Origin of the sequence: Dyadobacter jejuensis (genome assembly GCF_003149085.1) — a bacterium.
In the GTDB taxonomy this organism is placed as follows: domain Bacteria; phylum Bacteroidota; class Bacteroidia; order Cytophagales; family Spirosomataceae; genus Dyadobacter; species Dyadobacter jejuensis.
Map to the genome: position 1 here is coordinate 230,686 of NZ_QGDT01000005.1, position 57,671 is coordinate 288,356.

The following is a 57,671-nucleotide window of genomic DNA, read 5'->3' on the forward strand; positions in this document are numbered from 1 at the left end:
AAGCCACTTACATGCTTGGTAGTCAGTACTGCGTATTTCATTCCGGCCTCCGCCGCGGTTCTTATCCACTGTTCTACGTCGAGTTTGGTGGGGTTAAAGGCCGTTGCTGGAAGGGCTCCAGGCGACATTTCGATGCCATCGTAAGTGCTCATCCCGAAATGTATAAATATGCCATAGCCGAGCGCCTCCCATTTTTGGATCTGTGCTTTGGTCAAGCGTTGGGCTCCATCCTCTATTTTTAGAGCAGCGTTTTTAGGAGACGCGTTGTCGGACGGTTGGGCCAAAAGTGGCATAGTGGCCAATAACAAAATAATACAAGTTAATTTAAATGGACGCATGGAGTGATGCATATGATGGTGAAAATTTGGATATAGCATTTAGGTTTGTTTCTTGCAATAGGGTTAAACGCGAGTCAGCTTAACGGGTGGGGTGAAATGGGCCTTCCATTGACAGATATAAAGGTTATGGTCTTCGTCTACACATACATCATGGCCATGCTGGAAGGTGGCCGCTTGGTCCTGTTGGCTAGGGAGTAATCGGCCATTTTGATAATGTGGAGCCGTGCCGCCTGGGCTACTCACCACCTTATCCTTGTCGTCGAGAATGGTTACGAACCCCGAATCCCCATAATCGGTTTTGCCCGAGGCGTCTTTACTCCAGCATACTCCCGCATAAAGGGTGTTTTCTTTTAAAACCGCCCGGCATACATGCATGCCAGGGAGGTCAATTCTATGAAGGAACTTGCCTTCCATGCTAAACACCTTGAAGCAATTTTCGGCCCTTGAGGTACATATAAGTCGGGGACTGTTGGGGTTGCGCAAATCGACGGCAACCCCATGGGCATTATGCAGATTATGCTCCTTATTGGCATTATGATGCCCCCCAAAATGGCGTATATATTGCCCGAATTGGTCGTATTGGATAATATAATCGCTTCCATATCCGTCGGCCACATAGATGTCTCCATTGGGTGCTAGGGCAGTTTCTGTGGGCATAAAGGGCTCGTCGTCCTTATAGATTCCAATGGTTCGGGGATGTCCTAAGGTGAAACGTAGCCTTCCATCGACGGTGGTCTTTACCACCTGTCCCTGTTGCTTTTCCCACTGTCCGGTACGGTTCTGAAACCAACCACAATCTGTTATTAGCAGAAAGTCGGAGCCATCCTGTTCTATTCCTAGGGAAAGCCCATGGCCCCCTGGGTAGGCATGCCCCCAGGAGTCGAGCAGCTTCCCCGACTTGTCGAAAATCAGAATGTTATTTTGGGTATGGTCGCCAAGCATTACGAGCCTTCCCTGGCTGTCTTGGATCATTTCATGGCAATTCAGCAGGGGGTTGTTCTGCGGACTGATTTTGCCCCAATTTTTGTCGACCTTATACTTAAAGTCTCCATGTCCTATAATCGTTTCATCGGGAGCAAGGTTTTTGTGAATGTAGAATGGCTGAGGTGCCGCTATCGCTAAGCCAGCCATTGCACTGGCATTTTTGAGAAATTTGCGTCGGGGATTCATAGGTGCTTCTATAAGATTGAAGGGGACTAATGGATGCTAAAAATTATCGCCAAAATTAAATATCAATAAATTGTTAAAATTATTCATTTAAGGTAGATTTGTATACATACCCTACTTTGTTATTTCCTTTACGAGGACCTTGATTCCCTATAGCTCCTTATTTGCCAACCGTTTATGCATCATTTAATCGCTCTGAACCGTTTCCAATTACTGAATACTGCCGAGGTAATGCTGGATAAAACTTGGGATTATACCAACGTTTTGAGCCCCTTTTACAGACTATATTATATAGAAGGCGGGGGAGGGATGGTCAGTTTTGCTGGGGCCGAATTGTCTCTAAAACCGGGTCACCTTTATCTAATCCCTGATTTCCAATTGTCCAATTATCAATGCACGCATTCATGTCATCAGTTCTATGTTCATTTTGAGGAACAAATGGAACAAGGTGTTTCTATAAAAACGATATATAACCTACAATATGAGATAGAAGCCACCGACCTCGATATTGCCCTCATTAAAAGGTTATTGTTGATCAACCCCAACAGCAAACTTCCATTCGAAAGGCCTACCAGTCTTTCCAAGGTTCAGTTAGGGCCTAAGGAAGATTATCATATGAGGGTAATGGAAACGCAAGGTATCTTATTTCAACTCGTTTCTCGCTTCTTATCGGCTTCGTTGCTTTCGGCAGCCCCAGCCAATGGCAATTACTTTCGTATATCCAAAACCCTTCAATATATTCATGCGCACCTCAGTGAGGACTTGAGTGTAGGCCCTTTGGCCTCTCAGGCCAACCTGAATCCCGATTATTTTAGTAGAATATTTCAAGAGCTCATTGGCCAACGGCCTATCTCCTATGTCCATCAATTGCGGGTTCAGAAGGCCCAATACCACCTGCTTTTTTCAGATGCTACCCAAGATGAAGTGGCCGATTTGGTAGGGTTTTCTAACCGTCCTTATTTCGCCAAAATCTTTAAAAGATATACGGGTAAGTCGGTAGGCCAATACCGCGACCAAGCAAGCCAGGTCTAGAGGCCACAACTTATCCCTCTATATTCGTTTTGATAGACCTATTTATGCGTATATAAATATCGGTTACAAGTTCTTTTTGAAATGAATACTCCTTCTCCCTTGAGCCTTATATAGAAGTCTATTAGCCCTAAGGCCTGCTACTATTTATTCCCTTGCTATCTTTTATTTATTGCAATAAAAGAAGATAAAATAATATGATAATGGGGTAATATCTACTTACTCAAATTGATTTTTATTGTAGAAATTTGTCATATTATTATATAATCCTATGATTTGTACCCCGTTTTTTACTTTGTTTTTGTTCAGATTAGAATAAAAACCAATACTTGGCGTACCTAAAATTTATAATTGTATTAACCCTGATAGATTCATTAATATACTATTAATCAATGTGTTATAATAGTATTTTTTAGTTGTTCAGTTTATGTCTAGTTGCAATTGTATAATAAAATCACCATAAAATTTAATATTCGTTCGCTGACTTTAATATCGATGGGGTAGATCGGGTTTCTGTTCGTTTTTTTATTTAATCTTAAAATGATCGTTTATGCTTGAAATGTCTATAAAACTCGGAAAGTATCTGGGTGTTTTATTTTTACTACTGTGCTTCGGGACGGCCTTTGGGCAAGCCCAAGTAACAGGTAAAGTGTATGACGCCTCAGACGATACTGGCATACCAGGAGCCAATGTACTGGTAAAGGGTACCACCACGGGTACCTCTACAGATGTAGATGGTAATTTTACATTAAATCTCACTCAAAACGATGCAATATTGGTGATCTCCTTTACGGGCTACACCACCCAAGAAATACCCGTTAAAAAAGGGAGTAAAGTAGAGGTACGCCTAGAGGCTTCGTCCAAGTTGCTGAGTGAAATAGTAGTGGTAGGCTACGGAACTCGAAAGAAAAGCGATGTTACAGGATCCGTAGCTCAAGTAGGTACCAAAGATTTTAAAGATCAGCCCGTCACGAGGGTAGAGGAGGCGCTGCAGGGCAGGGCTTCCGGGGTGATGGTCTCCCGTAGTTCGGGTAATCCGGGTGGTGCCATTAAGGTTCGGGTACGCGGAGTGAACTCAATTACCGGAAATAACGACCCGCTAGTGGTGGTGGATGGGGTGATTGGACTAGCGCTTAACTCCATTAATCCGAATGATATTGAAAGTATGGAAGTTTTAAAGGATGCTTCTGCAACGGCTATATATGGATCCAGAGGTTCTAATGGGGTTATCTTGGTTTCTACAAAAAAAGGAAGTTCTAAGCCCAGGCTTGATGTTGATGTATTTACGGGCTTTTCATATGTTCCCAAGTTTATCGATGTGCTAGGCGCTTACGATTTTGCCCGAATTGAAAATAGTAGGAGGATCAATAACGGGGGGAACGCCGTATTTACTGATCAAGAGCTTGCCGGTTTTCAGGCCAATGGGGGAGTCGACTACCAGAGAGAACTTTTTCAGACGGGTCGTACCAATAACGTGCAGCTGTCGACGAGTGGAAGGAGTGGGAAAATCAACTATTTTGTCTCAGGTAATTATATGAAACAAGATGGTATCGTGATGACCACCCGCTACAGTCGCTTGTCGGGGAGGGTGAATGTATCGAGCGATATTACCGACAAATTGCGTGTGGGAGTTAACTTGTTTGCCACTCGCGAAAACAACCATAACAATCTGGACGATCAGCGGGAATACCAAGGTAGTATGATATTGCGGGCACTAACCTGGGATCCTACCACGCCTATACGCAACGATCAAGGGGTGTTTAATAATTACTCGCTACGTTCCTTGGCGCATTTGGGTTATAACCCCATTGCCGACATGAGTACCAGGGACCTCAACCTGATCACCGACCGGTTTAATGCCAATATCAACGTGAATTATAGGTTCAACGACCACTTCTCCTATACGGCTGTTGGGGGGCTTGGCTCTTCCAATTCTACTAACAGTAAGTACCTCACTACACCACCATTCCCTGCAGCCTTCTTTAATAATGGTCAAACTTCCTTATTACAGATGAGTAATATTATGGCTTACGAGCAGGTTTTTGGTAAGCACAATTTAAAGGTCACTGGGGTTTATGAGTTTCAACAGAATACCTATAGTGGTAATGGATATTCTGCAACCAATTATCTCGTGCCTAGCGGTTTCTATTTGGCCGAATTGGCCGCAGGTAAAAACCTATCCAACGATTACAATAAGAATGGCATAGAGTCCTTGATGGGACGGGCAGAGTATATTTTTAACGATCGCTTGTTTTTGACAGGTACGGTACGACGCGATAAGTCGTCTCGATTCCGTAAGGACAAAAACGTCGGGATTTTCCCTTCAGTGGCCCTGGCTTATAACCTGAGTTCGCTTCCTATGCTAGCGGCCGTGGAATCAATCACCAATCTTAAGCTTCGCGCTGGCTGGGGTCAGGTAGGGAATCAGAACATCGCGCCTTATTCTACTTATCCTAGTGTGAATATTAATGGGGGGTATCCTTTTGACGGCAAGTCCTTAACACCAGGATCACGTCCCGATGGTTACGGCAATGCGGACCTTACCTGGGAAACCACTACTCAATATAACCTTGGGGTCGACTTAGGACTGTTCCAAAATCGGATCAATGTATCGGTAGATGCCTACCAGAAAAAAACAACCGATCTGTTGTTAAATGTACCGGTTCCGGCTTTTGCTGGTGGGGGTGCCGTACTCAGAAATGTGGGGGAAGTTGAAAACAAAGGAATAGATCTGTCCTTGTCTGGTGCCGTCATTAACAAACAGAATTTTCGCTGGGATGCCACAATGACCATGTCTAAAATTGCCAATAAAGTGGTAAAGTTGGATGGACGTTCTGAAATTCAAGGGAGTTTTCTCAATATAGATGGTAGTGGCCGGGCGCTAAACGTCATTCAGGTCGGTCAACCACTAGGTCAGTTTTATGGGGAAACATTTCTGGGTACCTGGAAAACCGCGGAAGCCGATGAGGCCCTTAAGGTGGGAGCCAAGCCAGGAGATTCTAAATACTTGACAGACGAAAATGGTGTCACGGTGTTGCAGGCGATTGGCAACGGTATGCCCAAGTTCAGTTGGGGCTTTAACAATACCATCGCCTATAAAAACTGGGATTTAAATATGTTTATCAATGGAATGAGCAATTTTCAGATCCTTAACGTAACACAAGGCCTTGTGGTGGGGGCTACTGGTAATCAAAGAGGATTTTTGTCGCCTACTCAGCTTAACCAATGGACACCGACCAATGAAACGGATATACCGGTGGGAGGACAAAACAGAACGGCTTCTTCACGTTATGTTGAAAATGGGGCCTTTGCTAGGTTGAACAACGTTTCTTTGTCTTATACTTTCAAAAAAATCAAGGGTATTGAGTCGCTCAAAGTATATGCCAGTGGGCAAAACCTCGTTCTGATTACCGGATTTTCGGGCTATGACCCCGAAGGTAGCGATCGTAACTACGACGGTGGCAATGACGATACGGCGGCAGGTGTCAATGTGGGAGCCTATCCCAACCCCCGCACCGTGACTTTCGGTATTAAAATTGGACTTTGATCGTATTCTAAAATTTTAAAAGGACTTGAATGATGAGAAAATATAAAATATCAAATTTACTGGGCATCGGGGTCCTCTTAATGACCCTGGCCTTCGCTGTGAGCTCCTGCTTGGATTTGGACGAGGACCCGGCGAAGTCGAGGTTGGCGCCAGGAAGCTATAGCAACCAGGCCGAGCTAGAGCTGGGTGTGACTGGCCTTTATGTACAGCTGGAAGCCATGGCTCGCATGACCACCTTCATGGTATCGGGCTGGGGAGGAGATGATATTACCACCCATAAGGTAAGTAATAAAGCCGATTTTAGGGAATACGACCAACGGTCGGTTTCCGCTTTAAATGCCCGTTCGGCTACCAACTGGGCCAGTATATACTCGGTGGTAAGGGCGGCCAATAACGTAATTGCCAATGCGAAAGACTTAAAGTTGTCGGACCAAAATGCCCAGAACAGATTGATGGGCGAAACCTATTTTATGAGAGCGCTGGTCTATATGCACCTTACCCGCATCCACGGACGGATTCCCCTTCAGCTACAACCGGAGCCTATTGTAGACCTTCCTTTGGCTAGCCAAGAGGAGGTGTATAAGCAAATAGAATCGGACTTGAAGCAAGCCGAAGCCATGTTGCCGCTTATATATCCTAACGTGAGTGCAGGAGCACCGCGGCCCAACCAAGGCTCGGCAAAGGCTATTTTGGCCAGGCTTTATTTGGACTGGGCTGGATACCCCGCAAAAGATCAAAGCAAATATGCCTTAGCAGCGGCCAAGGCCAAGGAGGTTATTGATAATCAGAAATCTTACGGTTTCAGCCTGGTGACCGACCTTGAGAGCCTTTGGACTATTGCCAACCGTTTCAACTCGGAGAGTATCTTTACCATCGTTTATAACCAGCCCTTGGGGGTAGGTAACCGTAAGTATGGTATGCTGGGTCACCCCTCCGACCTCAAAGGATGGCAGGAGACTTTCGGTGAAATCCGTTTCTTCGAAGACTTCCCCGCAGGTCCTCGTAAAGCCGCCACCTATCGGTTAGATTATGACTGGGAAAACTTTACGGATCAAACCAACCCAGTTTTCAAAAAAATCGTAGGCCCGAAAGGAGATATACCATTGACCAGTTTCGATACCGATCGCAACGATTATTATATGCGTTTGGCGGAAGTAAACTTGATTTTTGCAGAGGCTTCGGGGCGCTCGGGCAATGTTACTCCAGCGGCTTGGGAAGCACTGAATCAGATCAGACGACGTGCAGCAGGAAAGCCCTTTGCCACTCCCGATCCAAGTGTAGACCTTACCTCAGGCGACATTGCAGAGCTAGCCTTTACCGAAAGGAAATGGGAATTTGCAGGGGAATACCTACGCTGGAACGACTTAGTACGCATGGAAAGGGTAAAAGAAGCGCTTAGTCAAAGGAATCCACGGACCTCCAAAAATAAAGCAGGTGAGTTGTTGAAAGTTTCCAATCCTATTATCGGCTCTTTGGAAAAGGACAATTACTTTGCGCCTATTCCCCAAAATGAAGTGAACTTGAATCCTAATCTCGGGAATTAATATCCCCTTATAGGAGTGATGAGATGGAGTATTCTTATTCCATCTCATTTTTATGTTTCTAACCTTCAAGGTCCCAACTCATCAGTGCTTAACGTATCAGCGAGGACCTTTTTAGCTTGAATTAGAATGTTTGTACCATGAAGAAAAATTTACTGAAGCGTTTGGCCTGCCTGTTGGCCGTGGCGAGTCTTGGGTCTTGTAACAGCAATACCGACACCGATAGTCGATTGTTTGAGAATGTGAGGCCACAGGATTCTGGGGTTGGTTTCGTTAATGAGCTAGTCGAGACCGTCGACCACAATTACTACAGGTATATGTATACCTATATAGGGGCAGGGGTCGCCGCCGCCGATTTCGATAAAGATGGACTCGATGACCTTTTCTTTATATCTAATTCTAAGGATAATAAACTGTACCTGAATACAGGAGATTTAAAATTCAAGGATATTTCTCAGCAGGCGGGAATTATACAACAGGGGGGCTTCGATGCCGGCGTTGCCGTGGCCGATGTCAATGCCGATGGTCTGCCCGATATATACATCACCCGGGGTGGATGGGACGATAGCGATGGGAAGTTCGCAAATAGGTTGTACATCAATAATGGGCCTAGCAAGGCTTCTGACGGATCGCCTTTGGTGACTTTTACCGAAAAGGCCGCAGAGTATGGGTTAGATGATGCGAATCGGGGAATACAATCTACCTTTTTTGACTATGATCGGGATGGGGACCTGGACCTTTACATAGCCAATGCTCCCGACTTCGTAGATAAGGGAACGGAGGTGTTGGACTTAGAAATGATTGGGCAGGACCCGCAGACAATAACCAGAAAAGGGAGTGACCAACTTTACCAAAACGACGGACAGGGACATTTTACCAATGTTTCCGTTCGCGCCGGAATATTGCCCGACTTGGGCTTTGGACTAAACCCACAAGTAGGGGATCTCAATCAGGACGGCTGGCTCGATGTGTATGTTTGTAACGATTTCAGAGTGCCCGATTTTGCCTATCTCAATAATGGTGACGGTACATTCCGAGAGGGACGAAATGAGCTCGTTCGCCATATGTCCTTTAACAGTATGGGGGGCGATATGGCCGATATTAATAACGATGGGTTGTTGGACTTGTACACCTTAGACATGAACCCTGAGGACTATGTGCGCTCCAAAACAACGATGGGGATGACCTCACCGGAAATGTTCGATGCCATGATTCGGAAAAACTACCATCATCAGTATATGCATAATATGCTACAGATCAACACCGGGGATGGGACCTTCAGCGAGATAGCCAACATGGCCGGAGTGGCCAATACCGATTGGAGTTGGGCCAGTCTGATGGCCGATTTCGACCTAGATGGATATAACGATATCTATGTGACCAATGGGGTGTTTCGCGATGTGATAGACCGGGACATGAACAATAAAATCCTGGACCTTATTAAGGAAAAGGGACATAAGCCTACGCCAGAAGAGTTTTTGGAATATGCCAAAATGCTTCCCCAACAGAAACTAGGGAATTATATATATCGGAACAAAGGAGACCTTACTTTTGAGAACATGTCGGCCATTTGGGCCGACTCGGTAGGTACCTTTTCCAATGGGGCCGTATATTCCGACCTCGACAATGATGGGGACTTGGATATGGTGGTGAGTAATATCAACGACCCAGCCATGATCCTCAAAAATACCGCAGCCGATTCTAAAGAAAAGTCTTTTCTACATGTAAAGCTGCTGGGCCCTCAGGGCAATCCGTTTGGGATAGGGACGGTAGTGACTATTTTTAATACCGACGGCACCATTCAGACCCGGCAAATGATAAGCTCTCGTGGGTTTTTATCCAGTATGCTGGGCAATTTGCACTTTGGCCTTGGGGCCAGTCCTGCCATCGACCGCATTGAAGTGATATGGCCTGACCAGAAAAAGCAGGTACTAAAGAGGGATATCCCGGTTAACCAGTTGCTGACGCTCTCCTACGAACAGGCCGAAACAAAGGGAGAGGAAGGGGATTCAGGCAAAGCGCTACTTTTTGAAATGGTAAATTTCCCCTTTAAGCATGAGGATCCCCTCTACGATGATTACCGAAAACAGTTATTATTACCCCATAAGCTCTCGCAAACTGGGCCCGCAGCGGTAACTGGCGATGTTAATGGCGACGGCTTCGATGACCTATACCTTGGTGGTGGACATACACAAGCGGGTCAGTTGCTGCTGGGCAGTGCGACGGGAGAATTTCAGATTGCCAACATTCCCGACTTTTGGGCAGATCGGGCTCATGAAGATACAGGTGCCTGTTTTTTCGACTTCGATGGAGACGGGGACTTGGATTTGTATGTAGTGAGTGGTAGTTATGAATTTGACTTGCATGCTCCATTGCTGATCGATAGGCTCTATTTGAACGACGGAAAGGGGCATTTTTCACGGTCGTCGGGTATTGTTCCTGAAGTTCCGGCTGCAGGATCGGTCGTTACCGCAGCCGATTATGATGGGGATGGAGATCTCGATCTGTTTGTGGGTGGCCGGGTTATTCCAGGAAGTTATCCTTTCGCCCCGGCTTCTTTCTTAATGAAAAATGAAGGGGGAAAGCTTCAGATCGTTACCGCTCAGCTCGCTCCTGAACTACGCACAATTGGTATGGTTACCGATGCCGCTTGGTTGGATATAGACCAGGATCAGGACTTGGACCTGGTCGTTACCGGCGAATGGATGGGGATAGAAGTTTTTGAGAATACTAAGGGAAAACTTACTCCCAGTAAGGAATACACCTCGTTGAGAGATGCCAAAGGGTGGTGGAATAAAGTGATATTTGCCGACGTAGACGCCGACGGAGATATCGACATCATTGCTGGGAATTTGGGTCTGAATTATAAGTTTCATGCCAGCGAAGCTAAGCCGTTTATGGTATATGCTGGTGACTTCGATGCCAACGGTACCACCGATGTCCTGCTCGCCAAGCATTATAAAGGAACCGAGGTTCCCGTAAGAGGGAAAAGTTGTACCGCCCAGCAGATGCCCGTGCTAGCCTCCAAGATACATACCTATCAAGATTTTGCTAGTAAAGACCTGGAAGGTTTGATAGGCCCCGAACTAAAGAATGCCCTTCATCTGAATGCCACGGAGTTCAGGTCAGGGATCTTTGTCAACGAGGGGGCAGGGCAATATAGTTTTAATGCCTTCGAAAACCAGGCACAGGTATCTCCTGTAAACGGGATATTATACGAAGACTTCGATCGGGACGGGCTTAAGGATTTGCTTTTGGCGGGCAACAACCTGATGTCCGAAATCGAAACCACCCGTGCCGATGCGGGCAATGGAGTATTCATGAAGGGAACAGCCAAAGGACAGTTTGTTGCCGTGAAAGGCTCGGGATTTTCAGCCAAAGCCGATACTCGTAATTTGCTGATGCTTCAAAAACCTTTGCCACGTGTTATCATCGTTAATAATAACGGGGAGCATGCCCAATTTAAACTGAAATAGCCGATAGAGAACAAGCATGGGGGTAAATGGTCGGATATGCCAATATGATATTAGGTTTGGCTAAGTTTTTTGCCTTTTATTAAGGGGGGATGGAATATTTTTGTTTATAAATTTAATTTAACCAAGAATGCGAAACGCTGTTATTTGGAGTATTCTTTTTGTAGGAAGTCTGGGTTGGGGCTTCGCCCAACCTGCGGCTCCCAAAGGATATCATTGGGTGAAGAATGGGGCTTTTTCGGATGAATTTGATGGGGATGTGTTGGACAGCAGCAAATGGTTCGATCGGTCTCCTTATTGGAAGAATGGACGGCCTCCTGCCGATTTTCGGGCTAGCAATGTGTCGGTAAAGGATGGGAATCTTCAAATTAAAAACGAGGTTCTCGATCCTGCAGAGGGGGTTTATAACCTTACGGGTGGGGCCGTCGCATCCAAAAGTGCGGAAGCATCCTATGGTTATTATGAGGTACGGATGAAAGCCTCTGGGGTTTCGATGTCGTCCACCTTCTGGCTCAAAACGCCCACTTATAAAGAAGGCTGTAAGACGTATAAATCGGAACTCGATATTGTAGAGGCGATAGGGGGGGCTAAAAAGTTTGCAGCCTTCAAGTATAAGATGAAGTCTAATGCCCATCTCTTCGTTACCGATTGTGATGGAAATAAGCAGCCGACCTCTTCTACCCCAGGAGAGACCAACCTGGTCGCGGCAGTCGATAGCGTTTATCATGTTTTTGGATGTTGGTGGAAAGATGCCAATACCCTCGAATTTTATTATAATGGGGATTATGCTTTTACCATCCATCCAGATACTACCGAGCGTAAAACACCCTTCGATAGGCCTATGTATATGCATCTGGTAACGGAAACCTATAGCTGGGAAGTACCACCAACTAAGGAAGAACTGGCCGACAAGACTAAAAATGTCACCTATTACGATTGGGTAAGAAGCTATACTTTGGCTCCAGACGATAAAAAATAGACAACCTTCAATTTTTGTGGTTTGAACTTGACATTTATTCAGAACCTTTTTAGCACCAGGTGCTTCTCCAGTCTATTGGTTCATTATCCTTTGTCGGGGCCAATTAGCCTCCATGGGGCGGCCTGTAGATGCATTCCTTTTTTGTTAATCATAAATACTTTCCTGATAATATTTTGATACCAAAAGATGAAAGTAAACTGTGGATCGCTTTTCAAGAAGGGGATCCACAGGCTTATACGGAAATCTATCATCGCTATATCCGCGATATGTATCGGTATGGTTCGAGCCTAGTGACCACTTCCGAATCGTTCGTATTGGACTGTATTCAGGATGTATTTACAGAGTTATGGAGCAAAAGGGAGCGCCTTTCCATTCCTGTGAATGTCAAATATTACTTGTTAAAGGCCCTTAAAACCCGTATAATTCATTTGTTGGAGAGAAAGGAGAAAGCCTATCGTCCCTTGGCGGATATCGATTTGGAACTTTTTGAACTCAATGAAACCGAAATCGCCGAAGAGCTGGAGACGGCTAGGGACCAGCAAGAAAAACTGGAAATATTTATCCGTCAACTACCCAACCGACAGCAGGAGGCGCTAAAACTACGGTTCGTCGAGAATTTGAATTACGAACAGATTGGCGGAATGCTACAGGTAAATACCCAGTCGGCCAAGAACTTAGTCTTTCGAGCCATCGAAAAATTAAGAAGGATGGTACTCTAGTAGCTTTTGCCCATGACCGACTGCGTCACCCCACTAGGTTTTCGCTTTAAAGTTTAAATGCTACCGACAAGGTAGCCGTCCTCGCATCGTTTGGAATGATACCTGGCCCAGGGAATCCCAAGGCGCGACGGGTGAAATACCGCTCGTTGAGCAGGTTATTGACACTGCCGCTAATTTGAAATTTGCCCATTTGGTAATTGGCCGTAAGGTCTAGGAGCTGGTAGGCCGGAATCTCGCCCACTAGCCCGTCGGCAGTATGCGAGGAATTATAGGCATCGGTATATTGTTGGCTGGTAAAGGCATACTGCATGGTGACCGAGAGGTTTTGAATTTTATAGGTCAACCCCGTCCTGACCACATATTTCGGAGCATACTCCACTTGGTTGCCTACGATAAGCGTGTTCAACAGCGGGTTAATTGCCGATATATAACTGGCGTTGGTATAGCCTAAACTTCCAAATACTGAAATTTCACCAGCTGCAGGTTTTAGACCCGTTAGTTTGGTCATATTTATTTCACCGAATATCTCCGTTCCCAGGCTTCGCGAACGGCCTATATTGGTCCGGTAACGGATCACCTCCAGACCGTCGTCACTGGCTTTCCTGATGATACCGATGCGGTTGTTATAATCCATATAGTATAAGCTGGCGTCGAAATTTAACCAATTTTTAAAATGTCCTCTGAATCCTAAATCGGCATTAAAACCCGTTACATCCTTAAGGTCTGGGTCGACTTGGAAATTTGGGGTGCGCACGATGATATCCGAAAAGTTGACAGGACTATAATTCTGGGAGATATTAAAATAGAACTCAGAGCTTCCTGTAGTACTACCCGGAGTGCCGCTGGCAACGATTCGGTTAATTCCGATGCCAAACAAAGGGAAATGGCGTTTCTTATGTTGTTGACCATAGACGACTTCACCCGTAACCGGCTCTATTGCATAGCCCTTGGAGTTGGAGCTGATGTATTCCATCCGTACCCCAGGGGTCACCGTCCACTTATCGGATAGCCAAAATACATTTTCTAAAAACAGGGCAGCATTCGTTGAAGGGAAGCGGTAGTCGAATTCGTCGACACGATCCTCATTGGGGAAATTGAAATTGGCATCGTTCCCTTCAAAGCCCGTTCCTTGGGTTCGTTGGGTGTTTCCATGGAAGTACCTAATGCCTACTACTGCCGACGATACCTTGCCCGCCACGGTGTAGCGATGCAACAGGCGTAGTTCTGAACCAAAGTTTTGATAATGGTCATAAGTGAGCTGTCGGCGAGAAGTGGTGTCGGTTTTATCGCGTAGTGGATTGATGATATTGCCAATGGAACCCCGTTCTGCTAAGAGGCCATATGTTCTCAAATTCAGCTGGGTACGGTCGTTGAGCCGATAGTCGGCCGTAAAGGCAGGGATGCGCCATTGGGCTTTGAACCAATTTCGGTCTCGGTAGCTGGCCTGTGGGTCTTCCTGGAACTGTTGGTCGGTTAGCCCACCTGGCTGTTGCATTTGATAGTCCATCAAAGTAAGTTCAAAACTGACTTTAAGTTTCGAGTTAATCGCATAGCTCATCTTTCCGAAACCAGCATTGAGTCGTAATCCGGAGTTTTGACGCCAGCCTTGTCCTTGTTTGTGTTGGTAAAATGTGTAGTACTGCATCTTGCCTACCTTTCCACCCAAGGAGGTAAAGGAATTGAAGAGTCCATAACTTCCGACGGTCTGGCGGGTGAGTAGCTCTATTTTTTTATCAGGATTGCCATTTTTAAACCTAAAATTCAATAGTCCACCAAATTGGGTTCCGTATTGTAAGGAAGCGGCCCCTCTTACAATTTCTATGCTTTCAATGGCCTCGGTAGGTGGCGTATAGTAGCTTTCAGGGTATCCGATGGGATCGGCAGAGATATCGTATCCATTTTGCCGGGAGTTGAATTCTGTCGTTCTATTAGGGTTGAGCCCTCGGGTGGCCACGCCCAATTGGACCCCGTATGCATCGTTTTCTATGATATTGATGCCAGGGACCTTGGCATATATCTGCCGAGCATTATTGGTGGCCAAGTTAGCGTTGAGCCCATCGACTACCACTACCTCGTTTTTTTTGCCTGCATATATCGCCATGTTTTCGACGTCAGAGAGTCTACGTAAGCCGTTTTCGTCATTTTTCTTTTCACGGATACGAACCTCTTCCAAATCGTTGACCTTTGGCGTTAGTTCAAACAGGACCTCCCAGCTCTCTCCTTGCTGTGGTAGGGTAATGGTTTGGTCGAAGGCTTCAAAGTTTAAGGAGCTAATATGAACTTGAATACGCTCCCCAGCCCTTCCCACAAATTGTACCACTCCATCCTTATTGGTCGTTAGCCAGCTATCGCTTTCGATCAGGTGAACATTTGCCGATGGCACGGCCATTCCAGAAATATCCTTGACCATTCCTTTTACTTTGATATTTTGAGCAAAGGAGTGGGTGGTTATTAAATTGGCCAGCAGTAATAGGCAAACGAAAATTCGTGCAGACATTCTTTTTACTAAGTTTTATTTGATTAATCTCTATATCTTAATATCCATTTTTTATCGGCAAATCCATCTTTCTGAGTCACCAGGTCCACCTCCGGGTCTATTAGCAATCGGCTTGCATGGCCATTGACAGAGGCATAGCATATAGCATAGACCTCGGTGTTGCCTAAGCCCTGGTCTTTATAGTATTGATTCAGATAATGCGCAAACTGCAGAATCATGTCGGGCTGAAAACTACACTGCTTGGCCTGGATGGTATTCAAATGCTTCTCGGGACGGACGTATATCTTTTTTCCATTATTCTTAAAAATGACCTCATATTCTAAGGAGGCATTTTTTTCCATTAACATGATATTCCAGGAAAAACGAAACCCCTGTTCGTGCCATAGCACATTGCCAGGATAAGCATAGCTCCTAAAGGGCATCATAAGTTGGAACAGGAAGAACAAGGCCAATACCCCAATCGTAAGGGAGTGGTTGCTCGGTACGGAAGATGATGAAAGGTGAATGGTCCTGTTTCTCTCGAAAATAGCTAATATTTTTTGATGCCAATGAGTCGGAAAAAAAACGAGTGCCGTCACGATCATCATCCAAGGGAACATTCCTATTTGAAATAAAATATGGGTGAGTACATGGAATAGGACGATAAGCACATAGGCATACATTCGAGTACTTTTGTTGCTTAATAAAAAAGCCGCCGTAAGATCGAAAAATAGGGCGAACCAACTCAAAACAAAGGCCAGCCAAGTGTAACCCAGAAAATCGCCAAGGACAGGAATATGGGAATTGGCCGCTAACCAAATTTTTAAAGGCTGTGCTTCGAAAAGCCAGTCGTAGCGTAGCTTTGCCAGCCCTCCAAAAAAATAAACACTGCCCACCTGTAGGCGCAAGACCCATACCATCCAGAGTGGAGTGAGGGGCCTCCTCGTTTTTTTGAAGAGGTATTGATCCACCGAGCACGTGCCGTTCATGGGTAGCCAACACATAAGCCAGGCCAATAGGCTCACCTGATAGTAATGGTTGAGGTATACACTTTTATCCAGAAGCTCTACATAGGTAAATAGCAGGAAAAAGACGATGATGGAAAAGCGGTAAAATAGACCGAGGGTAATGGTGACTGCCGCGATAATCAGGGCATAAAATACCCAATAAATATAAGGGTCGGGGAGTGGCTTTATCCATTCGAATCCATAAAAGCTAAAGTAGAATTCGGGTTGAATGTAGAATTTCTCCAGCCAACCTCGCGATAGGAACCGGAGCAGGGATGCCAGCATGAGCAAGCCGAAAATGATCCTAAAAAAGGCCAGTGAACTAGAAGAGACTAGTTTTTGGCCTTTTTGTAAAATATTTTGGATGGTCATGAGAGGTGATCAGAAAAATGGTAAACAGACTCAGCTTATAGGGGTGATATTTGGGGAGCTAGTCAATGGCTCCCCGCCAATTAGTCGCCATCATTATCGCTGAAGGTCAGCAACACGCCTAGATTGTTTATCATGTCGACTTCCAATAATACCTGCAATTTTTTTACCTCGGTGTACAAATCGGTTACCAATTGAGACTGCTCGGTTACGGCACGGCTCAATGGCACCTGGATCATATCAATTTTGGTATAAACAGCGTCAAACTGGCTGTTGATTTTGGTGCTTAATAATCCCGTTTCCGACTGCGCTCCTACCTGGTTCAGTAGGTCGTCGAGGCCAAGGCCGCTAGTACCACCGGCAAGGTCTCCCGTAAACGCTCCCTGAATACCTTCAATTTCGGCCTTCAAAAGGGCCAATGATTCATCGCTATAAGGGGCGTCGACCAATGCTGGCTGTGGCGTGCCGTTATTTCGAGTGCCGTTCGGGGCGCCTATTCGTTCATCTTTGATGGTATAGATCATATTGATCATTTTATTGCTCAATTTGCCCAAAGATGAATTGATGTCTCGGCCACTAGCATCTGTAAAGGTTTTGATATAATTGCCACCACTACTATTCCATTTACTTTCAAGGTCAGCCGCCTTGATTTTCAAATCGGCGCATAGAGCTTTCAAATATTGAATTCGTTGACTGGCTGTGGCTCCTTGGTATTTTTCTAGTTGAACCTCCACCGATTCATTGTTGCCAAATAAAAGGTACTCAATGGCCGGAATACCCTTGTAGGCAGCACCAAGCGACCCTATCAGAGCGGCATCGACAGGAGTACTCTTGGCAATATAGGACTCTATTCCCGACGTGTTGACGGATGTATAGTAAATGCCAGACTCAAGAAAGTCGTCATCGATAGGTCCCATCGAATAGAGGGATACCTTCTTCCAAGCCGTAGCTAGTTGTAGCCAGTTCTGTTGTAATTCTTCCAGATTCGCTTGTTCGAGCCTATCAGTAGCAACACTTTCGGCTAGGGTGTTTAATTTTTGAGATTCGCTAGCAAAAACTTGTATCGTGGGAAGGATAACCTGGGTGCCTACGCTCGCTATTACCTCGGCCCTGGTAGACTCTACCTCAGGGTCGGCATCCTCCGACTTACTGCATGAGCATGCAGCGAGTACCAGGGTCATTGCTATTAATTTTTTATACATATCACTGCTTCTTTTATCGTTCTGTGTAAGTAATAGATCATTTCCTCCAAGAGATCAATAGGGACTATAGAGAATTGATAAACGCAATTACCGATGCTCTTTGCGTTTTATTAAGATTCATAAAAGCAGTTTTGGACTTTTCTGCTTCACCCCCATGCCAAAGTATGGCCTCCTCGATGTTACGGGCTCTACCGTCATGCAAAAACTGGGTGTGCTTGTTGACGGCCTGAACGAGCCCTATACCCCATAAGGGGGCCGTTCTCCATTCGCTTCCAGTGGCATCGAAGTCGGGACGTCCATCGGCGAGTCCATCGCCCATGTCGTGTAGCAGAAGGTCGGTATAGGGTTTGATAGCTTGCTTATTCAGTAGGGTCATATCCGATGAGCTACCGGTAGTTAAGGAAGCCACATGGCAGCCATTGCATTGCGCCGTCATAAATAGTTTTTTCCCCTCTACTATCGTCTCGTTTTTCCAGTCTCGCCGCGCAGGGACGGCCAGAGTCTTGATATAAAATACTACGTCGTCGAAGATGGCATCTTCTATTTCTGGTTCGCCTCCGTTAGGTAAGGCCCCAAGTCTTCCCAGCTGATTAGGCGAAATGTTTTCGGTCGGGAACATGGAAGAGGTTATGCCCATGTCGCCAGAGAATGCCCCGCCCACTTGTTGCGCTACAGTCGGTTGATTGGCCTTCCAGCCAAATTTTCCGAGAACTTTCCGTTGCAATTGAGCATCCCAGACGTAGTTAGCCTTTCCGGAAATGCCGTCAGCATTCGTGTCGTTTTCGTCTACCCTAGACAGAATATCTGCATCCGACACCGCCTCCAGCAGTCCCACACCGGCCATCACTGGGGCGATTCGGGGTGATACCATGGCGTCGGATATATCCCCGTAGTTGAGGTTTTTGAAACTATAAGTAGGTTTTTGAAGGCTATAAGGAGTGCCGTCGGGATAGCTTCCTGTAATATTGGTATAGGTAACGGTTACATCTCCTTCCGCCAGAACCCCGGCTATGGCTCGTGGGCTAAACTGATCTCCATAAATAGGATGGGGCATGGGACCACCATGAGGACCAACCCCAGGAACAGAAAGTCGAAATAGAAGGGCCTGATTGATAGCCCCATTGTCGTCGGTGGGTTTTCCACGACCATCTAACAAATGGCAAGAGGAGCAAGAAGTGGCATTGAACAAGGGCCCTAACCCGTCTCTGGCACTCGTGGAAGAGGGGGCCGTCACCCAATTGTTCCTATTGAAGGAGTTGCCGATCACAAAACGAGTTACCTCGTCGGAGTTGAGGTTGATGAGCGAATTCCCAAAGGCATTGACGCCTGCGTCGAATACGGTGCCTTCCTGCCCACCAGAGTACTCTTCATATAAGTCGACAGCCGGACTGGTTTGCTCCGACTGTGACTTACACTGAAATAATAGGAAAGCGACAATTAAAAATAAGAAGTGTTTCAAATGTTTAAACATCATAAATTATCAGCAAATGGAATTTTTAGGCTCAACCATTACTTTCCGGGATATTGAAGTTCATGCCCAATGCGGTGGCTACCTCTACCAGCTGGTCGGCTTGGGCACGTATGGCCGTAATTGCCGTTTTGAAAGCCTCTTCGTTGGTAGTTAAACCCGTGTCGATAGGATCGGGTAGGGCTTTGATAGCGGCCACAGCTGCATCCAATTTCGCAATCATAGCGGTATTAACGGCTGCATGATTCTCCATCAAAAGGTCGTCAAAACCAGTACCTTCCACCACGGTGCCATCTATCCGGGTATATTTTCCTAGGTAAACATTATATATCCCTATTTCATCGAATAGATAATCGTTATGGGTATTGTCAGAAAAACAAGAGTGTTCGTCTTCCTGGTCTTTTGAAGCCAATATTACCGCCATTCGCTCCCCTGATAGCTCTCCTTTCGAAAGCTTACCCATTCCATTTAAGATGTTTAGGATAGACTGATCGAGGTTGGTCGCCTTAACAAACTCGGTACGGTAGGCACCATTGCTTTCCCATTGTGATTTAACAGACTTAAGGTCTTTTACCAAAAGGTCGGCGACTATCGTTAGGTATTGTCCTCGTCGTACAGGGTTAGCTGCGGTACCTCCTTCAAGGTAATCGGTATAAGGTCTTTTACCTGGGCTATCGGCATACAGATCTTGTCCCCATAGCAAGAACTCTATGGCATGGTAGCCTACTTTAACGTCTGTTTCTCCATTTTTTTCATTGTCAGCCAATAATACCGCTTCACTAATGGTGGGGTAGTCTGCAGTATTATTGATGACCCCTGCGGTAGTGTCTCCTTCTACATAGTCGATATAGGCTTCATCCAGTGGCCAAGCATTGATTAGCCCCTCAAAATTTTCGTCGGTGCCATCTATAGGTCCATCGTAAAAACGGAATGCTTCGGTTTGTAAATATGGGTTGCGGCTTTCGAGCCAAGCCGTCTTGCAAGCCTCCAGGCCTGCTGCCGTTGGGTTGGCTACAAACTCATGTATGGCCGTTTGTAAAGCCTCTGCCGTGGTGATTGCATCTTCATAATTGGCCAAAACGATATTGGCATAATTGTCTACGACCTCTTGTTTTTTGGCATCCGTGATTTCCGGATCTACAGGATCGGAATCGTTGGATTTACATGCATTTAATATGGATAAGGAAAGGAGTGCTATAAATAGTTTTTTCATTGAAAATTGTCGTTTATGCATTTTGAATATAGGTGCAAAGATAATTTAATATTATTTAGACTACTTATAGTTAAGATTAAAATTCGATTTAAAAATCATGTCTCCTGAGGTATACACGTGGTTTTTACAGGCGTATAAGTCCTACTTATTCTTCCACAATTGGACGTGCCTACTGACGTTCCTCTCGCCTAAAAATGGCCTAAGTCGAGTTTATTGCTTGAAAGTGGACTCAATGGCCTGGGATAGGCATAGGGCAGGGGGAGGTAACGATGGCTTCCAGCCTGGCGGTCCCTTGCCCGAAAATGGATTCGATAAATTTTGGCTAAAATCCACCCTCCGTATGTTGGATGTTTCCAGAATTATACAGACATTTGATTTATATATGAAAAGAGTATTTGTATATAAATCAAAATGTATCGTATGGATCAACAAAAAATTCGGCTAAAAGGCATCACTTGGGATCATAGCCGGGGGTACACTTCTATAGTAGCGGTCGCTCAGCGTTTTCATGAGTTAAATCCTCAGGTTGAAATTGTATGGGAGAAAAGGTCGCTGCAGGCCTTTGCCGATGAGCCCATAGACCAACTGGCGAGTAGGTATGACTTACTAATAATCGATCATCCATGGACGGGCTATGACGCCCGAACCGGCGTAATCTTTTCCTTAAATTCTTTGCTATCCAGCGAATTTTTGGACGATCAAGCCACCCATTCGGTAGGGAAATCCCATGAAAGTTATAGTTATGATGGCCGTCAATGGGCGTTGGCCATCGATGCCGCCACACCAGTAGCCGCAAGCCGGCCCGATTTGTTGGCCAAAAGCAACCTCGAATTGCCGCAAACCTGGGAGCAGTTGACAGGATTGGCCCAGAAAGGCCTTGTCGCCATTCCGGGGATTCCTCAGGATACGTTAATGAGTTTTTATATGGTCTGTTCGACCCTTGGGGAAGATGTATGTACAGGCGAGGAGCGGGTAGTGAGTGAGGAGGTTGGTTTGCAGGCCTTAAATAGGTTACGAGAACTAGGGGCCTACATAGACCCTATCTGTTTCGATATGAACCCCATAAAGGTATACGAGGCCATGACCACCAGTGACCGATATGCCTATTCGCCTTTCGCCTATGGGTATTCCAATTATTCGAAAAAGGGATACGCTTCCGAATTATTGAAATTTCATGACTTAGTAGCCATAGCAGGGCAAAAACTGATCACGACTTTGGGAGGGACGGGCTTATCCATTTCCGCCTCCTGCCAATATCCAGAAATTGCCGCTCAATTTCTCCGTTTTGCTGGTTGTGAATTCACCCAAAGCGGCCTATATTTCGAATCGGGCGGACAACCAGGGCATCGGAAGGCATGGCTCAGTAAAGGAGTCAATAGCCAGTGTCTTGACTACTTTAAGGATACTTTGCCCGCATTGGATCGGTCATTTTTAAGACCAAGGTATCATGGACATATGCAGTTCCAAGACCATGCCGGAAGGCCCATTCAGCAGTATATGCAGTTCGGAGGGGACGCCAAGGCGGTTTTGGCTACTTTGAATAAATTGTACCTTGATTCCTTGCAGCCACGTTAAGTCTATCTTTGATAATGTTAATCGATCGTAAAAAATGATATTGCCACTTGAAGGGGTTGTAGTTTTGGAGTTTGCGCAGTTTATGGCGGGGCCGTCGGCTGGGTTAAAATTGGCGGATCTAGGAGCGCGTGTCATCAAAATAGAGCGACCCGGAGCAGGGGAGTCGGGTAGGAAGATCGCCATCAAAAATCTTTTTATCGGAGACGACAGTTTGGTGTTTCATACCATAAACCGAAATAAAGAATCCATAGAGGCCAATTTGAAGGATGAGAAAGATTTGGCTATGATCCGCAAGCTTCTCTTACGAGCCGATATCCTCCTTCATAATTTCAGGCCTGGTGTGATGGAAAAGATCGGACTAGACTATGATTCGGTGAAGCGCTTGTGTCCCACCATGATATATGGGGAGATAACCGGATATGGTAAAGAAGGACCATGGACCAAGAAGCCGGGGCAAGATTTGCTGGTGCAGTCGGTGTCTGGATTGGCCTATCTAAGTGGCAACCGGGCCGATGCGCCGACCCCTATGGGGATCGCAGTGTCGGATATGCTGACGGGCGCTCATCTGGTACAGGGCATTTTGGCAGCGATGATCCAACGAGGCAGGACTGGCCAGGGGGCTAAGGTTAGCGTGAGTCTGCTAGAATCGACGTTAGACTTTCAATTTGAAGGTTTGACTACCTATTTGAACAGTGGAATGCAAGCACCCATACGTGCGGAGCAAGGCAATGCCAATGCATTTCTAGGCGCCCCCTATGGGATCTACCAGACTTCCGACGGTTATATGGCCGTGGCGATGGTGCCACTGGCTCGGCTGACGGAGGCCATGGAGGTTCCATTGCCTGCCGAATATAGGGAACCAACCACGTGGTTCGACCAACGGGACGCTATTATGCGGTTACTGGCCAGTTATTTTATAAAAAATACCAGCGACCATTGGGTAGAAATATTTGACAGGCAGGATCTATGGTGTATGCCTGTGCTGGACTACAAAGAGCTCTTGGAGCAGGAGGCCTACCGGGTTTTAAGAATGGACCAGGAGGTAGTGACGAAGCGGGGAGAGGTTCTCAAAACCACACGCTGTCCTATCCGGATCGATGGAGAGCGGTTGTTCTCTTCGAAGTCAGCACCGGAGGTCGGGGAAGATAGCGCGGTGATACGTCGCGAATTTGATCTTTAATCATATCAATTAAGGTAAGAGCACTTTTAGTAAATACGGTCATGAAGCAGGTTTCTTTGGAAAAGCCATTACAAGACATCGTCGTACTCGATTTAAGCCAGTTTCTATCGGGCCCATCCGCCAGCCTAAAGCTAGCGGATTTGGGAGCACGGGTAATAAAAATAGAAAAACCTATAGAGGGAGATATTTGTCGGCATCTGTACAATTCGAACGTGGTGTTGAATGGGGTGTCGTCGGTATTTCATGCCATTAACCGCAATAAGGAGAGCCTGGTTTTGGATCTGAAACAGGAAGATGGAAAACGGAAGCTTACTAAGCTGATCCAGAGCGCCGACGTGCTCATTCACAACTTCAGACCCGGTGTGATCGATCATCTGGGATTCGCTTACGATGTGGTGCGACAAATCAATCCGAGGATCGTCTATGGGGAGATTTCAGGCTACGGGAAGGCTGGGCCTTGGAAGGATAAGCCGGGACAAGACTTATTGGTACAAGCTATTTCGGGATTGACCACCCTGAGTGGGAATGATGGGATGGGGCCTGTAGCGATGGGCCTACCCATTGTCGATATTCTAGCAGGAAGTCATTTGGTACAGGGGGTACTGGCCTGCCTGGTCCGTAGAGCGGTTACAGGCCTTGGGGGACTGGTAGAAGTAAGTATGTTGGAGTCCATCCTGGAATTTCAATTTGAGTCGATCACCACCTATTTTAGGGACGGGGGGGCTCCTACCATCAGGACTAAGCAGAATAATGCCCATGCATACTTAGGAGCTCCTTATGGGATCTATCAAACCAAAGATGGATTTTTGGCATTAGCCATGGGCTCCATAGTCGATTTGGGTTATTTACTGCGCTGTGAACCTCTCAAGGAGTATGTTACTTATGAGAGTTGGTTCGACAAACGCGACGAGATCAAGGCTATATTGGCCGAGCATCTGCAAAAGGAATCGACACAGTTTTGGCTAAGTTTACTGGAACCGGCCGATTACTGGTGTGCCGACGTGTTGGACTGGGAACGACTGTTTAAAACAGACGCCTTTCAGGTTCTCGAAATGATTCAAACGGTTCAGATGGGGGATGGATTTGAATATAAGACTTCGCGTTGCCCGATTCAGATCGACGATCGGCTATTACGATCGGCCATAGGTTCGCCAAAACTAGGGGAACATAACGCATCTATTGAAAAAGAGTTTGGGTTATAAGGGAAGTCTATCTTTCGATTGGAAACTGACTGGTCATAAATCCTAAGGAATGGTTGATCTGTTCGGCAGCCGAAACGAGCTGGGGTATCATGACCTCAAAGGAATGGTTGGATTGAGAAATAGACGTAAGACATGAGATGGCTAGAACTCCGAAAACGCCACTTTTCATACTTCCAATAGGGACGGCAAGGTCGGTGACTCCTAGGGTGATTTCACTCTCCTTGATCTCGTAGCCCCTTTCCCGAATGCCTTCCAGGTACGATAAAAATGACTTTTTTTCTTTAGTGCTCAGTTCTAGGAATTCCTTGTTTTGGTCTAATTGAAATTCCCTTTGCTCATCGCTTAAGAAAGCCAGTACGACCCGGCCCGAAGTCGTCTTGACCAGTGGGAAGAGGCCTCCTTCTTCTATAGATAGAGATACTAACCCTGGAGATCGGTTTTGGGAGACAATCAGTAGCTGGCCATTATAGAGCACACCCAGATGGCACGACTGCTGGGTGTCACGAGATAGCCGCTCCATGGCCGGTTTCGAATACTTGATAAGCTCCTCGATAGGAGAGTGACGGTGCGAAATATGAAACAGCTTTAAAGATAATGAATAATTACCACTATTGGCCTCTTTCATTAGGTAGCCGCGTTGCTCGAGACATACCAGCATTCGGTATATTTCATTGGGACTCTTCTGAATACCCTGGGCGATTTCGGACTGGGACTGGGGCTTGGCCTCGGATGATAAATATTCTAAAATGTCTAATCCTTTATCTAGCGCTGGTGCGTGGTACTTATTCATGCTCATGGTATTGGAATGTAAGGGCAATATTACAACTTTATTTGTTTCATCTATTCTCTAGCAAGGGCTAATTTCTGACCGCTTCGTCCTGGCCCGAGAACGATGTAAAAGCGAAGATAGAATAAATCAATTTTTATTTTATAATTTATATATAAATGAATAGATTTACATACAAATATAACAATCGATTCGAATCGTTCGATTTTTAGACATTATTCCATGGATTTGACTATTGAATACACTAAAAGAGACGCATTAGCCATTCTCACGCTGCAAAAACCACCCGCCAACGGTTACGATATTGACATGTTAACTCTATTGGCCACCTATATCACCGAGATAGAGGCCGATCTGCAGGTGAAGGTGGTGCAGGTGCGGAGTAGTAATGCTCGTTTTTTTTCGGCAGGAGCCGATATCAAGGTTTTTGGCTCCAATACCACCGAACAAAATACGGCTATGGTGGTAGCGGCTAGGCGTGCTAGTGATCTAATACAGCATAGCAGCAAAATATATGTGGCCGCTATTCAGGGGCATGCATTAGGAGGTGGACTGGAGCTGGCCATGGCTTGTGATATACGGCTAGCTGCCGAAGGGACATATGCCATAGGCCTCCCCGAAGTGAAGTTAGGCCTTATGCCAGGCAATGGCGGGGCGGTACGGCTGATAGACCTTATAGGGAAAAGTAGAGCCCTGGAGCTATTATTGACAGGCGATTCCATAAGTCCGCAGCAAGCTTATGCATATGGACTGTTTACAAAGCTGTATCCTGAAGCGACTTTTGGTCAGGAGGTCGAGCAGTATCTTGCGACACTAGCACTGGGAGCTGGCCAAGCCATGGCCGCTATCAAGCGCTTCTCCAGGCTATCGATGGGGCTGGACCAGCAGCAGGGGTTGGCCTTAGAGAAAGAATGTGTGGATAGGCTTTATGACACCGAAGATGCTGTGGAAGGCTTTAAGGCATTTATTGAAAAAAGAAATCCAAATTATAAGTAAACTGATTGGAACACAGATGGGTATGGACCAAGGAATAAAAGACTATTATTGCTACATTGACGGCGCGTGGATCACCTCGGGTACCGGGGGAACCATAGAGGTGGAGGACCCGGCAAGCAATGAAGTGTTTGCTCGTGTAACGGCGCTTACCGAAACCGAAATTGTGGAGGCCCTCGAGAGCTCCGAAAGGGCGCAACGGAGTTGGCAACTCACCCCAGCGGCTACGCGGGCAGGCTACCTGTTTGCGATCGCCGAAAAGTTGAAGCTAAAGAAGGATCATTTTGCCCAGTTGTTGGTTAGAGAGCAGGGCAAGACCCTGGCGGAAGCTTACGGGGAGGTAGACGATACCATTCGCTACATCACGTATTCGGCCGAAGCGGGTCGAAGGATTCAAGGAGCCATTTTCCCTTCTGAAAAGGCCAACGAGCAATTGACCATCCATAAGGTTCCTTATGGGGTAACGGTGGGGCTATGTGCCTTTAACTATCCTTTGGCGTTGATAGGCCGTAAGGTGGGGCCAGCCTTGGTAACGGGCAACACCATGATCATTAAGCCCCATGAGCTTACGCCAGTCACGGCCGCCGAATTCTGCAAATTGGTGGAGGAAGTGGGGCTGCCCAAGGGGGTTATCAATATGGTGGCTACCAAAAGCGCCGCCGCCGCTGCTTTGCTCGTAGAGAGTCCCATTACCAAATTGGTAAGCCTTACCGGTAGTACCAGAGCGGGAAGGGCTATGTACCATGCCGCGGCCGAAAATATAACCGCTTTGACCTTAGAATTAGGCGGGAAGGCCCCCTTTATTGTCTGTGAGGATGCCCAGATCGATAAGGCCGTCGAGGCCGCCGTGGTTTCCCGTTTTGCCAACTGTGGGCAGGTCTGTATCTGCAATGAAATGATTATGGTTCATGAAAAAATTGTAGATGAATTTACCGATAAGCTGATCCGACGAGTACGGGAGATCAAGGTCGGCAATCCCATGGCCTCCCATATCGACATGGGGCCTTCGGTGAGTAGACAGGGATTGGAAAGAATCCACCGGCTCGTTCAGGAGAATATTGGCCAAGGTGCCGAACTGGTCCTTGGGGGTAATCGTCCCGAGGGGGCCTACTTCGAGAGAGGGAATTGGTATGAACCTACCGTCCTAACGCGGGTAAGGCCCGATCAAACCACGGTACAGGAAGAGCTATTTGGCCCTGTATTGCCGGTAATGACCGTATCAGGATTCGAAGAGGCGGTTAGTATTTCGAACGCCAGGGCCGAGGGGCTGTCGGCATACCTTTTTACCAACGATTATAAAAGACACCTCCGAGCCATCGACACTTTGCAAGTGGGTACCATATTTATAAACCGCGGGATCGTAGGGTATATTCAGGGTTATCATTCAGGCCATAAGACCTCCGGTATAGGAGGCGAGGATGGCGTATTTGGGATTGAAGGTTTCCTGCAGAAAAAGACCGTTTATCTGGATTACGAAGATTAAGCGCATAGGTTTTAGGATTATCCCGGCCTGATGAGAAATCAGAGATTTTAAAGTTTTCAAAATAATTCGTCACTAATCAGTTAATCATGCGGATTTGTATTTTTATAATATGCTTGCTGGCTACCCAGCTAGCGGCTTGGGCTCAGCCCCAAACCAGCAGTTTCAAGGAAGGGGACACCCAACAGGTAAGAGACCTTTCGGGCTTTAGGTGGAAAATGAAGATGATGCTTCCCGGGGAAGGAGAAAAAGCAGGCTTGGACAAGCTTCCACCCGAGGATATAGAAACCTTGGTATGGAACATTGCCCAGGTTCCTGGCGACGTTTATACCGATCTTTGGAAGAATGGGGTTATCGAAGATCCTTATTTTGGCCGCAACGCCTCCAAAGCCCAGTGGGTCAGTCAGTACGAATGGTGGTATGCTACGCAGTTCAACGTCACGGACGATCTGGCCAATAAGATGACTGAGCTCAAGTTTGAAGGAGTGGATTACAGCTGTGACATTTGGCTGAATGGACATTATATGGGCAAGCATGAGGGGGCGTTCTCTTCTTTTTCCTATGATGTTACAAAATACCTCCGTTCTTCAAAAAAGACCAGGGAGAGCAGTAATATGTTGATGATTCGGCTCAATCCTCCTCCAAAGGTCAATGCCCTAGTGGCAGGCCGGAAAACACCTTGGTTTGGTGACTACTGGAGAGATGTAATACCCTTTGGTATTACCCGCCCAGTTAAGCTCTTCACTACGGGTGCCAGTAGCATCAAGGATGTTTATGCCAAAACGACCCTGCTCAAGGATGGGTCTGCGAAGGTGGATCTTCAGTTAGAAATCGAGAATTTTAGTGGTAAGACCCTAACTTTAAGTGCTTTAAGCGAGATTACGGGCGAGAACTTCAGTTCAGAAATCATCAAAAGAAGCTCAAAGATCAATCTGAAACCTGGGATTAACAAGGTGGTTCATAGCTATGACATACCCAAGCCTAAGCTGTGGTGGCCCTGGGACCTAGGCGAGCAGAACCTGTATAAAGCTAAAATATCGATAGGTCAGAATGGCGTCAATCAGGATTTTGTGGAGGAGGTCTTCGGCATTAGGGTAGTGAAAATGGAATGGAATCCTGGCTTTACGAGGGAAGAGGTAAGTTTTCCACGCACTACGACCATTAACGGGAAGTTCCATTTTATCCGTTCGGCTTGTTGGGGAGGGCCACCCGATATTTTTGTAGGGCGTACCTCGGTGGCTGAGTACAAAACATTGATTGATTTGGCCAAAAAGGCCAATATGAATAATATTAGAATTTTTGGCTGGCATCCTCCAGAAATCCCTGAGTTCTATGAGCTCTGCGATAGAGCCGGACTCACGGTATGGCAAGATGTGATCCCCTTTGGTACCGGAAATATACCCCAAGATGAGGTTTTCCTCAATAAGGCCATCCAGGAAGGGATAGCGGTCATTAAAGAAAGGCGCAACCATCCTTCCCTTATCATGATGGAAGGGGGCGAAGAAATGATGCTAAGGACACGCGATCCCAAATTTACCCGGCGCTTCCTGGAGCAATTTGGCGATAGCCTCCAGCAATATGTGGATCTACCCTACGTTCCCGACTCACCGCTTACCGATGAGGCTTCTATGGAGGCTGGCTTCAAGCCTAAGGAAGCGGTTCATGCCTTGGGATACTTTTACAATATGGGAAATTGGTTGTTGGAAGACTGGTACAAATCCTTGGATTATCCTATCGTTCCAGAGTTGGCCATCACGTCGGTGCCGTCCGTAAAAAGTTTGAAGAAGTTTATTCCTGAAAACGAAATGTGGCCTCCAGGGCTTAGTTGGGGGTACCACTGGGCCGATCTTGATAAGCTTCGCATGCAAAACTACGATGCTTTTAATGACGAAAAAACGGGATCACTCGAAGAATTTGTAAATGCCACCCAAGATTCGCAAGGAATCATTTTCCAATTGTCGGTAGAGCATTTCAGAAGAAACAAGCCCCGATTGAGCGGCATAGCATTATGCCATTTTATCACCTATTGGCCCGATATGAAATGGGGTATCGTAGACAATTACCAAGAACCGAAGCGTTCCTTCGATTATGTTCAAACGGCCTACCAACCTCTATTGGTCAACTTGAACTTCGAAAAACGACGCTGGAAGACCTCAGAATCCTTTAAAGGAGAAGTATGGGTTGTCAACGATCTGTATAAGGATTTTCCAGGTGCCAAGGTGAAGCTAGAAATAAAGAACGACCGCCAGGAGGTGATTTATTCCGAGACTAAGCCTGTAGGCGCCATTGAAGGCAATAGCGCTAAAAAAATGTTTAGCTTAGAGGAAAAGGTCCTTGGTAAAGTGGAAAAGCAATTTTACGTTACCCTCAAGCTGATCGGTGACAAGGACCAAGCGTTGTCGCATAACGATTATCTATTCTTGATAGGAGACCAACAAGAGGCTTCCAAAAAATTCAAACAGATGGGTAAGGAAATGAAGCAGAAAATTGCCACTTATGGCGCTGGGAATTATTTCGAATATTTTCCTGATGTCAATGGAGAAGGTGAGCAAAAAATGGATAGTGATATGGACACACCTAGGGCCAGAGGATTTGAAAATAAAAAATAGTTAATGGCTATTGCATATTCAAGCCGAGGTGTTCTATCTCGGCTTGAATTTTTTATGGTACCTACAGCTATAGTTCAATTAAATTCTATTTTTATCTTGAGTTTTTAATGGGCTGACAGTAAGGGTTTTGGCGGGCTATATGAGCCGGAGTAGCGGGGTTATAGAATAAAATACTTGTTTTATTTAATTATTTCTGGCTCATGGTGAGTACGTTTTTAAGGTTTCGTCATATATAAGTGTCACTTAATTCTATATTGACGTGGAACCAGATTTTAGCGCCTTTAGCGCTGCGGATTTTCTTACCAACGACCTATTCGTTGGACATATGTTACGACCAACGGCTAAGTCAGAATCGTATTGGGATGCACAGCGCTCCATAGGCGGCATCAACGAAGCGGAATGGGCCTTGGCGGTACAGTTGTTCGAATTGGTGCAACGTGGCCTCATGGAGTATGCCTCTAAATATTTGTCCGACGATAAGATAGCATCCTTATTGATTAGAATTCAGGAGGCCAATGGCATAGCGTCTTCCGAGGATACCAAGGCTTTGCCTTGGGGCAATAGGGCTTGGCTGGTGGCGGCCTCCTTGGGGCTGTTGATGTTGGTTGGTCTTGGCTACTGGCTTAACAAAGGCTTGCCGTCCGATTATGGCACTCAGGTTGCTGAGTTGGAGAAGGGGTACACCGAGCTAGTCAATGAGGCCGCTACCGAACGGCACTACCACTTGCCCGACAGTACGCATATTGTGCTATCACCCCATAGTAAGTTGAGTTACGACGCTACCTTTAACGATAAGTCCCGGAAGGTGATCTTAACGGGGGAAGCCGAATTTGATGTGGCTAAGGATGCGAAAAGGCCTTTTTATGTTTTTGCCAATAAAGTAGTTACCAAGGTACTTGGAACGAGGTTTTTGGTGCGTGCCGTAGCGCAGGACCAAGAGGTGCGGGTGATGGTACGGTCTGGGCAGGTGTCGGTATCGGCCAATCAGCCCGTGAAGGGTACTCCCGAAGTAGGAGCCACGAATGGGGTAATATTGACGCCCAATCAACAGGCGGTATTTTACAAGCAGCAGGAGAAGTTTAATAAAACGCTAGTAGAAAACCCAGTCCTGTTGGAGGATATAGCAGAACAGAAGAACTATGACTTTACCTACGACGACGTAAAAGTGGCTTCTGTATTCCAACAGCTAGAAAGTGCCTATGGGATCCTGATCCAATTCGACAGGGAAAGCCTTTCGGCTTGTGGCATTAGCGCCTCTTTAAACCGAGAATCCTTCGACCAAAAGTTGGATATTATTTGTAAAACCATCAATGCTACCTTCCATAAAATAGATGGCCAGATAATCATCCAAGGCGGATTTTGTCAATGATTTTATATAATTCGATGCCGTATGTAAACACAAATGAGTTAGTACCAAAGAAACCAATGGTGATTGCAGCACCATTGGTTTAAGAATCCACGATGATTTCAACCTCGCCAGGTTGAATCTGGATCAAATGTTCACAGTTTTTTTCTTAAACATTAAACCAAAAATATGGAAAAGGTCTTTTCATACCTAAAACTATGGGGCAAAATTTTATGCTTACCATTACTGGTTGCCTTGCTATTGCCATCAACAACCATGGCCGCAGCCAATAATCACCAGGAGTTATTGAATATTCGTGTATCGTTGGAGATTCGGGATCAAAATGTAAAATCGGTTTTACAAATCATCGAGAAGCAGGCCGATGTCCGATTCTCTTACAGCCCTCAAATAGTCCCTATTAAGAAAATTGTTTCTGTAAAGGCCAACAACAAACGCTTAGGCGACTTATTGGACGATTTGTTATTGCCCCTTAACGTCAAGTACTTAGTTTCAGGGAATCAAATTATCCTTCAGAAGGAAATCAAACCAGTACCAGCCAGCCAGCCGAAGGCGGGAACGGCCAATTCGGCCAGTATTCGGGCTGTAAAAGGTATTTCGGGGACGGTAAAGGACGAGAAAGGCGAGGGGCTCCCCGGCGTGAGTATCGTAGTGAAGGGAACCCAGATTGGTACTATCTCTAACGTAGATGGAAGCTACAAGCTGGAAGTGCCTGAGGATAAGCATGTAATTGCCTTCTCCTTCTTGGGGTACTTGCCCTTAGAATTGGATATTCGGACGGCCACCAGTTTCGACGTGGCCTTGGAGCCCGATACCCAAACACTCGACGATGTGGTGGTGATCGGGTATGGTACCCAAAAGAAATCGGACGTGACGGGTTCTGTCGCTACGGTTTCCGGAAAGGATGTAGTGAAAACTACCGCTGCCGGAGTTGACCAGGCACTTCAAGGAAGAGTTGCTGGCGTAACGGTAACGGCCAATTCTGGTAGCCCCGGTAGTGCAGTGACGGTCAAGGTACGTGGGGTCGGTACGGTGGGCAACTCTTCGCCATTATATGTGGTCGACGGCGTGCCTTTGAGTAGCATCCTAAGTCTTAATATGCAGGATGTAGAAAGTATCAATATCCTAAAAGATGCTTCAGCTTCAGCTATTTATGGTTCTCGTGCGGCCAACGGAGTCGTACTGATCACTACCAAGCAGGGGACATCGGGAAAAACACAAATTAGCTATAGTGGGAGCATCGGCGTTCAAAGTAGCTGGAAGAAGCTCGATGTATTAAATGCGCAGCAATGGGCCACTTTGTATAACGAAGCCAGTGTAAACGATGGTTTGCCTATTAATCCAGAGCTTACCGATCCAGCCTCCTTGCCCAGCTACGACTGGACCAAGTTGGCGTATCAAAATGGAGTGATCCAGAATCACCAGCTTTCGGTAGCCGGAGGGTCCGATAAAGGGAAGTACTATCTCTCTATCAATAACCTCAAGCAAGATGGTATTATCAAAACCACAGGTTATGAGCGCTTAAGCCTTAGGAGCAACAACAGCTATAAGCTAACCGATCGCATAGAGGTGGGGAGCAGCCTGTCGTATTCTCATTCTACCCGGACGAGCTCTGGGGGAGAGGCTGGTATCGAAATAGATAATCGCCTGGCTTATCAAGGTTATGTGATGGATCCGGTAACGGCCATTTATAAAGCGGATGGAAGTGAGAATACCAGTCCTTACCGCACCAACTCGATCTCTCCATTGGTACAGATGAATTATAATAAGACCAAGGCTTATGAAAATTATCTATATGCCAATGGTTTTATAAAGATAGACCTGGCCGAAGGGCTATTTTTAAGGTCTAATTATGCGGTAACTAAGGGCGATAACTTTGGTGACAACTTTTTGCCTGCCTATTTTGCCTCCGGGTATCAAAGCCGCAAAGTGAATACCTATAGCTCCAATCGGGCCACGACTACGTACAACGTATGGACTAGTACGTTAAATTACGCAAAAGATTTTAACAGCCATCATCTGGACGCCATGCTAGGGTATGAAACCCAGGCTACCAAGTACAATTTTATAACTGCCTCACGCAACGACATACCAACCAGTATTACCAATCCTACCTTAGGATCCGGGAATATTGGGTCGGCTAGTAACGGCGGTACACAGTCGGCTTCGCAATTGATCTCCTTTTTTGGACGGGTCAATTATAGTTTCGATAACCGGTACTACGTGACGGCCAATTTAAGACGTGATGGTTCTTCGCGGTTTGGGCCTAGCAACAAATGGGGACTTTTCCCGTCCTTTGCTGCAGGATGGGATATCACCAACGAAAAGTTTTTCCACTCTAACCTGATCAACCTCCTAAAATTGAGAGGGGGATATGGAGAAATTGGTAATCAGAATTTCGCCGACTACGCCTATTTTCAGACCATCTCCACGGGAAGTAACGTGACTTTTGGTTCGCCCGAAATTTTGAATCCAGGCCTTGCTCCTCAGTCTCAAGGGAATCCTAATCTGAAGTGGGAAACGGCCAAGTCGACCAATATAGGTGTAGACATCGGTTTGTTTAGAAATCAGCTGAATGTGACGGCCGATTATTTTGTCAAATATACCTCCGATATGATCTTGCGCCTACCTGTAGTCGACATCGTAGGGTTGGTAACGCCGCCTTACCAAAATGCGGGTAAAATGAAAAATAGCGGTGTAGAGTTGTCGGCCAATTACCGTAAAGACTTCGGTGGGCTTAAGCTAGATGTCGGTGGGAATATCTCCTTTATTCGCAATAAGGTGATGAACCTAGGGCCTGCCGGGAACAGTATTCAAGTGAAAGGACTGATCAACTACGCACCGATAGGTATTACCCAAGTAGGAGGGTCTGTAGGATCATTTATTGGGTATCGGGCCGATGGCTTGTTGCAAACGCAAGCGGAGGTCGATGCCAGCAGTCAGCCGACAGCCAAGCCTGGAGATGTCAAATATGTAGATATCAATAAAGATGGCCAAATAGATGGTAGCGACCGGACCATCATTGGCTCCCCGCTACCCAAGGCTACTTATGGTATTAACCTGGGTTTAGAGTTTAAAAACTTCGATTTGAGTGCTCTTTTCCAAGGATCTCAAGGCAACCAAATCTACAGCTTGGTCGACTATGCCATGGATGGAAACGTAACCACCAATTCTACGACGGCTATTTTGAACCGTTGGACGGGCCCAGGAACATCGAACTCCATCCCCCGGCTTACCCGGATTTATAATGGACAAAACGTAATGCCTTCTTCACGCTTCGTTCACGACGGATCTTACTTACGCCTCAAAAACCTACAGCTGGGTTATAACTTCAAGCCTGAACTGCTTCAAGCGATCCATATCGAGAAATTACGTCTTTATCTTGGTGCCCAAAATCTGTTGACCTGGACCAAGTACTTGGGGCTGGATCCTGAAATTGGGAATGACCCTAATGCCAATTCCCCGCTAGATTTGGGTATGGACAGAGGGACCTATCCTCAGGCTCGGGCGTTTCTTGTTGGTTTAAACGTAACATTCTGAAATAAAAATTATGAAAGTTAATCAAAAATATTCTAGAATAATTTGGAAGTCATGGCTTTTGGGGGCCACCTTTTTGACCATGGTCGCTTGCGAAGAAAAGCTCGACCTTACGCCCTATGGACAGCCCGTTGAGCAAACTTTTTACAAAACGGAGCAAGACGCTATACAGGCCATTAATGCCGCCTATTACCCACTCAGAGAAATAGGGCAAGGATGGCGCAACGACCTGGTCGTAGGCGATATAGGGACCGACGACGCTATAAAAGGAGGCGTGAACGTAGAAGATAATGGGGGACTCCTGGAAAAGGAAACTTATAGACTGACCTCCGCCAACGCGACTTTGGCCTTACGCTGGAAGGCCAATTATCAAGGGATCTATTATGCCAATATCGTGTTGGATAAGGTTCCAAGTATAGATATGTCCGAGGACCTTAAGAAAAGAATACTTGGAGAAGCGCATTTCCTAAGGGCTTTTTATCATTTCGACCTCGTCAAGTTATATGGTGGAGTACCTCTAGGCGATAAGATATTGCCCATTGATGGGAAATTTGCCAAGGCTTCTAAAGAGGAGATCTATGCATTCGTTGAAGCAGAGTTTAATTTAGCAAAGGAAAACCTACCCCTTAAAAGTAAAAATGTGGGGGTCAATAAAGGTCGTGCCGACAAAGGTGCAGCCATTGGCATGATGGTCAGGGTGAGTGCCTATCTGAACAAAATGGATAAGGTGCGGCAATATGCAGAGGAGCTCTTTGCCCTCAATGAATATTCGCTAGACCCTGACTTTGGGGCCATCTATCAGCCTACCGGAGAGTGGGGTCCGGGCTCAATCTTTGAAATCAACTATTATCCTTCCAATGATCCGGGTTGGTTGCAGGGCCAAGGTAATCTTACCGCCACAGCGGCTGGGCCACGTACCATCGGGGGCTGGGGCTTCGGGCAGCTGAAGCAGGATCTGTTAGACGAGTTTGAAACTGGCGATCCCCGTAAAGAAGCCTCTACTTATCTGGTAGGTGGCCAGGCTTATGGAACGGGAATCTTTAACCGTAAATATTCATACACTCCCTACAGCAAGTATGAGTATGCCAAGGTAGGCTCAATCCCTACCAATGGTCCGCATAACTATCGGATATTGAGGCTTGCCGATGTATACCTGATGTATGCAGAAGCCCAGTATGCCCTAGGCAATGAAACCGTGGCTAGAGAGTACGTCAATAAGGTACGTACCCGTGCCAGGGGAGATCAGCCCGCTTCGGTGCTGCCGAACTTGGCGGCTTCTGTAAGCGGCCAAGACCTGATCGATGCCATCTATCATGAAAGAAGGGTAGAGCTGGCTGGGGAAGGTCTTCGGTACTGGGACTTGATCAGAACCGGGCGAGCAGAAAAGGTATTGGGGCCGCTTGGATTCAAAAAAGGGCTCAATGAAGTATTTCCTTTGCCAATTGCCGATATTATCCTTTCGGACGGGGTGTTGGTTCAAAATCCTGGGTATAATTAATTGCCATAAGCCAATGCGCCATAAATCGGTGGCGCATTGGCTTTGTCTTTATTCTGAGCGGATTTTTTATTTTTAGGTCACTTTGAAACCATGAAAACATCCGTGAGAAGGAATACCTAATATTATATAGAGTCTGCTCTCGACAAATGTTGCCAACATATTATTAGTGCTTACTATTTGAGGAATGATTTAAATTTATTATTAGAAAAGTTACCTAAATTTCGTCCTGTAAACGGTATTTATTTGGCTTTAAAACCCGGTCTCTCCCAGTTGCTGGATAGAACCCTAATTCCCTAATGAATGGGTGATGTTGTCACATTAATTCGTTAACGACTCGTCCAGGCATCCATCTTTGTAATTACTAATCTTTAATATGAAAAAATTAATAGCACTCGCACTCCTAGCCGCTACTACTCAGAGCCTACAGGCTCAAGACGTAAAGCCCTTTCCGTTTAAGTTGCCGATGGAAAAGCCCGACCAAAAGCTGAGTACCGCCATGGAACGCTTGTATACCGATTATATGAGCCCTACCCCTCAGACTAACGAGTTGTATACCGAGTTTAAATATACCAGGCTCAAAGGCTTCGATTATAATAACGGCGATGGTACTATTTCGAGGAGGGACCCTTCTAAGGTTATTTTTGTGGATGGTAAGTATTACGTGTGGTACACCTATCGGCATACGCCTGTGCCTCCACAAGGCGCCGCAAAAGCCAATGACACCATTCCTTCTACCGATTGGGACTTGTCGGAAATATGGTATGCGACCAGCGACGATGGGTTTACCTGGGAAGAGCAGGGGGTAGCCATTCCGCGGCCTCCTAAGCCCCAGGTAGGATGGCGCTCAGTGTCGACCTCCGACATCCTGGTATTCAAAGGGAAATATTATTTGTATTATCAAGGATTTATGGAGATTAGCGGAAAGCGAGGCGACGACTGCCCCGTTACCGCTTCCTATGCCGACTCGCCAAATGGCCCATGGACGCCCTGCAATGAAATTATTATTCCCAATGGCGGTAATGATTCCTGGGATCAATTCTCGATTCATGATCCCTATCCATTGGTTTATAAAGACAAAATTTACTTGTATTATAAGTCCGATTATAATGGCCAACCTAACCTAATCCGATCTACTGGCTTGGCTACGGCCGACAATCCCTTAGGGCCCTTTACTAAATACCCTTTGAATCCTGTCATTAACTCGGGCCATGAAACCACCCTTTTCCCCTTTAAAGAGGGGATTGCCGCATTGGTCATTAAGGATGGTAATGAGCATAATACCATCCAATATGCTTCCGATGGCGCCAATTTTAATATAGCAGCTATCACTAGTTTGATGCCCATAGCGGGAGGGCCCTATGTGCCCGACGCTTACAACAGCGAGGGAAATGGTAGAGGAATCACTTGGGGGATCTCACATTTTACCAATGCAGGGAGTAAAGGAAAACAACATTCTATTCTGGGTCGTTTCGATTGTGATTTGAGCTTGGATGTGCATGACCCTCATATGAAGGAGACCCGTCTGGAAGCAGATCCGGATTTCTTTTTCCAACATGGATTGAGTAAGGCGCAATTGGAACGTATTCAGAAAGCGAATCCCAAAAAATAGTACCATTGTCTTTCATGATGCTTCAACATACCAAATATCAATCCAAATGACCCCTTCCGTTACATACGGGTATCCTCCAAAAGCCCGGGGGCAACATGCTGATTCCTGGTCTTTGTATAGGTATATCCTGCCATTGCTCCCGATAGCAGCCATGCTCGTCCTGCCTGGCCTTTCGCATGCTCAGCAAATAGGCATGAAAGAGTATTCTCAGATTTTGGAGAAGCAGCGGGTAGAGTCTGAAGATGCTCTGGTGTGGGGACCACAAGTAGGCCCTGGCAATGCAGGCTTCGCCAATCTGGTACGCTATCATCCGAGTATTCCGGGTTTGGTAACGGTATGTCCCGATATGTGGAATATCTATCAGTCCGCTAATAATGGTCAACAGTGGCATAGTATAAAGGATTATGATGGAAATGGCGATTTTTATCATCTGCGTGAACTATGTTATTCCCCTACAGAAGTCCACTTTGGCCTCGCCCTGGAATCGTCCAGACTCTGGAAGACCGATGATCTGGGCAGAAGTTGGACGCAGATTCCAAATTGCCCCTGGTACAAGGCCGATGCTGAAGGGATAGAGATGGAAGGTTGGAGAAAAAAGGTAGCCGCTCTGGCACTGGACCCGAATAATAAAAATATTTGGTTTGTGGGAGGAGGAGCCAATGTGAGGCAGCAAGAATGGCTGTCGAGCTATCATGATGCCACCTTAAAATCACCTCATGGGAGCACCGCCGATTTTGAGGGCAAGTTGTGGAGGACTCAAGATGCTGGAAAAAGCTGGGTCTTGGTCAACAGGGGCTTGGATCCCAAGGCCCAAGTTGGGCGCATCATTGTCAATCCAATGAATTCCAAGCAGGTATTTGCCGCGTCTAATTATGGGATTTATCGTTCGATGGACGGTGGCAGTACCTGGAAGCAAATCTCGAAGGGTAAGTTGGAAAGTGATATCGTGATGGACATGGACTTTTACTATGATTCAGAGCGGAAGCGGTTTAGTATTTACGTGATCGACCAGGTACAATATAGCCCCAAGGGCTCTACGACCACCTGTCAGGGCGGGATTTTCAAATCGAGCGACGAAGGGGATACCTGGGTTAAGATTAATGGGGATTTGGGCTTGGACCTCCACAGGTTAAGTGGGGGTGTTGCCGATAGCTACTATAAGTTTATTGCCAAATGGTTTGGGATTTCTCAGCCCCAAGCAAAATCATCCTACCCCGATCTGCCAAAGTCGGCCCTCCAATACTTTAGCATGCTCAGCGTGGATCCTAGTAGGGAACATGCCTTGTACATTGGGTTTGCCGATCCACAGATCGGAAATTCGATCACCCCAGGACGGGTATGGACCACTACCGACGATGGAAAGAAATGGATCAATACGGCACGTTTATACGAACATATTTGGACGGCCGATAAGGAGTATTGGGAGGAGCGAGGCAATCCATATCATGCCAATATGAAAGTGGGGCATGAGTCGCCACACCATCAAAGCGGCAACAATTACGCCCTGCGATCTACCCGTGGGCTGGGTGTAGGGGTAGACGGCAGCGTCATGATCATTTCGGACCATAGTACCATGCTCAGCACCGACCATGGTGCCAGTTGGCAACAGGTCGATGAGGATTATACGGCATCGGGAGCCATATTAGGTAGGGGGGATAGCAACCTGCCCGCCCTGGCCATAGCGATGGATAAGCGCAAGAACACCACCTTATTGGGCTCTGGGGAGCATCGGGTATGGATCCCTACCGACGATAGTCCCGACCAAAGGCTGGCCGTAAAGTTTAGCCCAAGTGCCCAAGAAACCGTCTCAAGTATGGCCTTCGACCCTTACGGGGTCGATACCGTTTATGCTATCTCTAACCGCCAGGCCTTAAAGCAGTATATTTTCAGGAGCACCGACCGAGGAGAATCCTGGTCCAAGCATGGAGTGGCTACACCCGCCACCAATGCCTGGAAAGACGATTTTTATACGAATGCCTTGACGATCGACCCCATTGATCCATCGTATTTTTATTTCGGTATTACCCAGATCGTCGATCCTAAAAAGGCCGATCAGGGAGGGTTTTATTTTTCCGATGACCACGGTAAAACTTTTTCCGCTAGGAATCAGGGTTTGCCAACACCGGCTCGCATCCGGGATATTGTCTTCGATCCTCGGGATCCTTCTAGGAAATCCCTTTTCGTAGCGGCTGAGTACAACGACTTCTCTGCCCAATACCCGCAGGCTCAGGGAGGCCTCTATCATAGCAAAGATCGGGGCTTACATTGGGAAAGAGTCAAGACGCCGCCTACTGTTAAGGGAGTTAACCACCTGGCGCTGGACCATACCAACCGTCTCTATATCACTACGGGATACCGGGGAGGGGGAGATGGCCTCTGGTATACCGACGACTTTGGGACTACTTGGAACCAAATTTTCAAATACCCTTCAACGGAATGTATCGACGTATCATCGTCCGATCATCATATGCTGGTTGTTACGGTAGGGTATCTGTCCAAAAATCCTGGGGTCTATTTTAGTAAGGATAGAGGGGTTAGCTGGCACAAAAGCAATCAGAATCTGGCGAATCCCAATAAAATTGAAGATATAAAATTCGATATCCATCATCCCGGACAGGTATGGCTGGCCACCCTGGGTACGGGATTCTATAAGGGTGAGCTTAAAAATAGCGTTTCTAGCCAACGCATCGAAGTGACACCGCAGGTAGTGGAATATCGTACAGGAGATCGCCTGACAGCAAAATGGAGCAAGGAATCAGATAAGAAGAATCGGCTGGTTTGGAAATCGGACAATCCTTCGGTGGTTACCGTCGACCAAGCAGGCAAACTGACGGCCAAAAGCCGGGGGCAGGCAAAAGTATGGGTCACTAGCTCCGACGGTCGGTATGCCGATTACAGTATCATCATCATCTCGGAACGACCAGCCCCCTAAAGTTATAGCGCACCCATTATCAATAACCTTCTAATTGGAATGAAGTATTTTAAACTCATTGTATTATTATTGACTATCTCCCAGAGCTTACTGGGCCAAACCCGCTGGGAGGCCTCTTCCCAGCGGCAAGGGATACAAGTAGAGCAATGGACGGTACACGATGTGGTATACACGTTAAAGAAGATGCCCACAAACCCCTTCGACAAAAACGTGACGGCCACCACCATACATGGAGCCGACACCTTGCAGATTCCACTATTTTATAATGGCGGGAAGGAATGGATACTGCGTTTTTCGGGTAAGGAACCAGGTACATATGGCTATACCCTGTCCGGCGACCTCCCCGAGCTCAGGGGTAGAAAGGGGAGTTTTGAAGTGACAAAAAATACCAAGGCCGACCGACATGGGGGTGTGGTAGTGAAAAAAGAGGATCCTAAGCATTTTTATTATGAGGATGGTACCCCTTATTTCAATTTGGCTTTCGAGTGTGACTGGTTATTTGCCCTAGACCATGGCCAGAAGAAACTCTCCAAAACTGACCAGCTTCTGTCGACGGTGGCACAAAACGGTTTTAAGCAGGTGGTAATGAACGTCTATTCCTACGATGTAAGCTGGAAGAAGGACTCTTTGTTGGCTCAGCATCCCGAACATGAATATGGAGGTAGAGAGGATATCTTTCCTTTCTTAGGATCGAATAAAAACCCAGATTTTTCAGCGTTGAATGTCGCTTTTTTTCAACATTTGGACCGTACGATGGCGAGTTTGCATGACAAGGAGCTGGTGAGCCATTTGATGATATATGTTTGGAACAAAATGGTGAACTGGCCCGACATGGATACGCATGCCGACAACCTCTATTACGACTACGTGATCAAACGGTACCAGGCTTATCCGAATATCATGTGGGATGTTTCCAAAGAGGCCCTGTATTATGGCCGTGCCACGGCAGAGTATATTTCAGAACGTATCCAGCGCGCTCGGAAATTGGATGCATATAACCGGTTAATATCCGTGCATTCCTATAGTTTTTGTAGCAAACACCCTGACGAGGTCGATTTTATTTCTTCTCAGGACTGGTCGCACCCCCTGTATCAGAAGATGCTGGATGCCGGCAAACGATTTCCAAATAAACCCATTTTTAATATTGAACATGGGGGTTATGAAGCGTCGCCGTACGAGGTTTTTACGGGCGATTATACCGATGCGGAAGTGTGTTTAAGGCGGAACTATATGTGTCTGTTTGCAGGAAGTTACACTACTTATTATTGGCAAGGTGCTTCTTGGAATGCTATTATTCACAATCCTTTCGAACAACCAGCGTCCTTCCCCAAGCCAAAGTTCGAATACTTTGCGCATATGAGCGCCCTGTTTAAACGCTACCCTTTCGCCAATTTTCAAGCCAATTTGGGCAAAAATAGCAGTGGGTATAACTTGACAGACCCTAAGAATGGGATTACGATGATGTATATGCCTAAGGAGAACCATTCGGTGATGCTTTTATTTTTGGATTTGAAGGAGGCGCCCGGGCATACGATGCAATGGTTCAATACCCTCACGGGTGCCTTTACTCCAGAGGAACCCTTTGTGAGAGCTAAGGCCGAAATATCACCGTGGCGTGGCCAGGCCGATACGATATTGATTGTTAAATACGGCCCGTCCTAAACGCTGGGGGGTATTTTAGTCTAAAAGATTCCCTCGGATGGGCGAGTAAGGCATACTGCCCATGTTCGAAATTGACAGTATTTTAGCCTGAAAATCATATATTTAGAACGGTGTTCAGTTTTTGTCTAGTCGCTTTATGATTAATGTCTGGGATACTTGCCGTTATTTGATCAATGCAAAATAGGATCGTTTCCATGGCCTGTAATGGTAGAGGGAACTCGATATGAAGTGATGAAGGATCTTGAAATAACTAATATAAACCTTAAAATGAAAAAAACATTATACGGCCTTATGGCGATTTGTGCTCCTTTATTGGTTGCATCCTGCAGCCAAGGACCTTCGAAACAATCGGAGAAGGATTCTAAAGTAACCATCTCCGACGAGGAAATGGACTATCTGGGTATTACCGATAGGGAGCATTTGAGTGCGGCCTCTTTGAGGGCCCTGAAATGGCCGAAGATCGGCAATGAATGGTTTTTAGAATTTAGCCAGCCCATGCCGCTGAAGGGCGACTTGGCCTACGAAGAGGGCGTGGTGAGGCGCGACCCTAGTGCGGTAATTAAGGTAGGTGATTTGTACTATGTATGGTATAGCAAAAGTGTAGGTCCCACGCAAGGCTTTGCTGGAGACATCGAAAACGAAAAGGTGTTTCCTTGGGATCGTTGTGATATCTGGTATGCTACCTCCAAAGATGGGATCACCTGGAAAGAAGAGGGTAAGGCCGTCGCTAGAGGTGAAAAAGGAGCTTACGACGATCGTTCGGTGTTTACCGTTGAGATTATGCAACATGAAGGGAAATACTACCTCTGCTATCAGACCGTCAAGTCGCCCTACTTAGTACGGGTTAAAAACCAAATAGGCCTGGCCTGGTCCGACTCCCCAAATGGTCCCTGGACCAAGAGTAAGGAGCCTATCCTAAGCCCCGCCGACAACGGAATATGGAAAGGGGAGGAGGATAACCGCTTCAACGTAGTTAAAAAAGGCGATTTCGACAGTCATAAAGTGCATGATCCTTGCATTATTCCTTATAAGGGTAAGTTTTACTTGTACTACAAAGGCGAGCAAATGGGCGAGCAAATCACATTTGGTGGTCGGCAAATCAGACATGGCGTGGCCATAGCCGACAACCCCCTAGGGCCTTACGTAAAGTCTCCTTATAACCCCATCAGCAACAGCGGTCATGAAATATGTGTATGGCCATATGGCGGAGGCATTGCGGCTTTGATTACAACCGATGGCCCCGAGAAAAACACCATTCAATGGGCCCCCGATGGCATCAATTTCGAAATTAAAGCATCTATTAAAGATGCTCCTCATGCGATTGGCCTCAATAGATCGGCTGATACAGAAAAAGAACCTACTGAAATTTTACGATGGGGATTGACCCATATTTATAATAATGCCAATTACCAAAGCATCATGCGTTTTACATCACATAGAGTTGTGAAGCATGTGGCCAAGGGTGAAAACGGAAAAACAAAATAATACCAATGAAAGCAACCGTATATGAGGGGAATAAAACATTCTCCGTTATTGAAAAATCTATAGAAGAACCTGCAGCAGGGGAAGTACGTATCAAGGTAGCCTTTGTGGGTATTTGTGGTACAGATGTTCACGTTTACCACGGAAATATGGATAAGAGGGTTCAGATTCCTCAAACCATAGGTCACGAAATGTCGGGGGTGATCGATGCCGTCGGAGCTGAAGTGAAGGATATCGCTGTTGGCGATAAAGTAGTGGTTCGTCCTTTGGACGATCGCCTGCAGCAGGAGTCCGACAAAGGGATCAGCCATATCTGTGAAAAATTAAAATTTATCGGTGTAGATACTCCTGGAGCCATGCAGCAATACTGGAATGTGCCCGCTTTCACCATCCACAAGCTAAAGGCAGAAACCGACTTGAAATTGGCCGCTATGACCGAGCCTTTGGCAGTAGCCTGTCATGATGTGCGCATGAGTGAGCTTAAGAAAGGGGAGACGGCTGTGGTGTTGGGAGGCGGCCCTATAGGCTTGCTAATCGCCATGGTAGCTACCCTAAAGGGGGCACAGGTTATTATATCGGAGGTCAATGAAGCACGTGTGGCTATTGCTCGTGAGTTTGGCTTTACGGTAGTGAATCCTGCTCAGGAGGATATTATTGCCTACGTTCAGGAGGTTACGGCGGGTAGAAAGGCCGATGTAGTCTTCGAAGTTGCTGGAGTACAACCTTCTGTAGACGTCATGACCAAATTGGCCGGGATACGGAGTCGCGTGGTGATGGTGGCTATTCATGCCCAACCCAAATCTGTCAATCTTTTCGACTTCTTCTGGAAAGAGCTTAAGCTCATCGGGGCTCGTGTTTACGAAAAAGAGGATTACGAAGAGGCCATTAGCCTTATTACCTCCAATACCCTAGGTTTTGAAAAACTGATTTCAGAAGTAAGACCCTTGTCGGCGATTCAGGAGGCTTTCGAAGCCATTGACAATAACCCTGCCGGGATAAAAACATTATTAGACTGCCAATAATCGAAACAAAATGAGTGTATTAGATAAATTTAGTTTAAAAGGAAAAGTCGCCTTAGTAACGGGCTGCAAACGTGGCATAGGAAAAGCAATGGCTATCGCCCTAGCCGAAGCCGGTGCCGATATCATTGGGGTAAGTGCCTCCCTTGCTTCTGAAGGTAGTGAGGTAGAAATGGCCGTGAAAGCCTTGGGCAAGAACTTTAAAGGGTATAGTTGCGATTTTTCAGATCGTAAGGCCCTTTATGCCTTTATAGAGCGCGTGAAGGCAGATTTCCCGGTGATCGATATATTGATCAATAACGCTGGAACTATCCTGAGGGCACCGGCTGTCGAGCATACCGACGAGCTGTGGGATAAGGTGGTAGAAGTGAACCAGAATGCACAATTTATCCTTACCCGCGAAATAGGTAAGGAAATGGTGGCCAGAGGGTCAGGGAAAATCGTTTTCACTGCTTCATTGCTAACCTTCCAAGGAGGGGTTACCGTACCGGGATATGCCGCTAGTAAGGGAGCCATTGGTCAGTTGACTATGGCCTTTGCCAACGAGTGGGCATCCTTAGGGGTTAACGTCAATGCCTTAGCGCCAGGGTATATCGATACCGACAACACGGAAGCGCTTCGGAATAACCCGGAACGTGCCGCCTCCATTTTGTCGCGCATTCCGGCGGGCCGCTGGGGCTTACCCGAGGACTTCTCCGGGCCAGTAGTATTCCTCTGCTCCGAAGCGGCATCCTATATGCATGGTACCGTCATGTTAGTCGATGGTGGGTGGATGGGCCGATAAGCCTAGCTACCGTCAGATTCAATAGTCTTGTTCATTTAAGATACAATTCCAATGTCAGAGATAAAGAAATATCAGTTGTTTATTAATGGGGAATGGGTGAACTCCAGCACCGGAGAGACCAACGAGGTGCTCAGCCCTACCGACGAGTCGGTAGTTGGGATCGTTCAAAGAGGGGTAGAAGCGGATGCCCAAGTGGCTCTGGAAGCTGCCGAAGCGGCTCAGAAAGAATGGAAGAAGGTACCAGCTAAGCAAAGAGCAGATTTATTAAGAAAATTTGCCGCCGAAATACGTGCTCAAAAGCCAATGTTGTCCAAGCTGCTCGTGCAGGAGCAGGGGAAGCTGATAGGGGTGGCCGAAATGGAAGTGGAAGTTACGGCAACGTTTATCGAATATGCTTGCGATGGCGCCCGTTCTATAGAAGGTGATATCGTACCTTCCGACAACCCTAACGAGCAAATCTGGATTAATAAGATTCCTCGTGGAGTAATAGTGGCCATTACGGCTTGGAATTTCCCTTTGGCCTTGGCAGGACGGAAGTTAGGTCCGGCTTTGGTTGCTGGCAATAGTATTGTGATTAAGCCAACGGAAGAAACGCCATTGGCTACCCTGGAGCTAGGGAATATTGCCAATAAGGTAGGTTTGCCAAAAGGGCTTCTCAACGTGGTTACCGGGATGGGACGGGTGTTAGGGGCGGCATTGGTGGCCAATCCGATCACCAAAATGGTGACGATGACCGGAAGTACGCGGGCAGGCCAACAAATATTCAAAAACGCTGCTGAGAATCTGATCCACGTTCAGCTGGAGTTAGGAGGTAAAGCGCCTAGCATCGTGTTCGAAGATGCCGACTTGGATAAGGCCGTCGATGCCTCTTTTCATTCGCGTTTCGACAATTGCGGACAAGTTTGTACTTGCAATGAGCGCCTGTATGTACACGAAGCTATTTACGAGGCCTTTATGGACAAGTTTATGGCCAAGGTAAGGGCCATCAAGGTAGGCGACCCGATGGATCCAACTACGACCATGGGGCCAAAGGTCAATGCTTCGGAACTGGCCAATATGGAAAAGCTCGTGGCTATATCCCTATCCGAAGGTGCCACCCTTGCCCATGGAGGTAAGAGGCCCACGGGTGCTGGTTTTGAAAAAGGATTTTGGTTTGAGCCTACCATCCTTACCGACGTTACTCAGAACATGACCATCGTACATGAAGAAGCCTTTGGGCCTATACTTCCGGTGGTGAAGTTTAGTTCATTCGATGAGGTAATAGGCTACGCCAACGACTCGGAATACGGGCTGGCTGCTATGATCTTTACCAACGATATGCGGAAGATCATGCGTTGTAACAATGAACTGGAGTTCGGGGAAATCTACGTGAACCGGGGTCATGGTGAGCAGCATCAAGGTTTCCATAATGGCTACAAACTAAGTGGAGCAGGGGGAGAAGATGGAAAATACGGCCTTGAGCAATACTTGGAGAAGAAAACTTTTTATATGAACTATAATGCCTGATATGCTTACGAGTATTCAAAAAATAGACGTTCAGCTCTTTAAGGTTCCGCTACCCGAGGTGTTGAATGACGCCAAACATGGGGATCATACGCATTTCGAACTCGTGACGGCGACCGTTACGCTCGCAGATGGAACCTCGGGAACCGGCTATACCTATACCGGTGGAAAAGGAGGGTATGCCATCAAAGCCATGTTGGAGCATGATATGGTTGGGGTTTTGATCGGTAAAGATGGAACCCAGATCGAGGAGATTTATGACTTCTTAGAATGGCATATTCATTATGTAGGCCGCGGGGGTATTGCTGCATTTGCCATGTCGGTGATCGATATTGCTCTATGGGATATCAAATGTAAGAAAGCAGGACTTCCCTTATGGAAAATGGCTGGAGGGGCTAATAATACCTGCAAAGCTTATTGTGGGGGGATCGACCTGCAATTTCCACTGGAAAAGCTCCTCAAAAATATCCAAGGATATCTGGATGCTGGTTTTAATGCCGTTAAGATAAAGATTGGTAGGGCCAATTTAGAGGAGGATATAGCACGCATCAAAGCCGTAAGGGAGTTGATCGGTCCCGATATTACCTTTATGGTGGATGCCAATTATTCGATGAGTGTAGAGAAAGCCATTGAAGCCGCTAAGCGCTTTGAACCCTATAATATTTATTGGTTCGAAGAGCCCACTATTCCGGACGATTACAAAGGCTTCGCGCATATCGCTAATGCTACTGGTATGCCTTTGGCCATGGGCGAAAATTTACATACCATTCATGAATTCGAATATGCCTTCGATCAAGCAAAGCTTTCCTTTATTCAGCCCGACGCCTCCAACTGTGGAGGGGTAACGGGGTGGTTGAGGGCGGCCAAGCTGTCGCAGGATTATCAGATACCGGTTTGCTCGCATGGAATGCAGGAGCTCCATGTAAGCCTGGTGTCTTCTCAACCCAATGGGGGCTGGCTGGAGGTGCATAGCTTCCCCATCGATCAGTATACGACTCGTCCACTAGTAGTTCAGGATTTTAGAGCCGTAGCCTCGGATGAGCCCGGTACGGGAGTCGTTTTTGACTGGGACAAGTTGAGTCCACATCGCATAGTTTAAGGTTTATCGAACTTAATCCCTATTTCAGATGAAGGTATCATCCTCAAGTTTTGGTGAAGTAGATGGACAGACGATAAGTATTTTTAAGTTGCAAAATGACCAGGGTATGGTGGTCTCCATAACAAATTATGGAGCCACTATTACCTCTTTGGTCGTTCCCGATGCCACAGGCCAATTGGCCGATGTGGTTTGTGGTTTTGACAAACTTGAAGACTATTTTTCTGAAGACTATCTGAATAATGCCCCTTATTTCGGGTGTACGGTAGGCCGGTATGCCGGTCGAATCAAAGACGGTGAATATACTATTAACGGTCAAGTCTACAAAGGCTGCCAAAACAACGGTAGCAACCACCTCCATGGGGGTAAGCTAGGCTTCGATAAAAAAGTTTGGGAGCCAAAGCTTGTCGATTCCGGCACTGGGGTAGAGATGCGACTGTCGAGCCCGGCCGGTGAGGAAGGCTATCCGGGAGAGGTCGACATCACCGTTACCTTTACCTTAACCCAGGACAATCAACTCAAGATTCGGTATCAGGGCACCACCGATCGGGAGACGCCCCTTTCGTTGACCAACCATAGTTATTTTAACCTTTCCGGTTTTGAGGCCGACATTACGGGCCATGTCGCTCAGGTTGATTCGGAATATTACTTATTGCCCGACGCCACCAATGTGCCCGTAGGAGAAAGGGCCAGTGTGGAAGGGACCCCCGCCGACTTAAGAAATGGAGTGGCCTTGGGTACGTGCTTTGTCGATATGCCTACTGGTTTTGAGCATTATTATGTCTTTAGACATCGGCTTGGCGTACTCAGTCCCGTGGCCCGGTTCGCTGACCCCATCTCGGGGCGTACCTTAGAAGTGAGTACCACCGAGCCAGGAATGTTGTTCTACACGGGGTATTATACGGCCGATAGTTTGAAAAGAAATGAAGGTGGTCCTCAATTTGGTAGGTTCAAGGCTTTTTGTTGTGAAACAAGCCGCTACCCCAATGGTCCTAATATTGCGGATGCACCAGGTTCTACTACTAAGCCCGCCGAGGTCTATAGCAGTGAGACGATATTTAGGTTTTCATGGTAAGGAACATGATCGTAAAATAAGCTAGTATATTAAATTTTTTAACTCTTGAGCACCCGCTATAGCGTGAAATGCTGTTAAAATAAAATTGTATTATATTGATATTTAACCATACGAAAATATGTTAGAAGGGGTCTTGTTAGCGGTACTCGCCGGCGTTTTATTGGGGTTGTATGCCCTGCCGGAAAAGTTTACGAAGGGTTTCAAATTTGAAAACACTTGGGGTTTGTTTTTTCTCATCAATATGCTCATTGTGCCTTTTATAGCCATGGCTATGTTGATGAACGGGCCCAGCGAAATACTCGCAGCCGTTCCCTCGGATGTGCTCCTGAAGATGGCCTTTGCTAGTGTGCTGTGGGGAATTGGCGTTATGTTATGGGGGAAAGCCATCAATTATATCGGTCTGTCATTGGGCTTTTCCTTGTTTATCGGGACCGTTATTCTAATAGGTTCCTTGCTGCCGTTTATGGTAGAAGGGTTGCCCCCTTCCAATGTGTTTATGACCATTCTGGTAGGGATTTTGGTCGTACTTATAGGCGTAATGGCCAATGGGAAGGCTGGACTGCTGCGCCAGAAAGACGAAAAGGCCGGTCAGGAATCCTTGGAAGGTAGTTCTATGCTGACGGGTATTTTTATTGCCGTTGGTGGAGGCGTTTTAGCGACAGGCTTTAGCTATGCCAATGCAGTAGGCAGGCCTATTATTCACCATGCGAGTCAGATGGCGGGCAATGCCGAGTGGGTAACTGCCCTGGCGGTGATGTGCGTCATTTATGTATGTGGAGGGATCCCTATCACCATTTATTTTTTATACCAACTGAGTAAGAATAAGCAGTGGACTTCCTTCCGAACCAGTCATCTAGGCCCCAATGTGTTGTTGATATCCATCATGGCGGTCTTCAATTTTGCGGCCTCTATACTCTTTGCCTTCGCAGCTTTTAAACTGGGCAGCAGTGGCAATACAGTTGGGTACGCTATTTTCAATACCGTTTGTGTGGCAGTAGCCATTCTAAGCGGGATTTTTACTGGGGAATGGAATAGGGCCGGTGCTGGTGCAAAAAAATTCTTGTATGCCGGCTTGGCCTTTATGATTATCGGGGTGGTGATTATCGCCCTTGGCAATGGCTTGGCCTAAGGTATTTTTTCAAATGCATGGGTGTTATATCATATGCGGCCAGGGTTTCGGATTCGTCGGCTTTCACGTCGATAAAGTGAGCCTTTTCCTTACATGGGCTATCCTTATAAGGATTGTAACCCAGGAGGGTTAGGTTCTCTGCTCTGGCCGCCATATAGGCCGTGTTTACATTATTCATAATTTCCTGGTCCTTCATTTGTCTATTTTGTTAGTGCGCAGCACAACTGGTATCATTCACTGCTTGGTCCCTTTGGATGTTTCCTGGTGTAGGCGTTCTTCTATTTCTTCAATTGTCGGCAAAGTGCTTTTCAGATTTTCCGGAAGATTTTCCGTTAACCGGTATTCTGAAATGCCAATCGGTTTGTTTACATCGCGCAGCGCATATTCGGCCATCAATTTATCACGTTTGCGACAAATCAGCAATCCGATTGTTGGATTATCAAGCTCTGTCCGTAGCTGGTCATCGACCGCAGATAAATAGAAATTCAGTTTGCCAATAAATTCCGGTTCAAATTCTACCACTTTTAAATCAATTACCAGGTAAGCACGTAGTTTAAGGTGGTAAAACAGCAAATCCAGGGCGAATTCTCTGCCTGAAACCTCAATCGGATATTGGCGGCCAACAAAAGCAAAACCTTTACCCAACTCCAATAAAAAACTGGTAATATGTTCAACCAAGCCAATTTCTAGGTCGCGTTCCCGATAATTATCGGCCAAGGTCAAAAAGTCGAACAAGTAAGGAGATCTTTTATGGATTGTTGGGCAAGGTCTGATAAAGGGTCTGGCAATGCCCGGCTGAAATTGGAAACGGTTTTACCGTGCCGGTGAAGGTAGCCTGATTCAATTTGCCGAACCATTAAATCACGTGACCAACCCTTACCAGCGGTTTCATTGATGTAAAAAAACGTTCTTGTGGGTCTTTGACTTTGCTTAACAGGGTAATATGATGGTACCAAGTCAATTTTGCAAGTGCCTCTTGCAAAATTGACACATCGGGGTAAGCAGCAGCAAATGACTTCATATACCGCAGGTTTCGCGGGGATATACCTTTCATATTGGGGAATTCCTGCTTTAAATCTGATACCAAGCGCATGACCACTTTTTGTCCCCAACCTTGTTGTTTTTCCTGTTCAAGGATGATGCTACCGATTCGCCAATATAGGGACAACATTTCAGTATTGGCCGATACAGTTGCCTGTAAACGGGCCTGCCTTATTTCGTTTTTTAACCGCTCCAGGAGCACAATATAATCTGTCATCAATCCAGTTTTATTAGTATAAAAATAGCCCTTGATGTAGTATTTTGGAGATGGGCCACACCTTTTTAAGATATAAGCTCCCGATAATTTTTATGACCGATACCTCGCCATTAAATCCGGCAAGTGCCCATTTTTCTGTGCCACATACACGGAACGATGCTTTCCACTCGTACAACCAAAAGGAACAGACAGGGGACCATTCCCCTTTTGGAGGTCGTCATTAATTGCCAGCGTCATGGCCGTTTTTATGGCCGCCAAAAGCAGGGCATTTCAGTTTTGTTTTCCAGCTGTAAGCGACAACTAACAATGTACTAAATTGGAAAGAGCAGTGCACCACTTTTACAAATATACTTGGGTTAATTTTGGACTTCAAAAAATTTCTTCCTGGTATGGCCATTGAAAAGGACTGGTGGGTGGTGCATACCTAAGCATCTAAGTGGTACTTATCATTACTATGACGCACCTAAGTATCTACGGTGTTGTAGCTGGTTGCCCAGCCAGGATGTGGACTTAATTTGTTTCCATAGAGAAAAACGTTAAAATAATTCTTAACGGCTATTATTAAGTTAATACGTAAAATGTGTAGGCAAAGAAAACCCTCCAGGTCACCAGTCGGTGGCAAGATCCACCAAAGGCTTTAAGTAGAAATGCATCGACAAATTATTTAAAGGCTTTTCCCTTGCCAATTTAGTATTGCATTTGGCCAAAATACTGGTTTAAAGTTTAGTAGCATATTGGATAATTTTGCCATAGATTAGAATTTAATCCATTGGTATTGGATAGGTTCTATGCTTATTCTTAAACTGACCAGTCAAGATGCAATTTCGAATATCTTCCCTATCCTTGCTCGTGCTCAGCATATCTTTGCTTTTAGGGCAGCAAGCCCTGGCCCAGTCGGCCAAGCCCAATATTATTTTTATCCTTACCGACGACCAGCCCTATGGCCTGATGGGCTGCGTGGGCGATCCGCTCACCAAGACGCCGCATATCGACAAGATGACCTCTGAAGGGGTCTTATTTACCAATTATCATATTACTAGCGCGATATGTACGCCCAGTCGGGTGTCTATGTTTTTAGGAGAGTATGAACGCAAGCATGGGGTGAATTTCAACTCAGGAACCAGCGTTTCTCCTCAAGCCTGGCAGGACTCCTATAGTTCCGTATTACGAAGCAATGGATATTTTACGGGCTACATTGGCAAGAACCATATGCCTATTGGGGATGGGGGCTATGAGAGCGGACATATGGAGCAGAGCTTCGACTATTGGTATGCTGGCCATGAACATCTAGGGTTTTATCCCAAAAAGCGGCATCCTATCTTTAAGTATGCCCAGCACGATACCCAGGTAGAAATATTGGATGAGGGCATACAGGATTTCTTTGCCGACAATACCTATAATTTGAAAGGGGCCCTCCATTTTTTGGAGAAACGGCCCAACGACCAGCCTTTCGCCCTTACTGTAGCGTTCAACTTGCCTCATGACGCCGGCACACGGAGCATGGAGCTGCTGCCCGGCGATTCTTCTATTTACCGTACCTTATACAGAGACCTCGACATCCCTTTGCCAAAAAACTATGTGGCTAGGGCCGACATCAAAAACCCTAAGCTCCCTGCCGAACTCCTTCATGCTCAGGATCGGCAGGAAGGATATAATTGGGTTGATAACCCCGAAGATTTTAGGGAACGTACCATTCGTAAAATGGAGGTTATGACGGGTATCGATGGGTTGATAGGGAATCTGCGTCAACGACTCGCCGAACTAAACTTAGATAAAAATACCATCATTATTTTTACCTCCGATCATGGCTTGTTTTCTGGACAGTATGGATTGGGAGGGAAGGCCCTCAACTATGAAGTGGTTACCCATGTCCCCCTCCTAATTTATAATCCGACCTTACCGAAATCGAGAAGGGGAATTAAATCGGACGCCCTGGTGCAGTCTATCGATTTGGCACCTACCATGTTAAAATGGGCTGGTATAGCGCCGCCAAAAGGCTATCAAGGGTATGACATTGGCCCGTTACTCCTAGGGGCAAAGTCTGAAGTACGAGACTATGTGTTCACAGAAAATCTATGGTCGACGGCCTTTGGGAATCCTCGGATTGAGGCCGTTCAAAATAAAGAATGGAAATATATCCGCTATTACAAGAATAACAACCCTTCGGCAACTCAAAGAATAGAAGTAGCCAAGCAACTCAATATCAATATCAATACGATGCTATACGGGGTGCACGATCCTGATATTGCCGTATATCGAAGTTATGTAGAGGCTCCTTTCCAAGGGGAGAAGCCTGTATACGAGGAGCTGTACCAGTTGAGTAAGGACCCTGATGAGCTGGTGAATAGGGCCAAGGATACCCAACAGGCCGCCAGAATGAATGAGCTTCGCAAAGTATGTGACGAGATGGTCCGATATGCTCGGGGTACCGAAGCGCCTAGGGTACTTCGGTACACGGTAGACAGTGTTGCGGAACACAACATGAAGTTGGCCAAAAAGCAATATAAGGAGAAGGCGCTTATTAAGGATGATCATTGATGATGCGACGGATGCTTAATGCTTATTCTAGGAAATTGGGCTGCTCAATAGCATGGACTATATTTCTATTGGGTTGCTGCATAGCCGTGCCGCAGGCAGGCTATGGCCGGGATTATCTGGTGACCGACTACGGGGCGAAGGCCGATGGGCTGACCTTGGACACCAAGGCGGTTCAGGCCGCTATAGATCGTTGCCATGGCGACGGGGGAGGTACGGTCATCGTCCCCGCAGGCCATACCGTACTGATAGGAACCATATATTTAAAAGACTTCGTGGCGCTCCGGGTTGAAATGGGCGGGGTATTACTGGGAAGTAATAACATAGCCGACTATGCTACCGACACCCATAAAACCATGTACAAAGACGAGCCCCATATGAATCGATGTCTTATTTTTGCTCAATCGGCCAAGCACATAGCCATCAAAGGAAATGGTACCATAGACGGAAATGGGTTTTTTAAGAACTTTACGGCCAAAACCGGCCGGCCGATGTTAATACGGTTTTTGGCTTGTGAGGATATACGTGTCAACGATATAACCCTGATAAACCCCGCTTCATGGACTTCATCCTGGTTGTACTGTAACCGGATTACAGTATCGGGTATTAAAATTGTGAGCCGCGTTAATAATAATGGGGATGGCCTCGATTTCGATGGCTGTTCCGATGTGAGGGTGACCAATAGTTCATTCGACACCAGCGACGATTCTATTTGTTTGCAAACCTCTCAGCCTGATAAGCCTTGTCGTAATATTGTCATCAGCAACTGCACGTTTACGAGTAAATGGGCAGGTATTAGGATAGGTCTTCTGTCTCGGGGTGATTTTGAGTCGGTAGCCGTCAGCAACTGTACCTTTACCGATATATCGGATTCGGGCTTAAAAATACAAATGAACGAAGGAGGAGAAATGAAAAACATGATCTTTTCAAATTTGATCATGAAAAATGTTCCTAGGCCGGTGTTTATGACTTTCTGCCAGCAAAGGGCCTATGTGGATGCTCCCGTCGAAATGCCCCCGATGAAGGCGATGCATCATTTTAACTTTAATAATTTTATAGTCGACAATCGCGAGTTGGACCAGAATGCCGGTTTTGTATTTACCGGTATGCCAGGACATACCATCGACCACATCACGCTGAGCAATATACAGTTTGTTGTGGCTGGTGGCGGTACTGAGGAGGAGGCCAACCGAGCTGAGATCAATGAACTAACCTTACCTGTATTAGGCAATTGGTGGCCCGAATTTAAGTTGCTCGGAACCCTGCCAGCCTTCGGGATTTATGCCAGGCATGTTAAGGGACTATATGCCAGCGATATTCAGGTGCAGACCATTGCGGCCGATCGACGGATGGCAGTGGTGTTAGACGATGTATCGATGGCTACTTTTAGTAACTCCTACGCCAATGGAAGGCCTATTACCCCCAAAATAATTAATAAATAATGATGATCCATGTAAGACAAATTCTTAGTCCAATACTCTTCTTAGTTTGCGTATTATCGGCCTGGCGGTCTGCTGCCCAAACCAAACCTAACGTGTTGGTGATTTACACCGACGATCATCGATTTACGGGCATTAGGGCCTTAGGATATCAAGATGTGGACACCCCAAATATCGATGCATTGGTAAACAACGGGGTGGCCTACAGCCAAACCTATCTAATGGGAGCCTTTCACGGTGCTACTTGTATGCCTAGCCGGGCCATGCTCATGACGGGTCGCAATCTTTTCGAATTGGGGAACCTCGGTCATTCCATTCCAACCACCCATACCACCATGGGCGAAGCCTTTCGGGATCAGGGATACTATTCGTATATCATAGGCAAGTGGCATCAGGATCAGGAGTCGTTGAGACGTACTTTTAATGCAGGAACCAAAATCATGGGGCTTGGCCTATACCTTACCGATCATTACCGGATGCCATTATGGGATTATCAGTCGGCAAAAGGTCTGGACAAGTCAAATGCTTATCTGCTAAAATACGTGAAAGGTGATACCGTACGGGTTCCTTTCGATCCCAAGTTGAAAAGGGGTCCTTTTGGGACTGAAAATACGGGGCCGCATACTTCCGAATTATTTGCCAACGAGGCGGTTAAGTTCTTTGAAAACTATAAGAAAAAAGATCCATTTTTTATGTATCTGGCGTTTCAAGCCCCTCATGATCCACGGCAGGCACCCCAAAAATACAGGGATAGGTACCCGGTCGATAAAATGAAGCTGATGCCTTCCTACAGTTCTGAGCACCCTTTTGACAACGGGGACATGTTTCTCAGAGACGAGGAGCTAGCCCCTTGGCCCCGCACGCCCGAGGTGGCCCGGCAAGAACTGGCGGATTATTATGCCATCATCACCCATCTTGACGCTCAAATAGGTAAAGTAGTGGCTGCGCTAAAGGCGAATGGTCAATATGAGAACACCCTTATTGTTTTGGCCGGCGACAGCGGTTTGGCCGTCGGGAACCATGGCTTATTAGGTAAGCAGAATATCTATGATGAAGATGGTATTCATGTGCCTTTTATTGTGTCGGGGGCCCTGGTCAAAGACAAGGGACGTAGGGTGGACAGTTTCGGTTATATTCACGACATTTTCCCCACCGTCTGCGACTATGCCGGGATACCCATTCCCAGTTCCGTGACCGGCAAAAGCCTATGGCCAGCTGCCGGTGAAGGGGTCACTCCAGTACGTGGCTATACCTATCATGCCTACAAACAGTTCCAAAGAGCGTATAGAAAAGGCGACTATAAACTCATAGAATATGTGAAAGCTCCCGAGATAGACCCTAAAACCAAGGAAGTGTCTTTGAAAGGCTCCAGGGTGACCCAGTTGTTCAATATTAA

Annotated in this window: 40 protein-coding genes (2 of these 40 only partly in view); 28 read left to right on the forward strand and 12 right to left on the reverse strand. The window is 46.4% G+C overall.

Features of this window, described 5'->3' with window-relative positions; all coding sequences use genetic code 11:
- A protein-coding gene (locus CLV98_RS12150; protein ID WP_158281244.1) for an alpha-L-fucosidase crosses the window boundary here: on the reverse strand, nucleotides 1–338 show its 5' end (the start). 742 nt of this gene lie to the left of the window's left edge; only the first 338 of its 1,080 coding nucleotides appear in the window; the start codon lies at nucleotides 336–338; its stop codon lies off the left edge, out of view.
- Nucleotides 339–401: 63 nt separating this feature from the next.
- On the reverse strand, nucleotides 402–1,508 hold the full coding sequence (locus tag CLV98_RS12155; protein WP_109674593.1) for an NHL repeat-containing protein: 1,107 nt from the start codon (nucleotides 1,506–1,508) through the stop codon (nucleotides 402–404).
- 174 nt (nucleotides 1,509–1,682) lie between these two features.
- On the opposite strand from CLV98_RS12155, the gene CLV98_RS12160 reads away from it, so the two are divergent.
- The 6 genes from CLV98_RS12160 to CLV98_RS12185 all read left to right on the forward strand — a co-directional run bounded on the left by CLV98_RS12160 (nucleotide 1,683) and on the right by CLV98_RS12185 (nucleotide 12,793).
- Nucleotides 1,683–2,537 (forward strand): AraC family transcriptional regulator, encoded by an 855-nt coding sequence (locus CLV98_RS12160; protein ID WP_109674594.1) that lies wholly within the window; start codon nucleotides 1,683–1,685, stop codon nucleotides 2,535–2,537.
- A gap of 547 nt (nucleotides 2,538–3,084) precedes the next feature.
- Nucleotides 3,085–6,081 carry a SusC/RagA family TonB-linked outer membrane protein gene (locus CLV98_RS12165; protein ID WP_109674595.1) on the forward strand — a complete coding sequence of 999 codons (2,997 nt, stop codon included), beginning with the start codon at nucleotides 3,085–3,087 and terminating at the stop codon, nucleotides 6,079–6,081.
- A gap of 29 nt (nucleotides 6,082–6,110) precedes the next feature.
- Entirely contained in the window at nucleotides 6,111–7,625 is a 1,515-nt protein-coding gene (locus tag CLV98_RS12170) for a RagB/SusD family nutrient uptake outer membrane protein (RefSeq protein ID WP_109674596.1), read from the forward strand.
- 137 nt (nucleotides 7,626–7,762) lie between these two features.
- The gene (locus tag CLV98_RS12175) at nucleotides 7,763–11,098 is read left to right on the forward strand and encodes a CRTAC1 family protein (protein WP_109674597.1); all 3,336 of its coding nucleotides are present in this window, start codon (nucleotides 7,763–7,765) and stop codon (nucleotides 11,096–11,098) included.
- Nucleotides 11,099–11,225: 127 nt separating this feature from the next.
- Nucleotides 11,226–12,074 carry a family 16 glycosylhydrolase gene (locus CLV98_RS12180; protein ID WP_109674598.1) on the forward strand — a complete coding sequence of 283 codons (849 nt, stop codon included), beginning with the start codon at nucleotides 11,226–11,228 and terminating at the stop codon, nucleotides 12,072–12,074.
- 173 nt (nucleotides 12,075–12,247) lie between these two features.
- On the forward strand, nucleotides 12,248–12,793 hold the full coding sequence (locus tag CLV98_RS12185) for an RNA polymerase sigma factor (RefSeq protein WP_229203342.1): 546 nt from the start codon (nucleotides 12,248–12,250) through the stop codon (nucleotides 12,791–12,793).
- Between the two features lie 46 nt (nucleotides 12,794–12,839).
- Here CLV98_RS12185 and CLV98_RS12190 read toward each other — a convergent pair whose 3' ends face one another.
- The 5 genes from CLV98_RS12190 to CLV98_RS12210 all read right to left on the reverse strand — a co-directional run bounded on the left by CLV98_RS12190 (nucleotide 12,840) and on the right by CLV98_RS12210 (nucleotide 20,528).
- On the reverse strand, nucleotides 12,840–15,290 hold the full coding sequence (locus CLV98_RS12190; protein ID WP_109674599.1) for a TonB-dependent receptor family protein: 2,451 nt from the start codon (nucleotides 15,288–15,290) through the stop codon (nucleotides 12,840–12,842).
- A gap of 23 nt (nucleotides 15,291–15,313) precedes the next feature.
- Nucleotides 15,314–16,648: an HTTM domain-containing protein gene (locus CLV98_RS12195; protein WP_109674600.1), complete on the reverse strand. Its 1,335-nt coding sequence runs from the start codon at nucleotides 16,646–16,648 to the stop codon at nucleotides 15,314–15,316.
- 80 nt (nucleotides 16,649–16,728) lie between these two features.
- Nucleotides 16,729–17,847 carry an imelysin family protein gene (locus CLV98_RS12200; RefSeq protein ID WP_109674601.1) on the reverse strand — a complete coding sequence of 373 codons (1,119 nt, stop codon included), beginning with the start codon at nucleotides 17,845–17,847 and terminating at the stop codon, nucleotides 16,729–16,731.
- 64 nt (nucleotides 17,848–17,911) lie between these two features.
- Nucleotides 17,912–19,306, reverse strand: coding sequence for a di-heme oxidoreductase family protein (locus tag CLV98_RS12205; RefSeq protein WP_229203343.1), 1,395 nt, complete (start codon nucleotides 19,304–19,306; stop codon nucleotides 17,912–17,914).
- A gap of 43 nt (nucleotides 19,307–19,349) precedes the next feature.
- Nucleotides 19,350–20,528, reverse strand: coding sequence for an imelysin family protein (locus CLV98_RS12210; protein WP_158281245.1), 1,179 nt, complete (start codon nucleotides 20,526–20,528; stop codon nucleotides 19,350–19,352).
- Between the two features lie 420 nt (nucleotides 20,529–20,948).
- On the opposite strand from CLV98_RS12210, the gene CLV98_RS12220 reads away from it, so the two are divergent.
- The 3 genes from CLV98_RS12220 to CLV98_RS12230 are packed head-to-tail and all read left to right on the forward strand — an operon-like array spanning nucleotide 20,949 to nucleotide 24,485.
- Nucleotides 20,949–22,103, forward strand: coding sequence for an ABC transporter substrate-binding protein (locus CLV98_RS12220; RefSeq protein WP_109674605.1), 1,155 nt, complete (start codon nucleotides 20,949–20,951; stop codon nucleotides 22,101–22,103).
- A 34-nt stretch (nucleotides 22,104–22,137) separates the two neighbouring features.
- Nucleotides 22,138–23,283, forward strand: coding sequence for a CaiB/BaiF CoA transferase family protein (locus tag CLV98_RS12225; protein ID WP_170120681.1), 1,146 nt, complete (start codon nucleotides 22,138–22,140; stop codon nucleotides 23,281–23,283).
- A gap of 41 nt (nucleotides 23,284–23,324) precedes the next feature.
- Nucleotides 23,325–24,485, forward strand: coding sequence for a CaiB/BaiF CoA transferase family protein (locus tag CLV98_RS12230; protein WP_109674606.1), 1,161 nt, complete (start codon nucleotides 23,325–23,327; stop codon nucleotides 24,483–24,485).
- 7 nt (nucleotides 24,486–24,492) lie between these two features.
- Here the strand turns inward: CLV98_RS12230 and CLV98_RS12235 are convergent, their stop codons facing one another.
- On the reverse strand, nucleotides 24,493–25,275 hold the full coding sequence (locus tag CLV98_RS12235; RefSeq protein ID WP_109674695.1) for an IclR family transcriptional regulator: 783 nt from the start codon (nucleotides 25,273–25,275) through the stop codon (nucleotides 24,493–24,495).
- 219 nt (nucleotides 25,276–25,494) lie between these two features.
- On the opposite strand from CLV98_RS12235, the gene CLV98_RS12240 reads away from it, so the two are divergent.
- From CLV98_RS12240 to CLV98_RS12315, 16 genes are all read left to right on the forward strand, one after another.
- Nucleotides 25,495–26,268: an enoyl-CoA hydratase/isomerase family protein gene (locus CLV98_RS12240; RefSeq protein ID WP_109674607.1), complete on the forward strand. Its 774-nt coding sequence runs from the start codon at nucleotides 25,495–25,497 to the stop codon at nucleotides 26,266–26,268.
- A complete protein-coding gene (locus CLV98_RS12245) occupies nucleotides 26,240–27,748 on the forward strand; it encodes an aldehyde dehydrogenase family protein (RefSeq protein ID WP_211320023.1) in 1,509 nt (502 codons plus the stop codon). Before CLV98_RS12240 ends, CLV98_RS12245 begins: the two co-directional genes overlap by 29 nt.
- Nucleotides 27,749–27,834: 86 nt before the next feature.
- On the forward strand, nucleotides 27,835–30,354 hold the full coding sequence (locus tag CLV98_RS12250; protein ID WP_109674608.1) for a beta-mannosidase: 2,520 nt from the start codon (nucleotides 27,835–27,837) through the stop codon (nucleotides 30,352–30,354).
- Between the two features lie 259 nt (nucleotides 30,355–30,613).
- Nucleotides 30,614–31,723 carry a FecR family protein gene (locus tag CLV98_RS12255; RefSeq protein WP_146202271.1) on the forward strand — a complete coding sequence of 370 codons (1,110 nt, stop codon included), beginning with the start codon at nucleotides 30,614–30,616 and terminating at the stop codon, nucleotides 31,721–31,723.
- 165 nt (nucleotides 31,724–31,888) lie between these two features.
- Nucleotides 31,889–35,257 (forward strand): SusC/RagA family TonB-linked outer membrane protein, encoded by a 3,369-nt coding sequence (locus CLV98_RS12260; RefSeq protein WP_109674610.1) that lies wholly within the window; start codon nucleotides 31,889–31,891, stop codon nucleotides 35,255–35,257.
- Between the two features lie 10 nt (nucleotides 35,258–35,267).
- The gene (locus CLV98_RS12265) at nucleotides 35,268–36,752 is read left to right on the forward strand and encodes a RagB/SusD family nutrient uptake outer membrane protein (RefSeq protein ID WP_109674611.1); all 1,485 of its coding nucleotides are present in this window, start codon (nucleotides 35,268–35,270) and stop codon (nucleotides 36,750–36,752) included.
- Nucleotides 36,753–37,125: 373 nt separating this feature from the next.
- Nucleotides 37,126–38,361, forward strand: a complete 1,236-nt coding sequence (locus CLV98_RS12270; RefSeq protein ID WP_109674612.1) for a glycoside hydrolase family 117 protein — start codon at nucleotides 37,126–37,128, stop codon at nucleotides 38,359–38,361.
- 46 nt (nucleotides 38,362–38,407) lie between these two features.
- Nucleotides 38,408–41,293, forward strand: a complete 2,886-nt coding sequence (locus CLV98_RS12275; RefSeq protein ID WP_109674613.1) for a VPS10 domain-containing protein — start codon at nucleotides 38,408–38,410, stop codon at nucleotides 41,291–41,293.
- A 39-nt stretch (nucleotides 41,294–41,332) separates the two neighbouring features.
- Entirely contained in the window at nucleotides 41,333–42,955 is a 1,623-nt protein-coding gene (locus CLV98_RS12280) for an apiosidase-like domain-containing protein (RefSeq protein WP_109674614.1), read from the forward strand.
- A gap of 267 nt (nucleotides 42,956–43,222) precedes the next feature.
- Nucleotides 43,223–44,440 carry a glycoside hydrolase family 117 protein gene (locus tag CLV98_RS12285; RefSeq protein ID WP_109674615.1) on the forward strand — a complete coding sequence of 406 codons (1,218 nt, stop codon included), beginning with the start codon at nucleotides 43,223–43,225 and terminating at the stop codon, nucleotides 44,438–44,440.
- Between the two features lie 5 nt (nucleotides 44,441–44,445).
- The gene (locus CLV98_RS12290) at nucleotides 44,446–45,459 is read left to right on the forward strand and encodes a zinc-dependent alcohol dehydrogenase (RefSeq protein ID WP_109674616.1); all 1,014 of its coding nucleotides are present in this window, start codon (nucleotides 44,446–44,448) and stop codon (nucleotides 45,457–45,459) included.
- A gap of 10 nt (nucleotides 45,460–45,469) precedes the next feature.
- Entirely contained in the window at nucleotides 45,470–46,240 is a 771-nt protein-coding gene (locus tag CLV98_RS12295; RefSeq protein WP_109674617.1) for an SDR family NAD(P)-dependent oxidoreductase, read from the forward strand.
- A gap of 51 nt (nucleotides 46,241–46,291) precedes the next feature.
- A complete protein-coding gene (gene aldA / locus CLV98_RS12300) occupies nucleotides 46,292–47,746 on the forward strand; it encodes an aldehyde dehydrogenase (protein WP_109674618.1) in 1,455 nt (484 codons plus the stop codon).
- A gap of 1 nt (nucleotide 47,747) precedes the next feature.
- Nucleotides 47,748–48,842: a mandelate racemase/muconate lactonizing enzyme family protein gene (locus CLV98_RS12305; RefSeq protein WP_109674697.1), complete on the forward strand. Its 1,095-nt coding sequence runs from the start codon at nucleotides 47,748–47,750 to the stop codon at nucleotides 48,840–48,842.
- 28 nt (nucleotides 48,843–48,870) lie between these two features.
- Entirely contained in the window at nucleotides 48,871–49,914 is a 1,044-nt protein-coding gene (locus tag CLV98_RS12310) for an aldose epimerase family protein (RefSeq protein WP_109674619.1), read from the forward strand.
- Nucleotides 49,915–50,032: 118 nt separating this feature from the next.
- Complete coding sequence (locus CLV98_RS12315; RefSeq protein ID WP_109674620.1) at nucleotides 50,033–51,043, forward strand: L-rhamnose/proton symporter RhaT; 1,011 nt, start codon at nucleotides 50,033–50,035, stop codon at nucleotides 51,041–51,043.
- Here CLV98_RS12315 and CLV98_RS12320 read toward each other — a convergent pair.
- The 4 genes from CLV98_RS12320 to CLV98_RS24185 form a co-directional block, all read right to left on the reverse strand.
- Nucleotides 51,015–51,239, reverse strand: a complete 225-nt coding sequence (locus tag CLV98_RS12320) for a hypothetical protein (protein WP_109674621.1) — start codon at nucleotides 51,237–51,239, stop codon at nucleotides 51,015–51,017. The two genes, CLV98_RS12315 and CLV98_RS12320, sit on opposite strands and share 29 nt — an antisense overlap.
- 38 nt (nucleotides 51,240–51,277) lie before the next feature.
- Nucleotides 51,278–51,778, reverse strand: coding sequence for a DUF1016 domain-containing protein (locus CLV98_RS23920; protein WP_229203344.1), 501 nt, complete (start codon nucleotides 51,776–51,778; stop codon nucleotides 51,278–51,280).
- A gap of 121 nt (nucleotides 51,779–51,899) precedes the next feature.
- Nucleotides 51,900–52,301, reverse strand: coding sequence for a DUF1016 N-terminal domain-containing protein (locus CLV98_RS23925; protein WP_229203345.1), 402 nt, complete (start codon nucleotides 52,299–52,301; stop codon nucleotides 51,900–51,902).
- A gap of 90 nt (nucleotides 52,302–52,391) precedes the next feature.
- The gene (locus CLV98_RS24185; RefSeq protein ID WP_146202272.1) at nucleotides 52,392–52,559 is read right to left on the reverse strand and encodes a RapZ C-terminal domain-containing protein; all 168 of its coding nucleotides are present in this window, start codon (nucleotides 52,557–52,559) and stop codon (nucleotides 52,392–52,394) included.
- 558 nt (nucleotides 52,560–53,117) lie between these two features.
- Here CLV98_RS24185 and CLV98_RS12335 point away from each other — a divergent pair.
- The 3 genes in view from CLV98_RS12335 to CLV98_RS12345 are tightly spaced (each overlapping or abutting the next) and all read left to right on the forward strand, a layout consistent with a single transcriptional unit that may run on beyond the window.
- Nucleotides 53,118–54,839 (forward strand): sulfatase-like hydrolase/transferase, encoded by a 1,722-nt coding sequence (locus tag CLV98_RS12335; protein ID WP_109674623.1) that lies wholly within the window; start codon nucleotides 53,118–53,120, stop codon nucleotides 54,837–54,839.
- Nucleotides 54,839–56,278 (forward strand): glycoside hydrolase family 28 protein, encoded by a 1,440-nt coding sequence (locus CLV98_RS12340; RefSeq protein WP_229203346.1) that lies wholly within the window; start codon nucleotides 54,839–54,841, stop codon nucleotides 56,276–56,278. Before CLV98_RS12335 ends, CLV98_RS12340 begins: the two co-directional genes overlap by 1 nt.
- A protein-coding gene (locus tag CLV98_RS12345) for a sulfatase family protein (protein ID WP_211320024.1) crosses the window boundary here: on the forward strand, nucleotides 56,278–57,671 show its 5' portion. The gene runs 175 nt beyond the window's last position; the window shows 1,394 of its 1,569 coding nt (coding positions 1–1,394); its start codon is at nucleotides 56,278–56,280; its stop codon lies off the right edge, out of view. The genes CLV98_RS12340 and CLV98_RS12345 overlap by 1 nt, the downstream gene beginning before the upstream one ends.

Coding starts and splice junctions, on each gene's coding strand:
- CLV98_RS12295 (WP_109674617.1), top strand. CDS start 45,470: ATGAGTGTATTAGATAAATTTAGTTTAAAAGGAAAAGTCGCCTTAGTA.
- CLV98_RS12280 (WP_109674614.1), top strand. CDS start 41,333: ATGAAGTATTTTAAACTCATTGTATTATTATTGACTATCTCCCAGAGC.
- CLV98_RS12220 (WP_109674605.1), top strand. CDS start 20,949: ATGGATCAACAAAAAATTCGGCTAAAAGGCATCACTTGGGATCATAGC.
- CLV98_RS12160 (WP_109674594.1), top strand. CDS start 1,683: ATGCATCATTTAATCGCTCTGAACCGTTTCCAATTACTGAATACTGCC.
- CLV98_RS12305 (WP_109674697.1), top strand. CDS start 47,748: ATGCTTACGAGTATTCAAAAAATAGACGTTCAGCTCTTTAAGGTTCCG.
- CLV98_RS12250 (WP_109674608.1), top strand. CDS start 27,835: ATGCGGATTTGTATTTTTATAATATGCTTGCTGGCTACCCAGCTAGCG.
- CLV98_RS12340 (WP_229203346.1), top strand. CDS start 54,839: ATGATGCGACGGATGCTTAATGCTTATTCTAGGAAATTGGGCTGCTCA.
- CLV98_RS12265 (WP_109674611.1), top strand. CDS start 35,268: ATGAAAGTTAATCAAAAATATTCTAGAATAATTTGGAAGTCATGGCTT.
- CLV98_RS12230 (WP_109674606.1), top strand. CDS start 23,325: ATGAAGCAGGTTTCTTTGGAAAAGCCATTACAAGACATCGTCGTACTC.
- CLV98_RS12175 (WP_109674597.1), top strand. CDS start 7,763: ATGAAGAAAAATTTACTGAAGCGTTTGGCCTGCCTGTTGGCCGTGGCG.
- CLV98_RS12195 (WP_109674600.1), bottom strand. CDS start 16,648: ATGACCATCCAAAATATTTTACAAAAAGGCCAAAAACTAGTCTCTTCT.
- CLV98_RS12200 (WP_109674601.1), bottom strand. CDS start 17,847: ATGTATAAAAAATTAATAGCAATGACCCTGGTACTCGCTGCATGCTCA.
- CLV98_RS23925 (WP_229203345.1), bottom strand. CDS start 52,301: ATGACAGATTATATTGTGCTCCTGGAGCGGTTAAAAAACGAAATAAGG.
- CLV98_RS12290 (WP_109674616.1), top strand. CDS start 44,446: ATGAAAGCAACCGTATATGAGGGGAATAAAACATTCTCCGTTATTGAA.
- CLV98_RS12310 (WP_109674619.1), top strand. CDS start 48,871: ATGAAGGTATCATCCTCAAGTTTTGGTGAAGTAGATGGACAGACGATA.
- CLV98_RS12240 (WP_109674607.1), top strand. CDS start 25,495: ATGGATTTGACTATTGAATACACTAAAAGAGACGCATTAGCCATTCTC.
- CLV98_RS12165 (WP_109674595.1), top strand. CDS start 3,085: ATGCTTGAAATGTCTATAAAACTCGGAAAGTATCTGGGTGTTTTATTT.
- CLV98_RS12155 (WP_109674593.1), bottom strand. CDS start 1,508: ATGAATCCCCGACGCAAATTTCTCAAAAATGCCAGTGCAATGGCTGGC.
- CLV98_RS12180 (WP_109674598.1), top strand. CDS start 11,226: ATGCGAAACGCTGTTATTTGGAGTATTCTTTTTGTAGGAAGTCTGGGT.
- CLV98_RS12270 (WP_109674612.1), top strand. CDS start 37,126: ATGAAAAAATTAATAGCACTCGCACTCCTAGCCGCTACTACTCAGAGC.
- CLV98_RS12315 (WP_109674620.1), top strand. CDS start 50,033: ATGTTAGAAGGGGTCTTGTTAGCGGTACTCGCCGGCGTTTTATTGGGG.
- CLV98_RS12190 (WP_109674599.1), bottom strand. CDS start 15,290: ATGTCTGCACGAATTTTCGTTTGCCTATTACTGCTGGCCAATTTAATA.
- CLV98_RS12235 (WP_109674695.1), bottom strand. CDS start 25,275: ATGAATAAGTACCACGCACCAGCGCTAGATAAAGGATTAGACATTTTA.
- CLV98_RS12335 (WP_109674623.1), top strand. CDS start 53,118: ATGCAATTTCGAATATCTTCCCTATCCTTGCTCGTGCTCAGCATATCT.
- CLV98_RS12260 (WP_109674610.1), top strand. CDS start 31,889: ATGGAAAAGGTCTTTTCATACCTAAAACTATGGGGCAAAATTTTATGC.
- CLV98_RS12170 (WP_109674596.1), top strand. CDS start 6,111: ATGATGAGAAAATATAAAATATCAAATTTACTGGGCATCGGGGTCCTC.
- CLV98_RS12210 (WP_158281245.1), bottom strand. CDS start 20,528: ATGAAAAAACTATTTATAGCACTCCTTTCCTTATCCATATTAAATGCA.
- CLV98_RS12320 (WP_109674621.1), bottom strand. CDS start 51,239: ATGAAGGACCAGGAAATTATGAATAATGTAAACACGGCCTATATGGCG.
- CLV98_RS12225 (WP_170120681.1), top strand. CDS start 22,138: ATGATATTGCCACTTGAAGGGGTTGTAGTTTTGGAGTTTGCGCAGTTT.
- CLV98_RS12275 (WP_109674613.1), top strand. CDS start 38,408: ATGACCCCTTCCGTTACATACGGGTATCCTCCAAAAGCCCGGGGGCAA.
- CLV98_RS12285 (WP_109674615.1), top strand. CDS start 43,223: ATGAAAAAAACATTATACGGCCTTATGGCGATTTGTGCTCCTTTATTG.
- aldA (WP_109674618.1), top strand. CDS start 46,292: ATGTCAGAGATAAAGAAATATCAGTTGTTTATTAATGGGGAATGGGTG.